The 41,311-nt window shown below is 38.9% G+C and carries 30 protein-coding genes and 1 tRNA gene; 17 read left to right on the top strand and 14 right to left on the bottom strand.

The window, feature by feature from the left end; translation table 11 throughout:
* Nucleotides 1-88 precede the first annotated feature (88 nt).
* From GX437_00705 to GX437_00645, 13 genes are all read left to right on the top strand, one after another.
* Nucleotides 89-814, top strand: a complete 726-nt coding sequence (locus tag GX437_00705) for a hypothetical protein (GenBank protein NLJ06164.1) — start codon at nt 89-91, stop codon at nt 812-814.
* Entirely contained in the window at nt 811-1,758 is a 948-nt protein-coding gene (locus tag GX437_00700; GenBank protein ID NLJ06163.1) for a nucleotidyl transferase AbiEii/AbiGii toxin family protein, read from the top strand. The genes GX437_00705 and GX437_00700 overlap by 4 nt, the downstream gene beginning before the upstream one ends.
* Nucleotides 1,759-2,024: 266 nt before the next feature.
* A complete protein-coding gene (locus tag GX437_00695; GenBank protein ID NLJ06162.1) occupies nt 2,025-3,329 on the top strand; it encodes a hypothetical protein in 1,305 nt (434 codons plus the stop codon).
* 318 nt (nt 3,330-3,647) lie between these two features.
* Entirely contained in the window at nt 3,648-4,163 is a 516-nt protein-coding gene (locus tag GX437_00690; GenBank protein NLJ06161.1) for a response regulator, read from the top strand.
* A gap of 33 nt (nt 4,164-4,196) precedes the next feature.
* Entirely contained in the window at nt 4,197-4,694 is a 498-nt protein-coding gene (locus GX437_00685; protein NLJ06160.1) for an NAD(P)H-dependent oxidoreductase subunit E, read from the top strand.
* A gap of 9 nt (nt 4,695-4,703) precedes the next feature.
* The gene (locus tag GX437_00680; GenBank protein NLJ06159.1) at nt 4,704-6,659 is read left to right on the top strand and encodes a 4Fe-4S binding protein; all 1,956 of its coding nucleotides are present in this window, start codon (nt 4,704-4,706) and stop codon (nt 6,657-6,659) included.
* Between the two features lie 10 nt (nt 6,660-6,669).
* The gene (locus tag GX437_00675; protein NLJ06158.1) at nt 6,670-8,421 is read left to right on the top strand and encodes a 4Fe-4S binding protein; all 1,752 of its coding nucleotides are present in this window, start codon (nt 6,670-6,672) and stop codon (nt 8,419-8,421) included.
* Between the two features lie 10 nt (nt 8,422-8,431).
* Complete coding sequence (locus tag GX437_00670; protein ID NLJ06157.1) at nt 8,432-10,435, top strand: 4Fe-4S binding protein; 2,004 nt, start codon at nt 8,432-8,434, stop codon at nt 10,433-10,435.
* Between the two features lie 37 nt (nt 10,436-10,472).
* Entirely contained in the window at nt 10,473-10,853 is a 381-nt protein-coding gene (locus GX437_00665) for a response regulator (protein ID NLJ06156.1), read from the top strand.
* A gap of 452 nt (nt 10,854-11,305) precedes the next feature.
* Complete coding sequence (locus GX437_00660; GenBank protein ID NLJ06155.1) at nt 11,306-12,436, top strand: response regulator; 1,131 nt, start codon at nt 11,306-11,308, stop codon at nt 12,434-12,436.
* A 4-nt stretch (nt 12,437-12,440) separates the two neighbouring features.
* On the top strand, nt 12,441-13,868 hold the full coding sequence (gene hydG, locus GX437_00655) for a [FeFe] hydrogenase H-cluster radical SAM maturase HydG (protein NLJ06154.1): 1,428 nt from the start codon (nt 12,441-12,443) through the stop codon (nt 13,866-13,868).
* A gap of 175 nt (nt 13,869-14,043) precedes the next feature.
* Nucleotides 14,044-15,249: a [FeFe] hydrogenase H-cluster maturation GTPase HydF gene (gene hydF / locus GX437_00650; GenBank protein ID NLJ06153.1), complete on the top strand. Its 1,206-nt coding sequence runs from the start codon at nt 14,044-14,046 to the stop codon at nt 15,247-15,249.
* 208 nt (nt 15,250-15,457) lie between these two features.
* A complete protein-coding gene (locus GX437_00645; GenBank protein ID NLJ06152.1) occupies nt 15,458-18,874 on the top strand; it encodes a T9SS type A sorting domain-containing protein in 3,417 nt (1,138 codons plus the stop codon).
* Nucleotides 18,875-18,893: 19 nt separating this feature from the next.
* Here the strand turns inward: GX437_00645 and GX437_00640 are convergent, their stop codons facing one another.
* The 8 genes from GX437_00640 to GX437_00605 form a co-directional block, all read right to left on the bottom strand.
* Complete coding sequence (locus GX437_00640) at nt 18,894-20,015, bottom strand: ABC transporter permease (protein NLJ06151.1); 1,122 nt, start codon at nt 20,013-20,015, stop codon at nt 18,894-18,896.
* A 3-nt stretch (nt 20,016-20,018) separates the two neighbouring features.
* Complete coding sequence (locus GX437_00635; protein ID NLJ06150.1) at nt 20,019-21,128, bottom strand: ABC transporter permease; 1,110 nt, start codon at nt 21,126-21,128, stop codon at nt 20,019-20,021.
* Between the two features lie 3 nt (nt 21,129-21,131).
* Complete coding sequence (locus tag GX437_00630) at nt 21,132-21,860, bottom strand: ABC transporter ATP-binding protein (protein NLJ06149.1); 729 nt, start codon at nt 21,858-21,860, stop codon at nt 21,132-21,134.
* A 222-nt stretch (nt 21,861-22,082) separates the two neighbouring features.
* On the bottom strand, nt 22,083-22,502 hold the full coding sequence (gene tnpA / locus GX437_00625) for an IS200/IS605 family transposase (GenBank protein NLJ06148.1): 420 nt from the start codon (nt 22,500-22,502) through the stop codon (nt 22,083-22,085).
* A gap of 269 nt (nt 22,503-22,771) precedes the next feature.
* Entirely contained in the window at nt 22,772-23,734 is a 963-nt protein-coding gene (locus tag GX437_00620) for an ABC transporter ATP-binding protein (GenBank protein ID NLJ06147.1), read from the bottom strand.
* A 42-nt stretch (nt 23,735-23,776) separates the two neighbouring features.
* Nucleotides 23,777-24,655 (bottom strand): HlyD family efflux transporter periplasmic adaptor subunit, encoded by an 879-nt coding sequence (locus GX437_00615; protein NLJ06146.1) that lies wholly within the window; start codon nt 24,653-24,655, stop codon nt 23,777-23,779.
* Nucleotides 24,656-24,666: 11 nt separating this feature from the next.
* Nucleotides 24,667-25,935: a TolC family protein gene (locus GX437_00610; protein NLJ06145.1), complete on the bottom strand. Its 1,269-nt coding sequence runs from the start codon at nt 25,933-25,935 to the stop codon at nt 24,667-24,669.
* Complete coding sequence (locus tag GX437_00605) at nt 25,932-26,555, bottom strand: TetR/AcrR family transcriptional regulator (GenBank protein ID NLJ06144.1); 624 nt, start codon at nt 26,553-26,555, stop codon at nt 25,932-25,934. The genes GX437_00610 and GX437_00605 overlap by 4 nt, the downstream gene beginning before the upstream one ends.
* Nucleotides 26,556-26,918: 363 nt before the next feature.
* Between GX437_00605 and GX437_00600 the strand changes: the two genes are divergently transcribed.
* A complete protein-coding gene (locus tag GX437_00600) occupies nt 26,919-29,294 on the top strand; it encodes a TonB-dependent receptor (GenBank protein NLJ06143.1) in 2,376 nt (791 codons plus the stop codon).
* Between the two features lie 31 nt (nt 29,295-29,325).
* Here the strand turns inward: GX437_00600 and GX437_00595 are convergent, their stop codons facing one another.
* The 6 genes from GX437_00595 to GX437_00570 all read right to left on the bottom strand — a co-directional run bounded on the left by GX437_00595 (nt 29,326) and on the right by GX437_00570 (nt 36,702).
* A complete protein-coding gene (locus GX437_00595) occupies nt 29,326-30,909 on the bottom strand; it encodes a T9SS type A sorting domain-containing protein (protein ID NLJ06142.1) in 1,584 nt (527 codons plus the stop codon).
* A 67-nt stretch (nt 30,910-30,976) separates the two neighbouring features.
* Complete coding sequence (locus GX437_00590; protein NLJ06141.1) at nt 30,977-31,612, bottom strand: OmpH family outer membrane protein; 636 nt, start codon at nt 31,610-31,612, stop codon at nt 30,977-30,979.
* A gap of 11 nt (nt 31,613-31,623) precedes the next feature.
* Complete coding sequence (locus tag GX437_00585; GenBank protein ID NLJ06140.1) at nt 31,624-32,211, bottom strand: hypothetical protein; 588 nt, start codon at nt 32,209-32,211, stop codon at nt 31,624-31,626.
* A gap of 46 nt (nt 32,212-32,257) precedes the next feature.
* The gene (gene recQ / locus GX437_00580; protein ID NLJ06139.1) at nt 32,258-34,459 is read right to left on the bottom strand and encodes a DNA helicase RecQ; all 2,202 of its coding nucleotides are present in this window, start codon (nt 34,457-34,459) and stop codon (nt 32,258-32,260) included.
* A gap of 135 nt (nt 34,460-34,594) precedes the next feature.
* Nucleotides 34,595-34,676 (bottom strand) — tRNA-Leu (locus GX437_00575).
* A gap of 133 nt (nt 34,677-34,809) precedes the next feature.
* On the bottom strand, nt 34,810-36,702 hold the full coding sequence (locus GX437_00570; protein NLJ06138.1) for a hypothetical protein: 1,893 nt from the start codon (nt 36,700-36,702) through the stop codon (nt 34,810-34,812).
* A gap of 264 nt (nt 36,703-36,966) precedes the next feature.
* On the opposite strand from GX437_00570, the gene GX437_00565 reads away from it, so the two are divergent.
* From GX437_00565 to GX437_00555, 3 genes are all read left to right on the top strand, one after another.
* A complete protein-coding gene (locus GX437_00565; protein ID NLJ06137.1) occupies nt 36,967-38,217 on the top strand; it encodes a M48 family metallopeptidase in 1,251 nt (416 codons plus the stop codon).
* On the top strand, nt 38,214-40,259 hold the full coding sequence (locus GX437_00560) for a hypothetical protein (protein ID NLJ06136.1): 2,046 nt from the start codon (nt 38,214-38,216) through the stop codon (nt 40,257-40,259). Before GX437_00565 ends, GX437_00560 begins: the two co-directional genes overlap by 4 nt.
* 2 nt (nt 40,260-40,261) lie before the next feature.
* Nucleotides 40,262-41,311 (top strand): hypothetical protein (locus GX437_00555; protein ID NLJ06135.1); only part of this gene is annotated, 1,050 nt, incomplete at its 3' end.

Genomic DNA, 41,311 nt, shown 5'->3' with positions numbered 1-41,311 from the left:
CTTAACCATTTATCCATGATTATGAAAATGTCCAGTTTTTTTGCTAATATACTGGACAATTAATTATTTTTGCACAAAAATATACAGAATGAAAATAGCTGAATATATATCATTTACTATAGATCGACTGCCCAGGGGATATGTGTTTACCTATGCCGATTTTGTTACGGATGTGAATCAGAAAGAAGCGGTGATAAAAGCTTTAAACCGCATGGTAGCTGCGGGTAAAATTGCCAAACTATCCAAAGGAAAATATTACAAACCCGAAAATACACCTTTTGGTGCCCTTCAACCTCCTCAGGAACAAATAGTTAAAGATTTATTGGATGAAAACGGGAAAATAACCGGCTATCTCACTGGCTATAGCATTTATAACCGCTTAGGCTTAACAACACAAGTGAGCAATACGATACAAATAGGTAAAAATCAGATTCGACCTGCATTTAAAAGGGAACATTACACCATTTCTTTTATCAAACAAAAAAACATCATTTCCAAAAAAAACATACCTTTCTTCCAGATATTGGATGCCATTCGCTACATCAAAAAAATACCGGATGCAAGTATTGAAGCATCTATAAAAAGGCTGATTGCTATCATCAGGAAGTTTACGGATAGAGAAATCAATACGCTGGTTCGTCTGGCGTTAAAATATCCTCCTGCTACAAGAGCTTTACTGGGGGCTATTTTGGAACAAATACAAAAGGACAAAGCAGCAGAATTACTATTTAAATCCCTGAACCCGATTACAAAGTATAAACTGGCCGGTGCAGCACAGGTACTGACAAACACCGGAAAATGGAATATTGTATGAATTTGCATCACAATCTGAAATTGTTTTCCGACACATTAAGGGCTGTATCACAGCACATGGAAATAAAGTTGGAATTTGTGGAAAAAGATTACTGGATAACTTTGATATTGAACCGTTTGGCAAAAAGTAAATATGTGAATGAAGCCGTTTTTAAAGGTGGGACTTCACTTTCAAAAGGATACAATCTGATAGAGCGTTTTTCCGAGGATGTAGATATTGCTATTATAAACAATAAGGGGAAATCAGGTAATGAGATTAAAACATTAATACGCACAGTTGAAAAAGAAATCACTTCTGATTTGAAAGAACTGAAAATGGATGGAGTAACGAGTAAAGGTTCACGGTTCAGAAAATCTGTTTTTGAATATGTTACAACCGAAAAGAACAATACAAATAATAAACTTATTGTTGAAATAAACTCCTTTTCAAATCCTTTTCCCTTTAATAAGCTGACCATTAAAAGTTTGGTGTCTGACTTTTTAACACAAACAGGGAATGAAAAATACATAGAGCAATATAATCTTCATCCATTTGAAGTAAATGTGTTGAGTAAGGAAAGAACACTATTGGAAAAGGTCGTATCTTTAATTCGATTTTCATTTAAGGAAAACACTGTTGAAAGTATCTCAGAAAAAATAAGGCACTTTTATGACCTGCATTATTTGATGAAAAATGTTGAATGTATTGAGTTTGTTGAATCCGATGCTTTTATAAATCAATTTAATACCATATTGAACCACGATAGGGAAATCTTTGAAGAGCCGGCAGGTTGGCAAAGTAAAATGATTACTGAATCACCCTTGGTTAAAGATTTTTCAAAATTATGGGAACAAGTCAAAGCAAAATATCAAATGGAACTTTCATTATTGGCATACAGACCTATACCTGATGAAAAAGAAGTTGCCAAAAGTTTTGAGCACCTGCTATGCAGAATTAATGGTTAATAGCTTGCCCCCGATTAATCTGGTGTGCTTTTAATAAAGAAATCAAATTTTCCAGATAAACCTACGGGCAAATTCATGAGCATCAGGAAAAAATTCGCCCGGTCCTTGCAGAGAACGAAATTAATTCCTCATTGCATAACAAGGTAAGTAAAAATCGTACAGATGCTGCTGGAAGGAAAGTACGTCTATATTTTATGGAAAAACTTTCCATGCTCATCTTAGTCAAAAGCTTAGGTTTGCAAGGGTTTTTAACCGATAAATCAATAATGATGAAGAGTTTTATACAGTTATTTATGGTATTCCTGCCATATTTCATACACGCAAAACCCATTAATGATTCAGTTTTTCACAAAACAGACAATGTTTTTGCAGGTAAAATTACAGGTGTTTCAGGTGGTTTCTATGATGATTTGGGGACTTTGATGTATGCAGTTTCGGTAAAGATAGATACTATCTATAAACAAAATACATTTTTGTCCCTGCCCGACCAGATTTTTTATCTGACCTTCAATGAACTTTTATTTAAAGAGAATGAAATTGAAAGCTTTTTGTCCGGCATCAGCAGCGGGGAAAAAATTTTTATGCTGAATACGGAACTGACTCAGGCTTATCAGGGAGAACTCAGCCTTGATTGGTATGTTCCGTTAACTCCTGAAAACCACCTGAAGGCTCTTCAATTGGCTGATGATGAAAAAATTAAAATAGATTTTTACAGAAAAACAGTGGATTGTGATAAAAATTGCCGTTTTTGCAGGTTGGTTTACCGTGAAAAATGGAATAGAGTCAAGAGGATTCTGGATGCCAACGACCAAAACCCCAGCTTTCATCCGGAAAATCACCGTAATGTCAGATACGTTTTACCGATAGGTGAGATAAATTTAAGCCTGCCAACATGGGGAACGATGTATGTTTGTTTTTTGACACAAAGCGGTGAGCAGGTAAAATACCTGACTTATCAGTTCGGCTATATTTATTATCTCTTTTGTTTCCTTCATTTTGAGGATGCTGAATGGGTTGACCTAAAAAGTTTCGGAGATGGTAAAGACTATGAACTGCAAAAGCTTGCTGCTATACGGTCGGGAATAATCTGGGAAGCCAATTATGATACGGTGAGTTTCCCCTCTGCTATTCCTGTCTGTCAGCCCGATCTGGAATATATCAGGTTGTGGGAAATTCAGGAAGGGGACAGGTACTTTTTTAACAATGGCAGGGTTGTGGAAAAATTCACCGAGGAATATGCCGATAGTCTTGAAAGAAATAAACTGGTCTTTTCGCTCTGCCTGCTGAACCTTCACCGGAATATCAATCTGAGAATCAAGGCTCTGCAGTCACTTGCCCGTCTGAATGATCCCCGTGCCATTCCTTACCTCCTCGATCTGGCCGGTTTTTACGCTGACCTTTATTTTGACGACCTCGTTTCAAATGACCAATATCAGGAATACCTGTATGAAATTGCCGCGACACTTGACAGTTTGACAAATTGCATAATACCTTATTCACCTGATTCCGATATGGAACAATTAAGGCTGAAAATGGGCATACCGGTATGGAAAAGCAAGATTAAAATATAAAAATTCTTAGCCTGAAATTTACCTTAATTCCGGCTGCTACTTGATTTTCTCTTCAGTAAAAACACCCGTTTTAAAAATTTTACAAGGCTGATGAAAAAATGAATTGAATTTTATCTGCCTGAAATTCAGCTTTTTAAGATTAAGTTCTCTTGTATTCCTTTCTGATCTAAGTGCAACATTATCAGTGTGTTAATACTGTTTTCAGGTGTTTTCACGTATGTCTGCAAGGTGCTTTTATCTCTTTTGGGAGCGTAAGCGATATCATCATCTTTGTACCGTAATTGAAAAAAAATGTCGGACAATTTAAAATTTAAAAAAATGGAAACAAAGAAAATTCTTCTGGTTGATGACGACATTGATGTCATTAACGTACTTGAAACCATTCTGACTCATGAAGGTTATTCGGTCAGTTATGCTTCCAACCAAAAAGACGGTTATGAAAAAGCTTTACAGATTAAACCTGATCTGGCTATTCTCGATGTGATGATGACGACCCAGTATGAAGGCTTTGAAATGGCTAAAAAACTTAAAAGCAGCCCTGAGTTCAGGAATATGCCTGTTATCATGCTGACTTCCATTGAAGTTTTGGTTACTACCAAGCCGGATGTTCAGGCCATAGCCCGTGAATTCAGAAAAGATCCCGATTTCAAGGAAATGGATGTGCTCCTGATTAAAGATGTGGTAAGTGGAAAAGCCGGTATTGATTACAAATCGGAAGATGGAAAATCTGTCTGGCTGCCGGTTGACGGATTTTTAGCAAAGCCTGTTGATTCAAAGAGAATACTCCCTGAAGTGAAAAGGCTGCTGAACGAAACCTTAGCCGAAAAAGCTTAGTAAAATAATCATGAAACATTAACCAACAACATCATGAAGAAGTCAGATTTAGCAGAAATACTGAACAAATACAAAGGGAAGGGACGCGATAGCCTGATACCTCTTCTTCAGGACATTCAGGAATCGGAAGGATATATTTCTGAAAGCGCCATTACTGAGGTCGGAAAGGTTTTAAACCTCCCCACAAGTAAAATATTTGGTGTTGCTACTTTTTACAACCAGTTCAGATTTGAAAAACCCGGTAAATACCATATTCAGGTATGCCGCGGAACGGCTTGTCACGTACTGGGCTCTGCAACCGTCCTGGAAGAGCTTGAAAAACTGTTGAAGACTAAAGCCGGGCGAACGACTTCGGATGGTTTGTTTAGTATTGAGGTGGTAGCGTGTATAGGTGCCTGCGGATTGGCTCCGGTCATCACCATTAACGGAGAATTTTACGCAAAAGTGACTGCCTCCGGTTTAAAACAGATTATCGATGATTATAAATCAAGAGAATTGAAAGAACAGGGAGCTTTGGTTGAAAATGTTTAATGAAAAGTTATGGAAATCCTGAAAGAAAAAGTATTAGCTAAGAATAAGTACAAAGAGCCGGACAGTTCGCCTGATAAAATTTGTGCATATCTGCGGAAAGAACTGGTGGACCGTCCGGTCATTTTTGTCGGAGCCGGTACCTGTGGCCTGGGTGCTGGTGCAGGAAAGACTATGGAGGCGATTGAAAACTATTTGAAATCCAATGAGATAAAAGCTGATGTAGTCAGAGTGGGATGCATAGGTCTGTGTTCCAGTGAACCTATTGTCGATGTGAAGCTACCGGGCAAAAAGCGGATAAGTTTTGAGCAGGTTACTCAGGATAAAGTAACTGAACTTCTTCAGGCCGTTATGAATGGCAGACTCCCTGTGCTGAAGATTATCGGACAGTTTGACGATGAAGGGGAAGCATGGGAAAATGTTCCTTTCATCAGCGAACATCCTTTTTTCAGGTTGCAAAAAAGGCTGGTTCTTGAAAATTGCGGAATATCTGACCCTGTGAGTATTGAAGAATACATCGCAAGAGGAGGCTATCAGGCTTATCTTCAGGTTATTAAAGGTAAATCGAGGGAAGATGTATGTGATGAAGTATTGAAAAGCGGACTCAGGGGAAGAGGAGGGGGAGGCTTCAGTACCGGAACGAAGTGGAAACTTGGACTTGCCAGCCCAGCTGATCAGAAATACCTGATTTGCAATGCAGATGAAGGTGATCCCGGTGCTTTTATGGACAGGGCAGTCATCGAAGGCGATCCGCACAAGCTTCTTGAAGGAATGTGCATTGCAGCTTACGCCATCGGGGCCACCAAAGCTTATGTTTACATACGTGCTGAATACCCCCTTGCCATTGAAAGGCTGATTAAGGCAATTGCTGACGCCAAAGAATACGGACTGATTGGGAAAAATATTTTCGGAACAGGACAGGATCTGGAAATTATCATCAAAAAAGGGGCAGGTGCTTTCGTCTGCGGAGAAGAAACCGCATTGATTCATAGCATTGAAGGAAAAAGAGGAATGCCCCGCCCAAGGCCTCCTTATCCAACTACTCAGGGGCTTTTTGGTAAACCGACAGTTATAAATAATGTAGAGACACTTGCCAATGTCCCTTCTATTTTCAATAAAGGGGCTGATTATTTTGCTTCCATGGGAACAAAAACCAGCAAGGGAACAAAGGTTTTTGCCCTCTCAGGAAAGATAAAAAGAACAGGCCTGGTCGAAATTCCGATGGGAACGACCATCAGGGAAATAATTTTTAACATTGGCGGAGGAATTAAAAATGAAAGAAAATTCAAGGCTGTTCAGATGGGCGGTCCTTCAGGAGGTTGTGTTACAGAGGTGAACCTTGATATTCCTATCGATTATGAATCCTTGCTGTCTGTTGGTGCAATGATGGGATCAGGTGGTATGGTAGTCATGGATGAAGATACCTGTATGGTCGATGTGGCAAAGTTTTTCATGGATTTTATCCAGCGTGAAAGTTGCGGAAAATGTATTCCATGCCGCGAAGGTACCAAAGTCATGCTCGAAACCCTGGAGGAAATAACAAAAAAACCTTTTGACGGGAATGCCTTGTCCCGTTTTAAAAAGATTGTTCAGCTTGAAAATCTGGCCATGGTCATAAAAGACACTTCTCTTTGCGGGCTTGGACAATCGGCACCAAATCCTGTGCTGAGTACCTTGCGATGGTTCAGAGATGAATATGAAGAACATATTTATGAAAGGCATTGCAGGGCAGGCGTTTGTCAGGGATTAAGAACCTATGTGATCGATGATGCCCTTTGTACGGGATGTACGGCTTGTACCAAAAAATGCCCCGTAAATGCCATTGTCGGGTCGAGAAAAAACCCGCATTACATCATTGCAGAGAAATGTACCGGTTGCGGCAGTTGTCAGGCTGCCTGTAACTTCGGAGCAATATATATTGAAGGAGAGAAAAAACAGGTACAGGTGGAATTGTCGTTAAATGAATAAAACCAAAATTATGCGTAACGAAATAAATACGGCAAATTACGATTTTAACATCACGGTAAACAATCAGGAGATAGGTGCCAGAAAAGGGGAAACCATCCTTGAAGTATTGAAAAGAAATAACATAAATGTCCCGACACTTTGCCATATCAAAGACATGTTCCCCAGCGGAGCCTGCAGAATGTGCGTGGTAGAGGTCGAGGGAAGACGAAATCTGGTAACGGCTTGCTCAGAGCCTGTGGCTGAAGGGATGAAAATTCAAACTCATTCTCAGAGGGTTATAACCTCCCGGAAAGTTATTGTTGAACTTTTACTCAACAATCATCCGGATGATTGCCTTTATTGTGTCAGATCGGGGAAATGTGAACTTCAGCAGTTGTCCGGAGAACTGAATATTACAGACAGACGCCTGAACAGTGTCAAAAAACGCTATCAGATGGACGTTTCCAGTCCTTCCATCATACGTGATTCTGCCAAGTGTATTCTTTGCGGGCGTTGTGTCAGGGTATGTGAAGAAATTGAAGGGGTGGCTGCCATTGACTTTGTCGGAAGAGGCAGCAAAACAGTGATTAACACGGTTTACAACCGCGGACTTAATGTGTCGAGTTGTATCAACTGTGGTCAGTGTATCATGGCCTGCCCAACTGGAGCACTTACTGAAAAATCCCATCTTCCTGAAGTATTAGACATGCTTTCAAAAAAGGAAAAAACACTTATCGTTCAGTATGCCCCATCTATTACTGTTTCTCTGGCTGAAGAATTTGGACTTGAATCGGGAAAGGAACTTATCGGACAACTGAATGCAGCATTGCGTAAAATCGGCTTTAATGCTGTTTTTGACACATCTTTCAGTGCCGATCTCACCATCATTGAAGAAGCGACTGAGCTTATCGGACGAATCAGAAACGGGGGCACTTTGCCCATGTTCACCAGTTGTTGTCCGGGTTGGGTCAAATTTACCGAAGAATTTTACCCTGAGATGATACCCAACTTATCTACCTGTAAATCACCGCAACAAATGATGGGTGCCGTCATTAAAAATATCTATGCAAAAGAAAGCGGATTGAAAAAGGAAAACATATACGTGGTATCTGTCATGCCTTGTACGGCTAAGAAATTTGAACAGCAGAGAGATGAGATGATTTTCGAAGGGATTAATGATGTGGATGCGGTGCTGACCACCAGAGAGCTGGCAAAACTCATCAGGTTGCATCATCTTGATCTTACCCGTTTAAACCCTGAATTGGCCGATTCTCCTTTAGGTATGAGGAGTTCTGCCGGTAAAATATTTGGTGCATCAGGTGGTGTCATGGAAGCCGCTTTACGCACGGCTCACTTCTTTCTGACCGGCAAGGAGCTGACAGCTTACCGTATCCCGCAACTCAGGGGAACAGCAGGTATTAAAACAGCTCATCTGGAAATCGATGAGTTAAAACTTGGCGTTGCCGTAGTCAGCGGACTGGCGAATGCCCGCAAACTTCTTGAAGATATTAAAAACGGCAGAGACGATATTCACTTTATTGAAGTGATGGCTTGTCCGGGGGGATGTGTCAATGGAGGGGGGCAACCTATCGGCAGTGATTCAGCTTCAGTCATGGAGCGAATGAAAAGCCTTTATGCCATTGACGATACTGACAGTATAAAAGCCTCACACCTGAATCCTTATATTAAAGAACTTTATGCCAAACATCTTGGTAAACCCAACGGGCACCTGAGCCATAAAATACTTCATACTTCTTATATGGAAAGAGAAGTTTTAAAATAAAGCAGCCATGATGGGAAGCAGTAAATACAGGCAGTTGGTTTACACGGTGAAAGACCGGTGCAGGGTATGCTATACCTGCGTCAGGGAATGCCCGGTAAAAGCCATACGCATCATAAACGGACAGGCTGAAGTAATGCCTGAGCGTTGTATTGGCTGCGGAAATTGTGTGAAGGTATGCAGTCAGGAAGCAAAAATTTATCTTAAATTTACAGAGGAGGTTATCCGCCTGCTGGAATCGGGTCAGAAAACGATAGCTTGTCTGGCACCAAGTTTTGCTGCTGAATTTAATGAAACAGGAGATTACCGTTTATTGGTAGGCATGTTGCGTAGCCTTGGGTTTGATAAGGTTTGTGAGATAGCCTTCGGAGCCGATCTGGTCGCCAAAGAATATTCAAAACTCCTTGAAAAAAATGATTCAAAGCCCGTCATTACCTCCGACTGCCCTGCAGTGGCTTATTATATCAAACATTATTATCCTGAACTGACCAAAAATCTTGCACCTGTTGTTTCGCCAATGGTGGCAACTGCCAGGGTACTGAAAGAAAAGTATGGCAATGAATATAAACTGGTATTTTTCGGACCATGTATTGCCAAAAAGGCTGAAAGCGATGAACTGGATTATGTATGCACCTTCCAGGAACTCAGGGAAATGTTCAGGGAAAAGGGAATTTCAAAGGAGCAGGTCAGTCCGTCAGAATTTGATCCGCCTCTCGCAGGTAAAGGAGCTATTTTTCCTGTTGCCCGTGGCCTGCTTCAGAATATGGAAATTGTAGATGATATCAGCAGGGGAAAAGTACTGACAGCAGAAGGAAGGGTGAATTTCAGGGATGCCATTGAAGAATTTTCCAATGAGCTTGTAGGGATAAAACATCTGGAAGTGCTTGCCTGCGAGGGATGCATCATGGGGCCAGGTATGAGCAGAGGTGGAAAACGTTATGCCCGGAGAAACATGATTACCTGCTATGTACAGAAAAAAATGGAGAAGCTTAATATTCAGGAATGGGAGAATGAAGTGAAAGAATTTGAAAACATTGATCTTTCTCAGGAATTTGAACCACTCGACAGAAGAATTCCCAAGCCAACGGATGAAGAAATCAGACAGGTTTTGGAAAAAATGGGGAAAACCAGGGCGGAAGACCATTTGAATTGCGGAGCCTGCGGCTATGATACCTGCGTGGAGCATGCCATTGCCATCATCGAAGGACTTGCCGAAAACGAAATGTGTCTGCCTTATTCGATAGATAAACTACATGCCTCCATCCGTCAGCTGAACGAAACCTATCAGGAACTTGTCTCCACCCGTCAGGCACTCCGGCAAAGCGAAAAACTGGCAAGCATGGGACAGCTTTCAGCCGGCATTGCCCATGAGCTTAACAACCCATTGGGAATCATTACTATGTATAGTAATATCCTGAAAGAAGAAGCAAAACCGGACGACCCTATCAAACATGATCTTGAGCTGATTGCAGAGCAGGCCAACAGATGTAAAAACATTGTCAGCGGCTTGCTGAACTTTGCCAGAAAAAATCAGGTCAGGTACTCGGAAACCGATTTGTTAGATTTTGTAAAACACAGTACCGAATCGGTGATTATTCCCGGAAATATCAGCGTTGACATACAATCATCACTGGAAAACCACTCGATTATGATCGATACCGACCAGATGATGCAGGTGTTGACCAATCTGCTGAAAAATGCAGTGGAGGCTATGCCAAATGGCGGGAACATTTTCCTCAGGCTGAGCGGAAATGACGATGAAATCAGAATAGAAGTCAGAGATACCGGTGTGGGTATTTCTCCCGAAAATATGGATAAGATTTTTACGCCCTTCTTTACAACTAAAAAACCGGGAAAAGGAACCGGGCTCGGACTCCCTCTGATTTATGGTATTATAAAAATGCATAGAGGAAAAATACAGGTAGTTTCAAACCAGGATGCACAGAAAGGTCCTGTCGGAACAGCCTTTATCATCACTTTGCCAAGAAAAAATTCAACAGAGACGATAAAAGTTTAAATGATTGATTATGAATAATTCAGAAAAAAATAATAAAATGAAAGTACTCATTGTTGATGATGATACAGATTGCCTGTATCAGTTGAAAACTCAGTTTGAAAAGCTGGGCTTTAGTGTGGATACTGCTGAAAGTCAGAAAGATGGAGAAGCTTATATCGAATCTCACCGTCCTGATCTGGCTGTCCTCGACCTCATGATGGAACAGGAAGACAGCGGATTTATTCTCAGTTACAAATTAAAGAAAAAATATCCCGATGTGCCCGTCATTATTGCAACAGCTGTAACTGCAGAAACCGGATATACTTTCAGCCTTGAAACCAGTCAGGACAGGCAGTGGATCAAAGCCGACCTATATCTCGATAAAGGCATTCGTGGCGATCAGTTGCATCGTGAAATTAAAAAAGTAATGAAAATTTAACTCTTTCTTTTTCTCCACTCTGAATAGATTTATTAGTATTTTGTTTTACCTACAATTATGTACATTCAGAGATAAATGCTGAATACTGCTGAGTGTTTCTTCTCATCTGCTGATTTATTTTTCATTAAGAGGCTCAACCAGATTTTTCACTTATTAAACCTCTCAGTTTACTTCCCGTAAAACTTCAAAAAGTGTCACCCCGTTAAAACACCTGTTTTAAAAATTCATGTTTTCATCGCTATTGAAAAGTTTTTTCTTTAAGTTATTGTTTATCATTTATTTGTAAAATAATTATCAGTGTGAGGATAATATTGAAATTGATTGTAAGAGGTTGAAATTTAATTAGTTAAATGAGAAACAAGTGTTTTTACTGACTTTCAGGATGAGTTTTCCGCTCTTTTATGTCCCAGCGGGTTTAGGATAATTTTGTCCTGATTTTAAAAGAAAATGAGATGGCAACATTAAAGGTACTTATAGTAGATGATGAGCCGGGAATACGTTCCGGAATCAACAGAATATTGAAAAATTTTACCGTAGGCTTTCCTTTCATGGAAGAAGACTTTGACTTCGAAATGATTGAAGCCGGTTCAGGAGAGGAAGCCATCGAATGGATCAACCGGCAGGTTCCGGATATTGTGTTGCTCGACAACAAACTTCCTGGTATTGATGGCATAGAGGTGCTGGAATACATCAATGAAAAACAAATTGAAAGCCTTGTGATGATGATTACCAGTTATGCCTCACTTGATCTGGCTGTAAAAGCTACTCAAAACGGGGCATATAATTTTGTTCCGAAGCCTTTTACCCCGCAGGAACTCAAGTCGGCCATGGAAAATATCACCAAACACCTGTATCTCAGACGCATGACCAGACAAATGAGTAACGGACAGGGGAAACAGGCCAGAAACAGATTTATTTCAGTGCTTTCTCATGAACTTAAATCTCCCGTAAATGCCATTGATGGTTATTTAAAGATGATGAAAGACAGGCAGTTAGGAGAAAATATCGATGATTACATGCCGATGATCGATCGTTGTATGGAACGCCTGAACGGAATGCGTAACCTGATCATGGATTTGCTTGACCTGACAAAAATTGAATCAGGCAAAAACATCAGGGAACTCAGGAATATTGACCTTGCCGATACTGCCCGGAAAGCGGTTTACTCCGTTGAAGCCTATGCCATGCAGAGGAAAGTCAGGTTAAATGTAAATCTTCCTGAGTCGCTTTATTTCATTGCCGATTCGAATGAAATGGACTCCATTTTCAACAACCTGTTATCGAATGCAGTTAAATATAACAAGCCTGATGGAGGAATGGTAAATCTTGATCTCAGAAAGGAAGGGGATAAAATTATTATCACGGTAGAGGACACCGGGATCGGGATGAGTGAAGAAGATGTTTCAAAACTTTTCAACGAATTTGTCAGAATAAAATCGGAAAAGACCAAAGGCATCAGTGGGAGTGGCTTAGGTTTATCCATCGTCAGAAAAATTGTTGAGGAATACCATGGAAATATCAAGGTAAAAAGTGAACCGGACAAGGGAAGTATTTTTACCGTGGAATTACCTGTAAAATCTTAATAATATGAAATTTATACCGGAAAAATATAGAATTGAAGACAGAGCTCATCAATCTTTTATAGATGCAGGTGAAATTGAAGAGATACTGAAAAATGCAAAACCTGATCCGGCCAAAGTCAGAGAAATTATTTCAAAATCGCTTGATAAAAAAAGACTGAGCCTGAAAGAAACGGCTGTTTTGCTGAATGTTGACGACCCTGAAATGGTAAATGAAATCAGGGAAGGGGCCAAAAAGCTGAAGCAGCTAGTTTATGGCAACCGTATCGTGCTTTTTGCTCCTTTATATATCGGCAACAAATGTTCAAATAATTGTACTTATTGCGGTTTCAGGGCCTCAAATACGCAGGCAGTAAGAAAGACCCTGTCAGATGAAGAAATTGTCAGAGAGATAGAAGCACTGGAAGACAACGGACAAAAGCGACTGATTCTGGTTTACGGAGAGCATGCACAGTACAATCCTGAGTTTATTGCGCATACCGTCAGGCTGGCTTATTCTGTTAAAAAGGGAAGAGGAGAAATCAGAAGAGTGAATATCAATGCAGCTCCTTTGGAAACAGAAGGTTTTAAAACTGTCAGGGAGGCCGGAATCGGGACTTATCAGATTTTTCAGGAAACCTATCACCCTGAGGCGTACCATACCTACCACCTTCGGGGCAAAAAAGCTGATTATCATTACCGCCTGACCGCTCTTGACAGGGCTATGGAAGCCGGTATTGATGATGTAGGTATAGGAGCATTATTCGGACTTTACGACTGGAAATTTGAAGTTATGGGACTGCTTCGCCATGTCAACCACCTGGAAGCCTGTTTTAATGTTGGTCCGCATACCATTTCGTTTCCGAGAATTAAAGATGCTTCCATGCTGCAAATGGGTAAAAAGTATTTCATGAATGATGCAGATTTTTCTCGCATGGTGGCCATTATCCGCCTTGCAGTACCCTATACCGGATTGATACTGACCGCCCGCGAACCCCTTGAACTCCGCAATGAGCTTTTACAATATGGTGTTTCACAAATTGATGGGGGTACCAGGCTTGAACTCGGAAGTTATTCCTCAAATATCAATGAAATGCAGGATCTGAACAGGGGACAGTTTCGCATCAATGATAACCGCTCGCTGAATGAAATCATTGAGGAACTGATGGAACAGCAGATGTTGCCGTCCTTTTGTACTGCCTGCTACAGAAAGGGCAGAACAGGAGAACATTTCATGGAGTTTAGTGTTCCGGGTTTTATCAAAAGATTCTGTACAGCCAATGCTATCCTGACCTTTTCCGAATATCTGGTGGATTATGCACCTCCTGATACAGCTGAAAAAGGATGGAAACTTATTGAAAATGAATTAAGTAAAAATAATTTCTCAAGAAATAAAAAGGAAATTACTGACAGAATTGAAAGAATAAAAAATGGGGAAAGAGACTTATATTTTTAAGAATATGACCTTGACACTTTTTAGCATAAAATATTTATAATCAATGATAAATAAACAGTTTATTATCAGGAGAATGAGATGATACAAGCTTAAGATGAACGAAAATTTAAAAACAGATACGATGAAAATAGAAGAAATAAACAATGATAACAAAAAGCTCGGTTATTCAAATCAAATGTCAAAATCATCAATCATTGGCAAGCCGCATATTGGCATTTTCGGTAGAAGAAACAATGGCAAGAGTTCCTTTATTAATACATTGACAGGTCAGGACGTGGCAATTGTCTCAGACCATGCCGGAACCACCACCGATCCGGTAAAGAAGTCCATAGAAATTTTCGGTATCGGGCCTGCCATAGTCATTGATACAGCAGGAATTGACGATACAGGCGAGCTGGGACTGAAACGTGTTCAGAAAACCATGAATGTGATTAACCTGATTGATTGTGCCATTTTAATCATAGCATCAAATGTCTTTGATGAAATTGAAATTGAATGGATTAATAAGCTCAGGGAAGCTGCAGTGCCTTTTTTATTGGTTCATAACAAATCAGATCTGAAAAGGTTGAATGCTGATACTGAAAAGAAAATCAGACAATATTACAATGGCGACATCATCGAATTTACCACTTATGCACCTGACAATCTGGAAGTTCTTATCAGTAAGCTGAAAAACATTATCCCTGAAAATGCCTATAAACAGAAGCGATTAATGGCAGATTTAATTAATCCCGGTGAATTTGTGGTACTGGTTACTCCCATTGACAAAGAAGCCCCTGAAGGAAGAATGATATTGCCTCAGCAAATGGCAATACGCGATGTTCTGGATCAGCATGCCATCTGTATTGTGTTGCAGGAAAGTGAACTAAAGCAGTTTTTTCAAAATACATCAATACAGCCTGCGTTGGTGGTAACCGATAGTCAGGTTTTTGAAAAAGTGAGTAAAATAGTTCCTGAAAATATTCCATTGACGAGCTTCTCCATCATTTTTGCCCGCCTGAAAGGGGAATTTGATGAATATCTGAAAGATACGCCCAAAATAGATCAGCTAAAAGATGGTGATAAAGTACTGATTCTGGAAAGTTGTACGCATCAGGTCAATTGTGATGACATCGGAAGACATAAGTTGCCCGAATGGATAAAAAAATATTCCGGCAAATCACTGAGCTTCGAAATAATTGCCGGACTTGCTTCGATTCCGCACGATATACATCAGTATTCACTGGTCATTCAGTGTGGGGGATGTATGGTAACTCCCAGACAGCTTTCGGCACGTATTAAACCTTTTATTGACAACGGTATTCCTGTTACCAACTATGGGATGGCTATCGCATGGATGAACGGAATTTTTGACAGGGTTACTGCCTTGTTCAGGAAATAGAAACGGATTTAATATTATCGATTTATTATTTTATTGGTTCCGAATGCCTGTAAGAGCTTTTCTCTTGATAATCAGCATATTTTTCCTGTCAGCAAGCTGTTTTCATGTTGGGTATTGGACTAAATGGAATGCATTCATTAATTATATTGGTACAGTATAAAAGACAATCTTTACCTTTGCAACTGAAAATTGATTCAAATCCATTGTTATGAGTGTTAAAAAACTGAATATCAGATTCTTATCTTTTTTTCTCTTTCTGATGACGTCATCAAAGGTCTTTTCAGGACCTGGCGATACCATCAGAATTCAGGCAATCAATTTCAGCCAAAGGGGAGACGTAAAGGAAAACTGGGTGGTATTTCCGGATACTTCACATAAATTCCAAAGGATTTTAATGTATTATACCCTGAAATGTGACCCTCAGAACAGTCCGTATCGTTGCGGAGAGTGGGATTATCTTACCTATACTTATGCCTCAAAAAAGACAAATGAATACAAAAAATTTCCTAATTTCAAGGTGGATGGAGCCGAAAAAGACAGTTTCAGCTATATGAAAACCCCATCATGGCTTTATTCCAGTCATTTTGAGTATGAAACCATAAATTCAGATACGCTGGATTTTCAACAAACGATGGTTGGGGATACTTCGAACAGCATTGAAAAAGAATTTATTTCAAAACTTGATTTTCAGAAAACCGTTTTTTTATGGAAAGCAGATGAGTTGGCAGGAGCAGGTCTGATGAAAAAAAATATTACCGGAATAGCCCTGTATGTGGCTGATGCAGCTGTTAATCTGGGAAGAGTGATGATCAGAATGGCACTTACAAAAAAAGATTCGGTCAATCAGCCTGGAAATGACATTTTTGAGGTGGTTTTTGATGGAAAAGTTCAGCTTTCAGCAAAAGGAGTCAACTATTTCCCTTTCTTCAATTCATTTCAATGGGATTCATTTTCCAATATTTTGGTCGAAATGATTTTGTTTGCTCCCTCAGAGCCTGTTAAAATGCTTGCCCATCCTGTTAATTATTTAAGTTCTTCACAATCAGCATCTTCTGATTATACACTCTTTTTTGAAAACCTCGATTATATCGTTTTACCTCAAAATCTTTTTTCATCGCTTACAAATGAAGTAACCTTTGCTTTCTGGCAATACGGCAATCCGAAGTATCAGCCTCAGAACAATACTGTTTTTGAAGGTGTTGACTCTGCCAACAGACGAATATTCAATGTTCATCTGCCTTGGGGAGACGGACATGTTTACTGGGATGCCGGAAACGATGGCAGCGGCTACGACCGTATTGAAAAGCTGGCCGATACCTCTTCATTTAAAGGTAAATGGAATTTCTGGGCATTTACTAAAAACACCTCCACCGGAGAAATGAAAATTTACCTTAACGGGGTATTGTTTCAGAGTGGTACATCAAAAAGCAAGAGTATTAAAAATGTGAAAACATTCAGAATTGGCTCAAATGAAGCCGGTACAGGAAATTTTTATGACGGAATGCTCGATGAATTCAGTGTGTGGAACAAGGCACTCGGTCAGGCTGATATTCAGAAAATCATGTATAACCCGCCCAAACCTTCAGATGCAATATACAATAATCTTGTGGCTTGGTTTCCATTTGACGAAGGACAAGGCAAAACAGTGAAAGATATCAGTCCGAACAAATGGCAGGGAAAAATGAATACAGGGCCCGGCTGGAAACCACATTCTCCTGTCAGCCTTTTTAAAAATATGAGAAACGGGAATTTTCTTCCTGAAATCATATTTGACCAAAGCAATTATCAACAGAAAGTAACCAGAAATATATTAACTGATTCTATTGAGAATCAATCAAATATGCTGGTATTATTCAGCAATTTTTCAAAACCGGATATTCCCACCGATACCTTATATGTCTATCCTCCTTATCAGCGTGTGCTTTTTGACTCCAACGGAAAGCCTGTTCAGTTTATTAAGATTAAACCGGATTCAGTCATTTATAAAATAATGACGGAGGCAAAATACGATGAAAAATACAGAATACTTGACCGTTACGAAATAGGACGCTTTATTACTCCCTATGGCATTAACCTCGATCTGGGCGATGGATTTACCTGGATATATGATGTCAGCGACTATGCACCTCTGTTGCATGATTCAGTCAAAATCAGTTCAGGCAACTGGCAGGAACTCCATCAACTCGACTTTGTAATGATAGAAGGAACACCTCCAAGGGATGTGCTGAGTGTACAAACCTTATACAGCGGAAGTTTCGGACTCCCTAACTTTGCCAGTCTGGTGCAACCGAAATGGCTTACGTTGAATAAAAAAGCTGAATATTTCAGGGTGAAAACAAGGACAACGGGACACGGGATGGCGGCCCCGAACAATTGTGCTGAATTTTGTCCGAAATACCATGAGTTATGGTTGAACGATACTATGCGTTACCGTTGGCTGCTCTGGACGGAGTGTGCTTCAAATCCGCTATATCCGCAAGGAGGAACATGGATTTATGACCGTGCCGGATGGTGTCCTGGTGCTCCGGTTTATACTTACGACTGGGAGGTAAGTAGTTTTATTGATAAACAAAAAGACTCAGTTAAAATTGACTACAATGCTGAAAGTGATGCAGGGGGTAATTTCGTGCTTGAATCCCAATTAATTTCATATAGCGACTTTAATTTCTCTCTTGACGCTGCTGTGGTTGATATTATCGTTCCGAACAAGCATCAGGAATACCTTAGAGAGAATCCGCATTGTGCAAATCCGAGGGTTTTGGTTCAAAATACAGGGAAACAGAAAATCACCTCGATTGAATTTAATTATGGTAAAACAGATGGCACTTACAGCTCAAATTTCAGGTGGAGCGGACAGTTAGAGCCTCTTGATAAAACAGAAATTGAACTTCCTTTTTACTGGGGAGGCTGGATCAGAGATAACAGGTTCAGGGTTTCTGTTTCTAAAGTTAACAATGCAACGGATGATTATTCATTTAATAACACTGTCATTAAAGAGTTTGAAATTCCACCGGTATATCCTAACCGTTTTGTCGTGTATCTGAGGACAAACAGTTTTCCCCAGGAATCAAGGTGCCAGATAAGTGATGCTGCCGGGAATATTGTTTACAAAAGAGAAAATCTTCAGGCCAACAAACTTTACATGGATACGTTAACATTGCCGAACACTTACGGCTGTTATACCCTGAAAATGCTGGATACAGATGGTGACGGGCTCTCGTTCTGGAACAATAATGACGGGAATGGATATCTTCGTTTGAGAAGCCTGGATGGTCCTTATCTGAAAATGTTTAATCCTGATTTTGGCAATGAGATTGTTCATGATTTTACCACCGGTTGGGCATTAGACATCAGGGGAGAAAAACTGATAACTGAAAATTCATTAAAAATCAATCCAAATCCATCATCGGGAAAAGTTTTTATAGAGTTTGATCTCAAAGAAAGGCAGGATGTCAGCCTTCAGCTAAGCGAAATGAACGGACAAGTGATCTGGAGGCGTTCTATTAAAGCAACGACTGGTGATATTATCGAATTAAACCTTGAAAATCAGCCGGATGGATTGTATTTTTTCAGCCTTTTTACAAAAGAAAACATTCTTACACAGAAGTTTATCATAGGTAAATAGCATTGCCAAAATATTAGTTTCACGCTACCTTCCGGTATCTCCTGACTGCCATTGCCAGCACAGCCGATCCGATGGCTGCCAGCGATAGCAATTCAATGCGAATATCTGAAAAACCTGATCCTTTCAGCAAAACCATCCGCATGATACGGATAAAATAGGCTATGGGATTGATTTTGTTGAAATACTGTGCCCATTGGGGCATACTTTCCACCGAAGTAAACAAACCGCTCATAAGCAGAAAGACTATCATAAAAAAGAAGGAAAGAAACATGGCCTGTTGCTGGGTGTTGGCAAGGGTGGAAATAAAAAGTCCCATTCCCAGAACAGCTATCAGATAAATGGCAGCAGCAAGAAAAACCAACCAAAGACTGCCCAGCATAGGGATATTGAAGAGCAATTTGCCAAGGCTCAGTCCAAAGGCAAGATCAAACAATGCAATGATCCAGAACGGGACGAGTTTGCCTGCAATAAACTGATATTTTTTGATGGGAGTTACATTTATCTGTTCTATCGTACCGATTTCTTTTTCTCTGACAATGTTCATTCCTGCCAGAAACAGCCCGATTAAAGTTACCAGCAATACCAGAATGCCCGGAACCATAAAGGTTTTATAGTTCAACTGCGGGTTGTACCAATGGGTATAGGTGATATTAATGGTTTCAGGCCTCGTATGATTTTCTGCTATCTGGATTTTTCCGGAGCTCATATCTTTGTTAAAATCATTGATAATCTGACCTGAATAGGCATAAATCAATCCTGCAGCCACCCCGTTTATTGCATTTATGCTTAGCATGACTTTCCCGGGATTATTTGTATTCAGGTTTTTTTCAAAATGAGGAGGAATCTGAAGAATCACATCTGCCTTACCTTTTTGGAGAAATTTTTCTGCTTCGGAATAAGAAAATGAAGAATATTTTATCCTGAAAAATGGGGAACCTGAGAATTTTGAAATCAGCTTACGTGAAGTGGCTGAAAAGTCGTTGTCCACCACACACATTTTAATCTGCTTCATCTCAAAAGTGGCTGCATGCACCAGTATCAGTAACTGAACAATCGGCACCACAAAAATGATGGGTAGCATCATCCTGTTTCTGGAAACCTGAATAAACTCTTTTTGTATGATATAAAATATTGTTTTCATGGGTTAAGCCTCCAGCCGGACTTTAAATTTTTTAACACTCAGTAATATGAAAAAGGCTGCCATTGCCAGTAATATCAGGGTTTCTTTCCAGACATACAAAAATCCATTTCCTTTCAGCATAATGCTTTTGATAATGATGATAAAATATTTTGGCGGCATAATCTGGCATAAGGCCTGTAAAAGCCAGGGCATATTTTCAATCGGAAAGATAAAACCTGATAATAGGATAGTCGGCAACATCAGGGCTACCATTGACAACATCATGGCGACCTGCTGACTGTTGGTAACAGTAGAAATCAGAATGCCTAACGAAAGGGCTACAGTGATGAAAATCAATGCTTCCAGCATCAATAGTGAGACGCTCCCCAGCACCGGCATTTTGAAAACAAAGTGCCCGATGGCAATGATAATGATGGCATCAATAAAAGCAAGCAGGACATAAGGTGCAACCTTGCCGAAAATAATCTGTACAGGTTTCAGCGGGCTGACCAGCAAAACTTCCATCGTACCAAGCTCTTTTTCACGGGTGATGGAGATAGAGGTCATAATAGCCGACACCAGCATCAGCAGCATGGCCATGATTCCCGGAACAAACATAAAAACACCTTTTAGCTCAGGATTGTAAAGCATCCTGACTTCGGGGATTATTTTCACCGGAATATCTGCCGGTTTGTTTTCTTCAGCCATAAACCCACTGATAATGCCCGAAGTGTAATTGACTACCAAGTTGGCAGTGTTTGGTTCTGAAGCATCTGTCAGCAACTGGATACTGGCTTTACCTTCTTTTTTTAGTTTCTTCGCAAAATCAGGTTCAAACACAACGACTTGTTTGACAAAGCCTTTTTTAAATATCTGCTCGATTTCATCATAGCTGTTAATATTTTCTGTCAGCTTGAAATAGCCTGAAGCAGTTATTTTATTAATGAGCCGCAGTGTGGTCTCATCTTTTGACTGGTCAAAGACAGCAATTTTTACATCCTTTATCTCATTGGTAATGACATATCCGAAAAGAATCAGCTGAATGACAGGCATCCCGAACAGGATAATGAGTGTCCGCCAGTCTCTGATGATATGGTAAAACTCTTTTCTGACAAACCCGATAAACCTTTTCATCTTTTAAGCTCTTGCAATTTTTAAAAATACTTCGTCCATATTATTAACAGCATATTTTTTTATCAGATTAAGCGGAGCATCTGTCACCGCAATTTTCCCTTCCGTCATGATGGCTACCCTCTGACAATATTCAGCCTCATCCATGTAGTGAGTGGTAACAAAGACAGTAATTCCATCATGAGCAGCCTGATAAATCAACTCCCAGAACTGACGTCTTGTGATGGGGTCAACCCCGCCTGTTGGCTCATCAAGAAAAACAATCGCAGGATGATGAAAAATAGCCACTGAAAAAGCAATTTTCTGCCTCCATCCCAGCGGCAAATCCTTTATCAGCTTGTTTCTGATGTCAATCATATTAAGCTTTTCCAGCAATTCATCAGTTCTTGATTTGATGGATTTTTTGTCAATACCGTAAATTCCTGCATAGAAGCGGATATTCTCATACACCGTCAGATCTTCGTACAGGCTGAATTTCTGGCTCATGTATCCGATACTTTTTTTTATCTTTTCCCTGTCTTTATAAATATCATAACCTGCAATATTTACTTCACCTGAAGTCGGATAGGAAAGGCCGCATAAAATACGGATAGCGGTGGTTTTACCGGCTCCATTAGCCCCAAGAAAGCCGAAAATTTCACCTTTCTTAACTTCAAAAGTCAGATTATCGTTTGCCACAAACGAACCGAACTTTTTTACCAGGTTTTTAACATCAATGATAGATTCAGATTGCATGTAAATGTTATTAATTTTTAGTCATGGGTTCAAATCCTTAATTTTTAATAGCAGGGGATTTAAATCCCCTGCTATTGATGAATATTTCTCATTTCTATAATCAATTTTCATAATGTTTTTTTAATAGAGGGGGAATTCATTCCCTCGAAATAGAAATAAAATTCCTTTAGCAGGGGATTTAAATCCTTGGCTATCAAATAATCTATTTTAACTTTTCTCATTTTATATAATTTCACTTTTGTTTAATCTTTTTAACTCATCATCAAATCCTTGATTCTTGTGATGCTGTTCCTGATTTTTAATGTAATTTCTTATTAACTCAACATTCCATGGAGAGATTGAAAATGCACTGAAGCCTTCCTGCCATTCAAAATATTCTTCAGTAATATTGTTGTCATTAATCCATTTTGATGAAATGCCTTTAAAATCTTTTATAATATTAGAAATAATCTGGTTAGGCCTCATACTGAAAATTATGTGAACATGATCGTCAATTCCTCCTGTTGTATCTAAAAAATACGATTTATCTTTCGCAATTTCTCTGAATTTTTCAAAAAGCTTAATCCTGATAACTTTTGTTAAAAAAGGGTAACGATTTTTTGTAGCCCAGACTGAGTGTATCCATATTTGTGAAAATGACATAATCTTATTTTTATGATTTCTTGATTTTTATTAGCAGGGGATTTAAATCCCCTGCTATTGATGAATATTGCTCATTTCTAAAATCAATTTTCATAATGTTCTTTTAATTGAGGGGGAATTCATTCCCTCGAGATAGAAATAAAATTCCTTTAGCAGGGGATTTAAATCCCCTGCATTTGAAAAAAAAATCTCGAGAATAAATAAAATCCTTTTAGCCGGGGATTTAAATCCCCGGCTATTAAAAAAAATCTCTTTCTCATGGATATTTTTCATAATGTTCCGTTAATAGAGGGGGAATTCATTCCCCCTCCAAAATAATTATTTTCTTCATTCATCAATTTCATAAAACAATCCTCAATCCCTGCATTAATTTTCTCAATTTTTAAATTGCTGATGCCATTTTTTTCCAGATAACTGATGATTTCTTCCACTGATTGGATTTGTCCTCCTTTTTCGGTGTAATGAACGCTTTGGCCGAAAGGGAATACGCTTTCCGTTCTCGGAAATTGCCGTAAGATATTCAATAACTGATAGTTGTTGCCTGCAGAGATGGATAAGAGTTCCGACTTAAATTCTTTGACAATATTATCAGGTTGATCAATTGCCATTATCTTTCCCTGCTGAATCAGGGCAACCCTGTCACATTTTGCTGCTTCATCCATGTAGGGTGTGGAAACAATAATTGTAATCCCTGATTCTTTAAGATTTTTCAACATTTCCCAGAACTCTTTCCGGCTAACGGCATCCACCCCGGTAGTCGGTTCATCGAGGACAAGAATTTCAGGTCTGTGAATCATGGCACAGGATAAAGCCAGTTTTTGTTTCATTCCGCCCGAAAGTTTACCTGCCAGTCTCTTTTTATAGGGTTCAATATGGGAATATATATCCATGATTAAGTGATAGTTCTCCTGTACTGTTGTCCCGAAAATACCTGCATAAAAATTCAGGTTTTCTTCCACAGTCAGGTCCTGATATAAGGAAAAACGACCCGGCATATACCCTACTATCTTCCTGATTTCCTTATAGTCTTTAATTGTATCCAATCCATTGATTTTCACATTGCCACTATCAGGTTTGAGCAGTGTAACAATAATCCTGAACAAGGTGGTTTTACCCGCACCATCAGGCCCGATGAACCCAAAAAGTTCCCCTTTCTGAATTTCGAGACTGATATTTTTCAGGGCTTCAACCTCTCCGTAATGCCTGGAAATATTGTTTATTCTGATTTTCATCAATGTTGCTGTTTTGTAATGAGATTACCATATTTTAGTTTACTATTCAAACCTGACCTCCCCGGGCATCCCAATCTTCAAACTACCGTCATTGCTTACTTTTACTTTCATAGCATAAACCAGATTGACCCTTGTTTCTTTGGTCTGTATGATTTTTGGAGTAAATTCCGCATTGCTGCTTATCCAGCTGACAATGCCTGTTAACTCTTTCATTTTCTTGTTTTTGTCATCAATTAAAACCTTAACTTTCTGCCCAATTTTAACTGATGACAATTGACCACCGGAGATGTAAGCCCTCAGATACATATTTCTCAAATCAGCAATTTTGTAAATAGGTTTTCCCATGCTTACCACTTCACTTTGTTCTGCATATTTGGTAAGAACAGTTCCTTTTAGGGGATTGACTATTTTGCAATTATTTAGCTGATAATCAATTAAATCTATTTGCTTGTCAATAGATACTGCTTCTTTTGAGATAGATGGTTGCTGGCTTTGAACGCTCTCAATTTGTGCATTCAGTACTTTTATCTTTCCGTTAATATCATCCATTTGCTGAGAAGTGGCGGCTCCCTCCTTAAAGAGTTTTTCCAATCTTTCTTTTTCAATCTGTAAACTGGACAGTTGCTCCCTGATGGCTTTTGCCTGAGCTTCTATATTCCCTGATTTTACCAGTATAGCCTCCTTTTTGGCTAAAAGTTGCTCTTTCTGAATAACCAGAGAGGTAGTATCAATTATTCCGGCAATCTGCCCTGAATCAAGTGTTTGGCCTTCCTCAATTTTAAGCGAAACAATAGGCCCGCCTGCCATGGCAGATACTATGATTTCCCGGGTTTCAAAATTTCCGTAAGCATCGGAAACATATTCTCTTTTGCATGAGGAAAAAAGAATCAGAATAATTACGAGTGCATTGATTATTTTCATCTGTCTGTCATTTAGTATCCTTTAATAAAATTTAAGTTCATTTTTGCCTGAAGCAACAACAGCTTGTTAACTTCAAGGTTGAGTCTGGCCTGCATTTCAGCATTCAGTTCTGCCAGATATTCTGTGGCGGTAATAGATCCGTTGTCAAGCTGGCTCGAAGCTACTTTTGTGATTTTCTCCCTTAAAGCAATGATCTCAGCGTCTCTGAGGATAGCTTCATTGTATTTGTCAATGTTGTTTTTCTCAGTAACTGAAAGAATATCAAGAGATTGTTCGAATGTTTGTCGTTTGGTTTCTATAATTTCCTTCTGGATTTCGAGGCTGTTTTTTTCATTTTTGCTTTGATGCCAGTCCCAGATATTCCAGTTCAGGCTGGCGCCAGCGATGGCATAAGGTTTAAATTCATTACTCAGAAAGTTAAGTCCCGGCCTGCCAAAGCCCATCTGTCCAAAGGCATATAATTTGGGTAAACGGGATACAGAAAGCAATTCTATTCTTTTGTCAATCAGTTTTTTCTGAAAATCAAACAAGGCTTCTTCAGGACGGGAATTTTTAACCTGAATATATTCCTCCTTAATTTCGCTGAAAACGGTGTTTTCTGAAATTGCCAAACCTGTAAGTTTTGAAAGAGATTCCAACAGGCTTTTTTTTCTGTAATACAGATTTTTAAATTGCTGTTCAATTTTCAGCATTTCGGCTTTTAATATATCGGCATGGCTTTGCAGAAATATCCCATTTCTGATTCCTGCTTCTGCTTTTTTTAATTTTTGCTCAATAAGTTCTTTCGTCAGTTCTGTTAGCTCAAGCTGTTTGTTTAACAGTAAAATACTGATATACAACTGATTAATCTGATCGATGATTTTATACTGCTCTACCTTGACACCTGCAATGTTTATTTCTGTTTCATTGATTTGAATGGCATTCAGTTTTCTGGTCAGACCCCCATCATAAATTAACTGATTGATTTCAACAACAGCCTTGTATTGGTCATTTGGCGGAGGGGTAATGTTAACCGGAAAAGGAAGTCCGCTCAGGTCGATGGAAGTAACCTGAGATTGCCAGGTGGCCTGCGAATTCAGATTGAGTCTTGGAAAATACGAAGCTGAATTTTTATCTATCATGAATTTCCCTGACTGCTGATACAATTCAATAGCCTTTGTCAGCGGGAAATTCGACAAGGCGGCATCCCTGCATTTTTCCAGACTGAGCGTATCCTGTGCTTTTAGTTTTAATCCAAAAGTCAGGCTCATGATTAAAAAAGTGATGATAAGTTTTTTCATTTTATCCTGATTGAATTAATTATTGTATCTGAAACAATTTCAGCTCTTTGTAATAAGAATTGCTGATAATATTCATCATTGTTCTGAAACAGAATGGTTTTAACGATAGGCCTGCTGATAATGGGAAAAACCACCAGCGAAAGCATATTCATGATGAGATGACGCGGGTCAACCGGCCTGATTTCGTTTTGCTCTGCCATTTGCTGAATTTGTTGGGCAAGGGCAGGCAGATTCTGACTGGAAATTTTTTCTGCATAATCCAGGAAAACTGACAGGATGTTTTCAGGGTTTCTGTTGACTTCCATAATGATAAATCCCGGGATATATGGTTTGCTCATCAGCAGTTTGTTGTATTCTTGTACAAAGAATCTGATTTTATCAAACAGATGGACATCTGCCATCATGATACCGCTGACTTTCGGGAAAAAATCATCAATGGCCTCCCTGAAAACTGCACCGAAAAGCTTTTCTTTAGTACGGAAATAATAATGCAGTAATGCTTTGTTGATACCCGCTTCATCGGCAATTTCCTGCATTCTCGCCCCATCCATCCCTTTAGTCATAAATATTTTCTTGGCCGCATCAAGAATTCTTTGCTCTGTATCAAGTTTATCTGTCATCGCAATAAATATTTACTATTTGGTTTAAATAGATAGTTTAACTAATCGGTCAAATGTATGAAGGATTTTTAAATCAGCAAAATTTTTTTTTGGGGGTTGAAAAACGAAAGTTTAAAATTACAAGAGTAAAGTCATGCTTTTTGCAATTTTTATCAAAACCTAAATTAAACGAGAATAGTGATTTTGAGAGAAATAAGGCAATTAATCAATGATTCAGATTATCGAAGCTAATCTTAATTTAGGTTTAAAGAAAAAAATGTTTTTCAAAGGAATATCAGTCTCAACTGATTTTAAAATATGGTATTATGACAGGCCAGTAAAAAGGCTTAATTTTTGCCAAATTCTCCTTCTTAATCTTTTCTGATGTTATTAAAGTACTTTTTCTCCTTTACCTTATTATTTATACATTTTTTTTGCTTTTCGCAGAATGATTTCAGGCAGGTCGTGCGTGGGGTGGTAAAAGACAAGGATAATGGCATACCATTGCCCGGTGCAAATGTCATTTTACTTGATTCTGGCGAATACAAAGGGGTTTCATGTGATGTCAACGGAAGTTTCAGGCTGGAAAATATTAAGACAGGGAAACATCAGCTGAAGGTCAGTTTTATGGGTTATAAAGAAGTGGTGATTCCGATACTGGTGCATTCTGCCAAAGAGCTTGTTCTGAGCATTGAACTGGAAGAATCGGTTTTAACGACTTTGGAGATTCAGGTTACGGCCAACAGGGATAAATTTGAGAACAATAATAAAATGGCAACTGCCAGTGTTATGAAATACAATACGGAAGAAGCATTTCGATATGCCGGCAGTATGGCTGACCCTGCCCGTATGGCCATGAACTATGCAGGAGTTACTTCTGCCAGTGAAATGTCGAACGAGATTGTTATCAGAGGAAACTCTCCGGCAGGCCTGCTCTGGCTGCTTGACGATGTGGAAATACCCAATCCCAACCATTTTGCTGCACAAGGGACTACAGGAGGGCCTATCAGTATGCTGAGTAACAATGTTCTGGCAAACAGTGATTTTTTTACTGCGGCTTTTCCGGCAGAATATCATCAGGCCTTATCAGGCGTATTCGATCTGAAACTCAGGTCAGGCAACAACGAACAGCATGAATACACAATACAGGCAGGAATTCTCGGCCTTGAAGCGACACTGGAAGGTCCTTTTACTAAAAAACATAATTCTTCCTATCTTGTCAATTACCGCTATTCCACCATGGATATTATCGGAAAGTTTATTGACCTGAAAATTGCGGGAGTTCCACGTTATCAGGATATTACGATAAAAACTCAATTTCACACAGGCAAAGGAAATCTGTCATTTTTCAGCATTGCTGGAAAAGGAAAAATGGCATTGCTGGATAGCGAAGAAGATTCCAATGATTTCACGGCTGACCCACGTAGGGAAAACTTTTATCTGGGTAGTGAGCTGGCTGCCTCAGGCATTTCATACAATTGGTTGAATAAAAAGAAGCTAAATCAGAAATTGCTGGTTTCTTTATATTATCAGAAGATGCTTACCAGTCTCGATACGCTGAATGATTTCGATGAACCTTTTGAAGTTTATTACGACCGTTCCAATGATAATCGTCTGACCGTAAAATATACTATCAGCAAAAAAATCAAATCAAATATCAGTGTAAAATCAGGGATTTCGGCTCAGAAGTTATTTTTCAGCCTTGATGCAGCCCGTTTCAACAGCCACTCTTCCACGCTTGAAATGATAATTAAAGATAAAGTAAATCTGGCAGAAGGGCCTGTACTTTACGGAGCTTTTTCCCAGTTTCTGTTCAGGTTTTCTGAAAGATTTAGTTTAAAAACAGGACTGAATCTGAACTATTTCAGCCTTTCGGAAAAATTGACTATTGAACCACGTATTGGTCTGAATTACAATGTCAATTCCCTCACAACTGTCTATTTTGCTTATGGTTTACACAGTAAAACTCCACCACTTGCTTCGCTTTATGCAAAAACAAAAACCGTTGACAATACATACATTACAACAAATACAACTTTGGATTTCAGTAAAACACATCATGCGGTGCTGGGTTTCAGCCGAATGCTGACCGACAATGTAAGGTTGAAAACCGAGACTTATTTTCAATATCTTTTCAATATTCCGGTAGAATCCCATCCTTCGTCTTTTAGTTTATTGAATATCAGTAATCTGGGCTCGGGGTTCAGCGACCTGACTGCCGACAGCCTGGTCAATGACGGAAAAGGGTATAATTACGGGATCGAAGTCAGTCTTGAAAAATATTTCAGCAGCAAATTTTATTATTTGTTTACCCTTTCGGTGTTCGACAGCAAATACACGGCTTCCGACAAAGTGGAAAGAAATACGGAATTTAACAGTAACTACATTATTAACCTGCTTGGTGGCAAAGAGTTCAGTATCAATGAAAATACAGCATTGTTTATCAGTATCAAAGCTGTTTTCAGCGGTGGCAAAAGATATACCCCCATTGATCTGGAGCTTTCAAGAAAATATAAAAACACGGTCAGGATTTCATCTTTGGCTTATTCCATGCAGTTTGAACCATATTATAAATTTGATTTCAAAGCTGGAGCACGTTTTGAACAAAAACGTTTCAGTCATGAGATTTCAGTTACAGTTGACAATTTCACGGACCATAAAAATGTGTTTCGCCAGGAATATAATGTTTCAAAAGATGAAATTGTGACCCAATATCAGTTGGGAATTATTCCCGGATTTTATTACAGGGTGTATTTTTAAGAAGTGTGTTCTGAAAATCATTGGGCTATTGCTATTGGGTGAGTAGCCATACAGCATTTGGGAATTGTTCTGACTTCAGCAAGTAGGAAGCTTTAGGAAAATTACTGAGGTCTATGGAAGTGCTTTCTGTTTCAAGAATCAGATTCCCGTTTAAGTCGTAAACGTAATTTTTGCCTTGAATAGAAGATGAAGAAGTGATAGTAAATTTTCCGTTCAAAGATGGATTGGGATATACAGAAAACTCTTTAATTTTTTGATCTTCATTCATTTGTGAAAAAGTAACCAGTGCTCTTTTTCTAACCACCCAACCTTTCATCGAGAAGTATGGATTTAATGAGTCAAAATGATAATGATCCTGAAATTCCTTGTAAACGGCTACATAATTTTTTTCATCAATCATTCCGGTAAAGATATTTCCGGGAAAAACAGGGAAAATATTTCCGATATTAGCATTATTATCCAAAACAACAAGAACATTTGTAATTGGGTTGTTTATATTGTTAATGCTGATTTTTTTATGATTTGACAAAATATAAGTACCCATCAGTGAAAGATGAATGAATAACCTATCTTTAACAATACAGGTTGCCCGATTTATAGTGTAATTGTTGGCAATATCAATACCCAAGTATTGATCACCTTCTATAAGTTTACCCCAAACAGGATGGAATCCGGTGCTGAATTTGATAAGAAATACTGCATTTTGTCCCGGTCTTTCTTTTATGAGCTTTATATTCTTATATTCATAATCAGGGGAGCAGAAATTTCCAATAAGATAGAATTCTCCGGAATTAAGGGGAGTAACATTGACAAATGAACCATAGCGGGCACCAAATTCAATATTTTTTATGTGATTTCCATCTTTGTCAAGAATAATAAGGGATCTGGTTTTGAGAAAATACAGATTTTGTGATTCGTCCACTTTAATATCCCTGATTTCTTCATAAAATGGATAAACTTCGAAAAAATTAATAGCTTTTACCCATTTCAGGGAAAGATTGGGAGAAAACTTGATAATAAAGCTATAATATTTCTGCTCTTTAGAAATTTGGTTTTTAAAGTGTCCAATATTAATACTGTCAGATTTGGAAATTCCGGAAACATATATGTTTTCATCGCTGTCAACAGTAAGACATGATAGGTGAAACGTAAAGTCTTTCAGATAAGTATCAAAATACACCTCATTCAGAAGTTCACCTTTCATGTTGAATTTCAGAAGAAAAAATCCATAATTTCCTTTTGAATCATATAAGAAGGCAATTGCATAAATAAAATAATCCGTGACAATCATATCTTTGATGGTTCCAAACCTTTCTCCGGGATATTTGAACACATTGATAATTTTACCTTTTTCGTTGATGCTGGCAATAAAAAAATCATTTTTGAAAGGAGCATCAGCTGGACTATTGTTTTTAAGAATAAAATCTCCAATTGCCACATTTTCAGATATGAAATTTCCGGCCAGAAATATTATTCCATTTTGGATAAAGGAAATATCAACCGAAACATTTTCACAATCGCTACTAATCAATGTTTGCCAGTTAACTGGTGAAATCTGTGTGTAAGAGTTTAAAGCTGTTAATAATAGGGTAATAACGAAGCAGATCTTTTTCATAAGATTATTTTTGGTGTTAAGTACCCTAATTGCTTAAAAAGTTAGAGAAAAAATTGGGGGAATCTGATTATTTTTTTCCTTTCTTTTTCGACCAGGCATCATAGCTGGCATTCAGGCTTTGAAGGATGATCTGTGTAAGGTCGAGTGAGGGATCGGAATACAGGATGTTGCTCCCTTTTGCGTGGGCTATGATGTAAGTATAACCTGCCTGCTTATTGAAGATGGCAATATGATTCAGAATACTGTCGTAGAGTTGATCGGCAACTTTCTGTTCTTTTTCAAGCAGGTTGTTACGCAATTTATCCTGATAATCCTGAAGTTCGGCCTGTTTTTCAGCAAACTGATTTTCAGCATCTTCCTGTTTTATAAGACCGAGTTTGATTTTTGTCAGGTAGTTTTTGTAGTCTTCCTCCAGTTTTTTGTACCGCTCTTCGAGCTGGCGTTCAGCTATTGCCTGTGAGCTTTCAAGAGAGGCAATCTGCGATTTGTAATATTTATAATTAGCCAGAATGGTATCGGTATTAACATATGCAATGGTCAATGGTTTTTCGGGTTTTGCCATCAGGGAGTCAGGTATATTTACGGGTAAATCAGGGTTTTTTACTTCTCCGGAATGGCCTTTTTTACCAAGAAAAAATAATATAAAAAGGGCAATAATAGCTAAGCCATAGATAGAGCTGACAATGATAAAGGTCTTTTTCATAAGATTATTTTTTAATAAAAAATTAGTTCCCTGCAAATGCCCAGGGAGATAGAAGTGCTTTCATCTGTAATGTTTCTGAAAATCTTAAAATTATGATTGGGATAATAATAGCAAAAGGTTTTCAGGCCAATGCTTGGCAAATCCAGCGTAACTTCTTTTTTAACGGGATAGCCCATAAAAGTCTTGACAATCAATGAGTTTTTATTAATGACGTCAAGCGTAAGCAACTTTTTGGTGTTCCCGACAAGATATTTTGTAAAACCAGTGTAAATAATGATTTCCAGAAGTTTTTGCCCGCTTTCATCCCAGATAAAATAAGCAAGCGGGAGATATCTTTCTTTAACGATTTCATAATCATAAAGATAGTAACGGTTGGAATTGAAGGGATCAACCTCAAAGAAAACCTTATCGTTCAGTTTTATTACCTCAAGAGCTTCGTTGATACTCATGTTGAAACTGATACCAAATATGAGAATTTCCGTTGCGGTAATATCTTCATAACGGGTAATATCGGTTTTGGTGATCTCCTTATAGGTTTTACGAACAGATTTCGGGTCGTCATCGCTCAGGGCAGGATGGTGATTAGTAACAAAAAACATTGCTGTTAACAAAAAAATCCGGCAATATTTTCGGTTAAAAGTCATTTTAATTACCCATTTCAGAGATAAATTTGATACGCATTAGCCGCAGTTCTTCAGTATCAATATATTGAGAACCCAGATGTTTCAGAGCCTCTTCTATTGAGTCTGATTCTGCATTTCTGAAGTAGTCGTAAATTTCCTGTTGGGTATCGATATCGATATTTTCGTTGATAAAGTAGTCAATATTAAGGCGATGACCGGAATAAATAATACTTTCCATTTCGTCCAGCAATTCATGGAAATCAAGTCCTTTAGCCAATGCTATTTCATCCAAAGGAACTTTTTTATCGACATTCTGAATGATGAACAACTTGTTTTTTGATTTGGCAGGCATTGACTTGACCACCAGATCGTCCGGCCTTTCGATTTCGTTTTCTTCGACATATTTGGCAATGAGCTTAATGAATTCTTTTCCATACCGTTGAGCCTTGGTGGCTGAAACGCCTGTGATGTTGGTCAGCTCTTCTTCGGTGATGGGATATTTGATAGCCATTTCTTCGAGGGAGGGATCCTGAAAGACGATATATGGCGGTACGTTCAGTTTTTTGGCGATGGATTTCCTGATTTCTTTCAGCATATTGAAAAGCGTTTCGTCATATCCTCCGCCAGCAATTTTTATTTCGTCATCTTCTTCTTTAATGTTTTCGTAACTGTCGTCAACAGAAACCATTACAGAATATGGATTTTTCAGGTATTCCATCCCTTTTTCGGTAATGGAGATGGTTCCCATCGTTTCGATATTCTGTTCGATCAGTCCTTCAACATCGGCTTTTCTGATAATGGCTTTCCAATGGTAAAATGATTTGTCTTTTCCACTTCCGAATTCCTTCAGTTTGTTGTGCTGATATGCTAAAATGGCCTGATTCACTTCTCCTGTCATGATATTGACCAGATGTTCAAGGTTGAATTCAGTGCTGAGCGATTTGACCAGTTTCAGGATACGGACAACATCATCTTTCCCGTCAAATTTTTCTTTTGGATAACGGCAGTTGCTGCACATTTTCTTTTCTTCGCAGTCAGGCTTATCATATTTTTCACCAAAATAATGAAGTAAATCAATCCTGCGGCAGGAAGATGATTCTGCAAATGCAGCCATGTGTTTTAGTAACTGGTTGGCTTTTTCCCGCTCATAATATTGTTTGTCGCGATAAAGTTTTTCGAGTTTCAGCAAGTCGTTGAAGTTGTAAAACAGAATACAGTCGGAAGCAATGCCGTCACGTCCGGCCCTGCCGGTTTCCTGATAATAACTTTCAATGCTTTTCGGTACATCATAGTGAATCACATATCTGACATCGGGTTTGTCAATTCCCATTCCGAAAGCAATCGTAGCTACAATAACTTCAACCTCTTCCATCAGAAACATGTCCTGATGTTTGTTGCGGACAGCACTATCCATTCCTGCATGATAATCAATGGCTTTGATGCCGTTAAGCCTGAGGGTTTCAGCTACCTCCTCAACTTTTTTTCGTGTGAGGCAGTATATGATTCCGGATTTTCCCGGATTTTTTTTAATATAAGTTACGATTTCCCGGATAGCTTGTTTCTGAGAGAATTTGGGCCTGACTTCATAATAGAGGTTAGGCCTGTCGAATGATGACATAAAAACCCTTGCATCCTCAATTTCAAGATTAATTAAAATGTCTTCCCTGACTTTAGGTGTGGCAGAGGCCGTCAGGGCTATGATGGGAAGTTTTCCGAGTTCATCAACTACCTCTCTTATTTTACGGTATTCAGGCCTGAAATCATGTCCCCATTCTGAAATACAGTGTGCTTCATCGACAGCGATAAAAGAAAGCTTCGTTTTGTTAAGAAATTCAATGGTTTTGTCTCTGTTGAAGGTTTCAGGGGCGATGTAAAGCATTTTGGTATTACCGCTCAGCACATCATTTTTGACAGTTTCGATTTCTTTTTTGGTCAGGCTTGAATTGAGAAAATGGGCAAAACCCTTTTTAGCTCCGAAGGTTCTGATCAGGTCAACCTGATTTTTCATCAGGGCAATCAAAGGGCTGATGATGATGGCAGTACCTTCTGAAACGATAGCCGGAAGCTGGTAGCAAAGGCTTTTGCCACCCCCTGTGGGCATGGTTACAAAAGTGTTATTCCCTTCGAGAATGCTCAGAATTATTTCTTTTTGCTGGCCTTTAAAGGAATCAAAGCCAAAAAATTCCTTTAAAGTATGTTGAATTTGTTGTTCTAAAGAATTCACTTCACATCAATTTTAACTGTTTTTTTGGGCTTATAAAATTAATACATTTTAAAAAAAGCGGAAAGTGATAAGAAAATTTTATGCCAGCATGTAAAAAAAATTTTTTATCAATACCACTGAAAAAGAGAGAGATAGTACCCGGAGCCGGGATCGAACCGGCACGGGAAATCCCACTGGTTTTTGAGACCAGCGCGTCTACCTGTTCCGCCATCCGGGCAAGTGTGTCGTTTATGTCAAGAACAATACTATACTTCTGAGGCAATAAAATCAATTTCTTGCATTTAGACTGCCTGCAATGCGGCTGCAAAAATAATTGTTTTTGTCTCATCAATACAAAACCCGGATATTTTTTATCTGAAACTGACTGTCTGATAATATTTTCTGATGAGTTCCTTGGCCTCATCCATGCTGATTCTCTTTTCATTGTAGTAGCAGGTGAGGAAGGCATCAGAATACCCTTTATTCCTGATTTCCATTTTGTATTCTGTTGCTGAGGCAATGGTCTTGTATTCTCCGATGGTGTATTTGTACAGCGGGTCGGGAGGCCATTGCTCTTCCCTGATTTTACCCGGATCAAGCTTGCTGGTAAAGTAAGGATGGTTCACAGTGATGTGATTGCGGAATGCACCTAACTGTACCTTAAAATACAATCCGTTAATTTCGGCATTGTACAGGTTTTTGTCTGCAATTGCTGGCTGAGGCTGTTGTGCCGTTTTGGAAGGGGTTTCCTGAGCAGGCGGCTGGCTTGTTTTTGGCTTTTCTGCCGGTGGCTTTTCTGTTGACACCACCTTTTTCTCTTCAGTTGTAGTTTTCGGAGTCTCTTGTTTTGCAGTTTTTTCTTCGGCAGGTTTTACTGTTTCTTTAGGGGGTTCGGTCTTCTTGGGCTCTGTTGGTGTCGTTTTTTCTGCAACCGGAGGTGGCGTTGCCTTCTCATCTTTCTCCTTTACCGGTGTTTCAGTGGGTTTGATTTTTTCATCGACAGGTGGCTTTGTCTCAGAGGCTATCGGAACATCTTTTCTGACATCCGGTTTTGATACTGGTTCGACAAGGTATATGTCATAGATCCCTTTACCGGATTTTCTGTTTGATGAAAAAAGAGCAGTGCCGGGAATACTTGTGGTTACATAAAAAATGTCGTCATTATTGCTGTTAACGGGAGCTGGCAGCGATACGGGTTCACCCCAAAGATTGGAAGCATCGAATAAAGAATAGAAAATGTCGAAACCACCCATGCCTAATTGTCCGTTTGAACTGAAATACAGCTTTTTACCGGTGCTGTCAATGTGGGGTGTTATTTCATCATACCGGGTATTTACCATAAAACCTATGTTTTTAGCTTCTCCCCATGTTCCGTCATCCTTTAAAACAGAGAAGTAAATATCTTTTCCTCCCTGTCCTCCTGGCCGGTTGCTGACAAAATAAAGAACTTTTCCATCGCTGCTGATGGAAGGATAGCCATCCCAGTATTTGGAATTGACCGTGGCAGGAAGTTTTTCGGGGTCAGCCCAATGGTCATTGATTTTTCTGCAAAGATAAATGTCAGCATTTTCATTGTTTTCGTCAGAAACGGTATAGTAAAGTGTTTTGGATGATTCATGAAATGCAGAAGAAACCTCGTTGCTGCGAGTGTTAAACCCGGCTTTGATTTTCAGGGGCTCACTTGTACTTCCCTTTTTGTACTGGCTGACAAAAATATTAAAGTTGACGTCAGCCAGATTTTTATTTTCAGGCATTAATCTGTCGGAACTGAGAATAAGTCTGGAATTGTTTTCAATCAGCAAGGCGCCAACATCACTGTGAGCTGAATTTCCGGCAGAAAGATTGGTAATGACAAGGTTTTTATCGACTATAGCCGGCTTATCTCTTTCAGAAATTTCAGTAAGCTCTATAGCACACCAGTCGTTCCATTCCTTTACCTGAGCAAGCTCTTTCAGGTTGACCTTAAAACGCTTGCTCAGATTCAGGTAACGAGCATAATTGGTCATGGCCTTGCGATAATCACCGGAGCGCATGGCACAATAACCAAGCATGTAGTAGAGTTGCAGATGTTCTTTTCCCGGTTTTTCTACCATTTTGGCTGCATTGTCATAGAAATCCATTGCATCCTTATATCTGCCCTCTGCAAAGGCTTTTTCTCCACTCTTGATTTCTTTTGAGTATGTTTGCCCCTGCACGGTCAATTGACTTGTAATTAATATTAGAACTAATGTATTTACATTAATTATTTTCCTGATTATGGTCATCTTTCTCTTTTTTTAAGATTTAAGATTAATTACTTAATGAGTAACAAAATTATTAATGCTTGTCAGACATTAGTTTTAGCATTATCCACAAATAGGGTATCACTGTGGATAAGCATTCAGGAATGAAGAAGAATTAATTAATTTATCTGAAATAAATACTTTTTTTTATTAATATTAATCAATGGGGGAGCTAAAAATAATCATTAATGTTATTAATGCTTTTACGAAATTTGCACTGATTTTTAAATCTAATAAAAAGAAATAATGGAGGCAAAGAGTATTTATTGGTTGATAGTTTTGATTCTTTTGTTTGGATTTGTTCTCGACCGCATCCTGTCTTTTTTAAACCATCGGACATGGGAAAAAAAACTACCTGACGACCTGAAAGAATTTTATGATGAAGAGAAGTATGAAAAAGCACGTAATTACAACAATACCTTATGGAAATTCGGAATTTTACGTGAGTCGCTGAGTTTTTTCATTACGCTGGGATTTTTTATGACAGGAGGCTTTGCCTGGCTCAACCACCTGATTTCGCCCCATATCCATCATCCTGTTTTTCTGACACTTATCTATTTTGCTGTTTTATTTTTTGTGTCTGATTTACTGAGCATTCCTTTCAGTAGTTACAGGACTTTCGTCATTGAAGAAAAGTTTGGCTTCAATAAAACCACTCCGAAAACCTTCATTTTAGACAAACTGAAATCTTATGCCCTGTTGTTAATCATCGGAGGCATTCTCGGCTTTATCCTTATCTGGCTCATTATTCAGCTAAAGGAAGATTTCTGGATTTATGCCTTTCTGGTAATGACGGCATTTTCCCTGTTTTTTACAGTTTTCTACAGTTCACTGATCATACCGCTTTTCAACAAGCTTACACCACTTGAAGATGGTGAACTGAGGACAGCCATTTTTGACTTTGCCGGAAAAGTCAGTTTTCCGCTTGATAACATCTATGTCATTGACGGTTCGAAACGCAGCAGTAAAGCTAATGCATTTTTTACAGGCCTCTGGAAAAAGAAAAAGATTGTGTTGTACGATACACTGATTGCCAAACATACTGTACCTGAGTTGGTTGCAGTATTGGCACACGAAGTAGGACATTACAAAAAAAAGCATATCGTTAAAGGTCTTATTGCCGGCATTGCTCAGACTTTTGTCATGCTCTTCATTGTTTCAAAGCTTCTTTTTCTGCCTGAGCTTTCAAAAGCTTTCGGATGTACTGATTATGTCCTGCATATCAATCTGATAGCACTGACGATATTGTTTGAACCGGTGAATCTGATCATTGGACTTGCTGGTAACATTTTTTCCAGAAAACATGAATATCAGGCAGATAAGTTCTCAGTTATTCATACGGGGAGTTATGAGCTTAAAAATGCCCTGAAAAAGCTTTCAGTGGCTCATCTGTCGAATCTGAAGCCTCATCCGGCTTATGTGTTTTTCTATTACTCACATCCACCTTTGCTCAAACGCCTTCAGGCTATTGAGAACATTAAACTCAACCCATCATGAGAAAATTATTCATCTTCTTCATTGTTATATCTCTTTTTATTTCCTGCAAGAAAGAACAGCCCGACTGGAGCCCTCGCATTCTCCTGCCTTTGGTTAATTCTGAAATAGGCCTCGACAAGCTTATAAGTGATTCCACGTTAAAACTTTACCCCGATAGCTCACTTTTTCTGGTAAGTGATTTCAGTTTGGGTGAATTCAGTTTCACCGACCTGATGAAAATTCCTGATACTACTTTAATCAAAAAGGTAACGCTGAAAACCATAAAAATAGGAACAAGGATAATCGAATCAAAAGTTACACTGGGAGAGGTTGCCCGCAAAAACGGACTGATGGGGCAGCTCATCCTGAATGCTCATGGAAGTTATCTGCCTGTTCCTCCAATTCCCGGTAGCAATGGAGGCAAGGAGCTTATCGATGCTTCTTCGCTGTTTCAGAGTGTAGAGGTTCAGGAAGGCCAGTTGGAGGCTAATATTTTTAATGGCTTACCTATTGAATTACAGGATGTTATATTTTTATTAAGAAATAAAAATTCGGGTGAAATTCTGCTCCAGGATACAGTTGTCAGTGTAATGCCAAAGACAAATTTTGTGAAAGTGTATCCATTGAACGGGAAAAAATTTGAAGGCCTTCTCGAGAGCGAAATTCTGAATATCAGCAGTCCCGGAACAGGAACCACTCCGGTCTTAATTGATACCAATGATGCCATCAACATTAACTTAAAGGTTAAGATTGATAAAGTCAATTCGGCTACTGCAATATTCCCTGCTCAGAATCTGGTGGATACACGCGAAGATGTTGAGTATGTTCTGGAAGGGATCAAACTGAATTTTATGAAAATTAAATCGGGAATTTTCAGGGTGGTAGTTGCTTCCACTCTTCAGGATTCCGGATTTATCACCTACTCAATTCCATCAGCACGATACAAGGGGGAAGATTCACTGGTCGTCAATGTGGTGTTGCCTCCTGCTCCAAAAGGCGACACGGTATTTATCGATCGTTCCTACCCTGTAGATGATTACTGGTTTGACCTTACGGGTAAAGACGGGGATAAATACAATTCTTTTTATCACCACCTGCTGATGCGGATTGATTCCACCGGAAAAATGATGGATCTTTCGCTGAATGACAGTATTTATTTGCTTTACACACTGTATGATGTAATTCCGGAATATCTTTCCGGTTATCTGGGTAACGATTCTTTTGTTTTTTCAGGCAATGTCAGTGATCTGGGTTTTTTCAAAAATATCAAGGGAGGCAGCATCGATCTCGAAAAACTTGACATCGGATTTTTCATTGAGAATGGAGTAGGAGCAAAGGCAAGAATTACCATAGATAAAGTTGAAGCCATCAATAGTCAAAAAGGTGAAAGCATAATCCTGACAGGTACAAATCTGGCTGAACCTATTGATATACAGTCTGCTAACGATAATCCGTTTTACAGCGTCAGGACGTCAAAACCCATTCAGAATTCCAATGCTGAACAATTTGTGGAGTTATTGCCTGATCAGGCAAACTATCAGGTAAAGGTGTTCATCAATCCGGACGGACAAGTGTCTTACAATGACTTTATTTATCGTCAGTCGAAGGTGAAAGCAGGGATTCAGGCGGAACTTCCCCTGCATTTTTCATCAAAAGGCCTGTCAATCATTGATACGGTTGACTTTGTCCCTGATAATGTACCGGAAACGGAAATGATTTCCTCGGCCAGGCTGAAAGTCCTCATATTAAACAAATTTCCGGTCAAATCGAGGATTCAGCTTGTATTTCTGGATGAAAATCTACAGGTTATTGATTCGCTTTTCAAAATACCTGTTGAAATAGCTTATCCGGAATATACCGGCAATAAGAACTATGTTCCGGCTGAAACAAAATTTGAAATTCCTCTTGAAAATCACTTCATCAGGAATTTTGAGAATATCAGAAAAGTAATTGTTCTGGCGACACTTGATACCGGTCCCGGGGACACGCGGAAGAAAATTTTCAGCGACTATAAAATTTCTGTACGTATCAATGGTGATTTTATCCTAAAACCAAAATTGTAAGCATGAATAAATTTCTCTACCTTGTTATTTTTCTAACCCTTACCCTTACTTTAAAAGCCCGTTCAAATATTACCATTAAAGATACCTCCCGCTGTCATCTGTCAGCCGGATTTTCTCTTCTTTCCTCGCACGACATCAATCCGCTTCAACTCGGCTATTTTTTTATTCTTCAGCAAACTGACAGTAAAATTAAAGCCCGGATGGATAAAATTCTTGACCGTCAGGGAATGATGCATTTTGGCGAAGTGTCGGGATATGATATCAAAGCTGATTTCAGGCTGAAAAATGTCAACAATTACAGACTGCTTGTTCTGTATTCATGGAAATACTGGCAAAACCTGAATTTACCTGCAACGGGATACAGACTTATCAGAGACGGGAATTATGAACTGGCAGGGATGTCGGTTAACTTGTCAGGGTCGGATTATTCTGTTTCTGGTTATCAGATTTTTGGGATAGGAGTTCAACAAAAGTCGGATAAATTTTCATCGGAAATTACTCTCAATTACCTTAATCAGAGGTTTGATCAGCAATTGACTTTAAATGATTCCTATTTTTACACCTCAGACGAAGGCGATTCTGTTGAACTCAGCATAGATGCTGCATATCAAAAGGCAATTCGCACCAATGCTGTTTTTGGTAAAACTTCCGGAAGTGGACTGTCTTTTAATGCTGGCGTTGTCTGGCATGCTTCTGAAAAGCATAAAATTTCATTAAATATTGAAAATCTTGGTGTTGTGCATGAAAAAGTTCAGAAAACTTCCGTTGATACCTTATTAACATTAAAAGGAATGGATGTATTTGGCGGGCAATTATTCGAACAATATTTTCCTTCAGGATTGGCTGATAGTTTCATCAATACTGTAAAACCTGCCGAAGACCATTGGACATTGTCTTCTTATTCGCTGAACTTTCAATACGCATGGCAGATCAACGACAGAATGAATACGAAATTATCGGCAAATTATTTTCCTGCATTTTGCAGGAATCCTTCCATAGAAGCTGTTGCATCTTATTCATTTTCAGAGAATAAAATAATTTTATCAAGTGGT

It is taken from the genome of Sphingobacteriales bacterium (genome assembly GCA_012517435.1).
GTDB lineage: Bacteria > Bacteroidota > Bacteroidia > CAILMK01 > JAAYUY01 > JAAYUY01.
This window is presented reverse-complemented; position numbering and strand designations above follow the sequence as displayed.

Excerpts from the sequence above, each read along its gene's own strand:
- GX437_00705 (NLJ06164.1), top strand. The coding sequence starts at position 89 with ATGAAAATAGCTGAATATATATCATTTACTATAGATCGACTGCCCAGG.
- GX437_00700 (NLJ06163.1), top strand. The coding sequence starts at position 811 with ATGAATTTGCATCACAATCTGAAATTGTTTTCCGACACATTAAGGGCT.
- GX437_00695 (NLJ06162.1), top strand. The coding sequence starts at position 2,025 with ATGATGAAGAGTTTTATACAGTTATTTATGGTATTCCTGCCATATTTC.
- GX437_00690 (NLJ06161.1), top strand. The coding sequence starts at position 3,648 with ATGGAAACAAAGAAAATTCTTCTGGTTGATGACGACATTGATGTCATT.
- GX437_00685 (NLJ06160.1), top strand. The coding sequence starts at position 4,197 with ATGAAGAAGTCAGATTTAGCAGAAATACTGAACAAATACAAAGGGAAG.
- GX437_00680 (NLJ06159.1), top strand. The coding sequence starts at position 4,704 with ATGGAAATCCTGAAAGAAAAAGTATTAGCTAAGAATAAGTACAAAGAG.
- GX437_00675 (NLJ06158.1), top strand. The coding sequence starts at position 6,670 with ATGCGTAACGAAATAAATACGGCAAATTACGATTTTAACATCACGGTA.
- GX437_00670 (NLJ06157.1), top strand. The coding sequence starts at position 8,432 with ATGGGAAGCAGTAAATACAGGCAGTTGGTTTACACGGTGAAAGACCGG.
- GX437_00665 (NLJ06156.1), top strand. The coding sequence starts at position 10,473 with ATGAAAGTACTCATTGTTGATGATGATACAGATTGCCTGTATCAGTTG.
- GX437_00660 (NLJ06155.1), top strand. The coding sequence starts at position 11,306 with ATGGCAACATTAAAGGTACTTATAGTAGATGATGAGCCGGGAATACGT.
- hydG (NLJ06154.1), top strand. The coding sequence starts at position 12,441 with ATGAAATTTATACCGGAAAAATATAGAATTGAAGACAGAGCTCATCAA.
- hydF (NLJ06153.1), top strand. The coding sequence starts at position 14,044 with ATGTCAAAATCATCAATCATTGGCAAGCCGCATATTGGCATTTTCGGT.
- GX437_00645 (NLJ06152.1), top strand. The coding sequence starts at position 15,458 with ATGAGTGTTAAAAAACTGAATATCAGATTCTTATCTTTTTTTCTCTTT.
- GX437_00640 (NLJ06151.1), bottom strand. The coding sequence starts at position 20,015 with ATGAAAACAATATTTTATATCATACAAAAAGAGTTTATTCAGGTTTCC.
- GX437_00635 (NLJ06150.1), bottom strand. The coding sequence starts at position 21,128 with ATGAAAAGGTTTATCGGGTTTGTCAGAAAAGAGTTTTACCATATCATC.
- GX437_00630 (NLJ06149.1), bottom strand. The coding sequence starts at position 21,860 with ATGCAATCTGAATCTATCATTGATGTTAAAAACCTGGTAAAAAAGTTC.
- tnpA (NLJ06148.1), bottom strand. The coding sequence starts at position 22,502 with ATGTCATTTTCACAAATATGGATACACTCAGTCTGGGCTACAAAAAAT.
- GX437_00620 (NLJ06147.1), bottom strand. The coding sequence starts at position 23,734 with ATGAAAATCAGAATAAACAATATTTCCAGGCATTACGGAGAGGTTGAA.
- GX437_00615 (NLJ06146.1), bottom strand. The coding sequence starts at position 24,655 with ATGAAAATAATCAATGCACTCGTAATTATTCTGATTCTTTTTTCCTCA.
- GX437_00610 (NLJ06145.1), bottom strand. The coding sequence starts at position 25,935 with ATGAAAAAACTTATCATCACTTTTTTAATCATGAGCCTGACTTTTGGA.
- GX437_00605 (NLJ06144.1), bottom strand. The coding sequence starts at position 26,555 with ATGACAGATAAACTTGATACAGAGCAAAGAATTCTTGATGCGGCCAAG.
- GX437_00600 (NLJ06143.1), top strand. The coding sequence starts at position 26,919 with ATGTTATTAAAGTACTTTTTCTCCTTTACCTTATTATTTATACATTTT.
- GX437_00595 (NLJ06142.1), bottom strand. The coding sequence starts at position 30,909 with ATGAAAAAGATCTGCTTCGTTATTACCCTATTATTAACAGCTTTAAAC.
- GX437_00590 (NLJ06141.1), bottom strand. The coding sequence starts at position 31,612 with ATGAAAAAGACCTTTATCATTGTCAGCTCTATCTATGGCTTAGCTATT.
- GX437_00585 (NLJ06140.1), bottom strand. The coding sequence starts at position 32,211 with ATGTTTTTTGTTACTAATCACCATCCTGCCCTGAGCGATGACGACCCG.
- GX437_00570 (NLJ06138.1), bottom strand. The coding sequence starts at position 36,702 with ATGACCATAATCAGGAAAATAATTAATGTAAATACATTAGTTCTAATA.
- GX437_00565 (NLJ06137.1), top strand. The coding sequence starts at position 36,967 with ATGGAGGCAAAGAGTATTTATTGGTTGATAGTTTTGATTCTTTTGTTT.
- GX437_00560 (NLJ06136.1), top strand. The coding sequence starts at position 38,214 with ATGAGAAAATTATTCATCTTCTTCATTGTTATATCTCTTTTTATTTCC.